General features: G+C 66.2%; 48 protein-coding genes and 1 tRNA gene. 16 read left to right on the forward strand and 33 right to left on the reverse strand.

The window, feature by feature from the left end:
• Positions 1–691 precede the first annotated feature (691 nt).
• On the reverse strand, positions 692–4,525 hold the full coding sequence (locus N825_RS29935; protein WP_051513566.1) for a CHAT domain-containing protein: 3,834 nt from the start codon (positions 4,523–4,525) through the stop codon (positions 692–694).
• Positions 4,526–5,046: 521 nt separating this feature from the next.
• Between N825_RS29935 and N825_RS29940 the strand changes: the two genes are divergently transcribed.
• The 3 genes from N825_RS29940 to N825_RS29950 all read left to right on the forward strand — a co-directional run bounded on the left by N825_RS29940 (position 5,047) and on the right by N825_RS29950 (position 8,042).
• Positions 5,047–5,541 carry a GAF domain-containing protein gene (locus tag N825_RS29940; protein ID WP_051513568.1) on the forward strand — a complete coding sequence of 165 codons (495 nt, stop codon included), beginning with the start codon at positions 5,047–5,049 and terminating at the stop codon, positions 5,539–5,541.
• 61 nt (positions 5,542–5,602) lie between these two features.
• On the forward strand, positions 5,603–7,135 hold the full coding sequence (locus tag N825_RS29945; protein ID WP_198038962.1) for a UxaA family hydrolase: 1,533 nt from the start codon (positions 5,603–5,605) through the stop codon (positions 7,133–7,135).
• A 55-nt stretch (positions 7,136–7,190) separates the two neighbouring features.
• Positions 7,191–8,042 (forward strand): fumarylacetoacetate hydrolase family protein, encoded by an 852-nt coding sequence (locus tag N825_RS29950; RefSeq protein ID WP_037459951.1) that lies wholly within the window; start codon positions 7,191–7,193, stop codon positions 8,040–8,042.
• Positions 8,043–8,045: 3 nt separating this feature from the next.
• Here the strand turns inward: N825_RS29950 and N825_RS29955 are convergent, their stop codons facing one another.
• Both N825_RS29955 and N825_RS29960 read right to left on the reverse strand, forming a co-directional pair.
• A complete protein-coding gene (locus tag N825_RS29955) occupies positions 8,046–8,624 on the reverse strand; it encodes a hypothetical protein (RefSeq protein ID WP_037459953.1) in 579 nt (192 codons plus the stop codon).
• Entirely contained in the window at positions 8,621–10,174 is a 1,554-nt protein-coding gene (locus N825_RS29960; protein WP_037459954.1) for a S10 family peptidase, read from the reverse strand. The genes N825_RS29955 and N825_RS29960 overlap by 4 nt, the downstream gene beginning before the upstream one ends.
• Positions 10,175–10,358: 184 nt before the next feature.
• On the opposite strand from N825_RS29960, the gene N825_RS29965 reads away from it, so the two are divergent.
• Together N825_RS29965 and N825_RS29970 are read left to right on the forward strand one after the other, a co-directional pair.
• Complete coding sequence (locus N825_RS29965; protein ID WP_037459957.1) at positions 10,359–11,108, forward strand: peptidylprolyl isomerase; 750 nt, start codon at positions 10,359–10,361, stop codon at positions 11,106–11,108.
• A gap of 6 nt (positions 11,109–11,114) precedes the next feature.
• On the forward strand, positions 11,115–12,506 hold the full coding sequence (locus tag N825_RS29970) for a putative HlyD family type I secretion protein (protein ID WP_037459958.1): 1,392 nt from the start codon (positions 11,115–11,117) through the stop codon (positions 12,504–12,506).
• Between the two features lie 3 nt (positions 12,507–12,509).
• On the opposite strand, the gene N825_RS37160 is transcribed toward N825_RS29970, so the two are convergent.
• Both N825_RS37160 and N825_RS29980 read right to left on the reverse strand, forming a co-directional pair.
• Complete coding sequence (locus N825_RS37160) at positions 12,510–13,478, reverse strand: ATP-grasp domain-containing protein (RefSeq protein ID WP_051513570.1); 969 nt, start codon at positions 13,476–13,478, stop codon at positions 12,510–12,512.
• A 44-nt stretch (positions 13,479–13,522) separates the two neighbouring features.
• Positions 13,523–13,777 (reverse strand): hypothetical protein, encoded by a 255-nt coding sequence (locus N825_RS29980; RefSeq protein WP_037459960.1) that lies wholly within the window; start codon positions 13,775–13,777, stop codon positions 13,523–13,525.
• A 306-nt stretch (positions 13,778–14,083) separates the two neighbouring features.
• Between N825_RS29980 and N825_RS29985 the strand changes: the two genes are divergently transcribed.
• Positions 14,084–14,875 carry a PP2C family protein-serine/threonine phosphatase gene (locus N825_RS29985; protein WP_051513572.1) on the forward strand — a complete coding sequence of 264 codons (792 nt, stop codon included), beginning with the start codon at positions 14,084–14,086 and terminating at the stop codon, positions 14,873–14,875.
• Positions 14,876–14,894: 19 nt separating this feature from the next.
• Here N825_RS29985 and N825_RS29990 read toward each other — a convergent pair whose 3' ends face one another.
• From N825_RS29990 to N825_RS30015, 6 genes are all read right to left on the reverse strand, one after another.
• Positions 14,895–15,791, reverse strand: a complete 897-nt coding sequence (locus N825_RS29990) for an adenylate/guanylate cyclase domain-containing protein (RefSeq protein ID WP_037459963.1) — start codon at positions 15,789–15,791, stop codon at positions 14,895–14,897.
• Positions 15,792–15,819: 28 nt separating this feature from the next.
• Positions 15,820–17,130 carry an FHA domain-containing protein gene (locus N825_RS37165; protein WP_211098427.1) on the reverse strand — a complete coding sequence of 437 codons (1,311 nt, stop codon included), beginning with the start codon at positions 17,128–17,130 and terminating at the stop codon, positions 15,820–15,822.
• 169 nt (positions 17,131–17,299) lie between these two features.
• Positions 17,300–18,346 (reverse strand): ATP-grasp domain-containing protein, encoded by a 1,047-nt coding sequence (locus N825_RS30000; protein WP_037459965.1) that lies wholly within the window; start codon positions 18,344–18,346, stop codon positions 17,300–17,302.
• Positions 18,343–20,361, reverse strand: coding sequence for a TolC family protein (locus N825_RS30005; RefSeq protein WP_084165186.1), 2,019 nt, complete (start codon positions 20,359–20,361; stop codon positions 18,343–18,345). Before N825_RS30005 ends, N825_RS30000 begins: the two co-directional genes overlap by 4 nt.
• Positions 20,358–22,472 (reverse strand): TolC family protein, encoded by a 2,115-nt coding sequence (locus tag N825_RS30010; RefSeq protein ID WP_037459969.1) that lies wholly within the window; start codon positions 22,470–22,472, stop codon positions 20,358–20,360. Before N825_RS30010 ends, N825_RS30005 begins: the two co-directional genes overlap by 4 nt.
• Entirely contained in the window at positions 22,472–24,217 is a 1,746-nt protein-coding gene (locus tag N825_RS30015) for a TolC family protein (protein ID WP_198038963.1), read from the reverse strand. Before N825_RS30015 ends, N825_RS30010 begins: the two co-directional genes overlap by 1 nt.
• A 355-nt stretch (positions 24,218–24,572) precedes the next feature.
• Between N825_RS30015 and N825_RS30020 the strand changes: the two genes are divergently transcribed.
• Positions 24,573–25,823: a sigma-54 interaction domain-containing protein gene (locus N825_RS30020; RefSeq protein WP_084165187.1), complete on the forward strand. Its 1,251-nt coding sequence runs from the start codon at positions 24,573–24,575 to the stop codon at positions 25,821–25,823.
• A gap of 172 nt (positions 25,824–25,995) precedes the next feature.
• Here N825_RS30020 and N825_RS30025 read toward each other — a convergent pair whose 3' ends face one another.
• Positions 25,996–26,271: a hypothetical protein gene (locus tag N825_RS30025; RefSeq protein WP_037459973.1), complete on the reverse strand. Its 276-nt coding sequence runs from the start codon at positions 26,269–26,271 to the stop codon at positions 25,996–25,998.
• A gap of 123 nt (positions 26,272–26,394) precedes the next feature.
• The gene (fusA, locus tag N825_RS30030; protein WP_037459975.1) at positions 26,395–28,518 is read right to left on the reverse strand and encodes an elongation factor G; all 2,124 of its coding nucleotides are present in this window, start codon (positions 28,516–28,518) and stop codon (positions 26,395–26,397) included.
• A gap of 1,189 nt (positions 28,519–29,707) precedes the next feature.
• Here fusA and N825_RS30035 point away from each other — a divergent pair.
• Together N825_RS30035 and N825_RS37170 are read left to right on the forward strand one after the other, a co-directional pair.
• The gene (locus N825_RS30035; RefSeq protein WP_037459977.1) at positions 29,708–30,013 is read left to right on the forward strand and encodes a hypothetical protein; all 306 of its coding nucleotides are present in this window, start codon (positions 29,708–29,710) and stop codon (positions 30,011–30,013) included.
• Positions 29,988–30,449, forward strand: a complete 462-nt coding sequence (locus tag N825_RS37170; protein WP_051513577.1) for a response regulator — start codon at positions 29,988–29,990, stop codon at positions 30,447–30,449. Before N825_RS30035 ends, N825_RS37170 begins: the two co-directional genes overlap by 26 nt.
• Before the next feature lie 51 nt (positions 30,450–30,500).
• Here N825_RS37170 and N825_RS39300 read toward each other — a convergent pair whose 3' ends face one another.
• The 8 genes from N825_RS39300 to N825_RS30075 all read right to left on the reverse strand — a co-directional run bounded on the left by N825_RS39300 (position 30,501) and on the right by N825_RS30075 (position 39,383).
• Positions 30,501–30,665, reverse strand: coding sequence for a hypothetical protein (locus N825_RS39300; RefSeq protein ID WP_157619637.1), 165 nt, complete (start codon positions 30,663–30,665; stop codon positions 30,501–30,503).
• A 240-nt stretch (positions 30,666–30,905) separates the two neighbouring features.
• Positions 30,906–32,858, reverse strand: a complete 1,953-nt coding sequence (locus N825_RS30045; protein WP_037460017.1) for a DNA translocase FtsK — start codon at positions 32,856–32,858, stop codon at positions 30,906–30,908.
• Between the two features lie 165 nt (positions 32,859–33,023).
• Entirely contained in the window at positions 33,024–33,500 is a 477-nt protein-coding gene (locus N825_RS30050) for a PAS domain-containing protein (RefSeq protein ID WP_051513579.1), read from the reverse strand.
• A 133-nt stretch (positions 33,501–33,633) separates the two neighbouring features.
• The gene (locus N825_RS30055) at positions 33,634–35,022 is read right to left on the reverse strand and encodes a sensor histidine kinase (RefSeq protein ID WP_037459979.1); all 1,389 of its coding nucleotides are present in this window, start codon (positions 35,020–35,022) and stop codon (positions 33,634–33,636) included.
• Positions 35,015–35,689 carry a winged helix-turn-helix domain-containing protein gene (locus N825_RS30060; protein ID WP_037460020.1) on the reverse strand — a complete coding sequence of 225 codons (675 nt, stop codon included), beginning with the start codon at positions 35,687–35,689 and terminating at the stop codon, positions 35,015–35,017. Before N825_RS30060 ends, N825_RS30055 begins: the two co-directional genes overlap by 8 nt.
• 128 nt (positions 35,690–35,817) lie before the next feature.
• Positions 35,818–37,347 carry a DegQ family serine endoprotease gene (locus tag N825_RS30065; protein ID WP_037459981.1) on the reverse strand — a complete coding sequence of 510 codons (1,530 nt, stop codon included), beginning with the start codon at positions 37,345–37,347 and terminating at the stop codon, positions 35,818–35,820.
• Between the two features lie 193 nt (positions 37,348–37,540).
• Positions 37,541–38,626: a histidinol-phosphate transaminase gene (gene hisC, locus N825_RS30070; RefSeq protein ID WP_037459983.1), complete on the reverse strand. Its 1,086-nt coding sequence runs from the start codon at positions 38,624–38,626 to the stop codon at positions 37,541–37,543.
• 124 nt (positions 38,627–38,750) lie between these two features.
• Entirely contained in the window at positions 38,751–39,383 is a 633-nt protein-coding gene (locus N825_RS30075) for a hypothetical protein (protein WP_051513581.1), read from the reverse strand.
• Positions 39,384–39,666: 283 nt separating this feature from the next.
• Here N825_RS30075 and N825_RS40850 point away from each other — a divergent pair, with 283 nt between their 5' ends.
• A complete protein-coding gene (locus N825_RS40850) occupies positions 39,667–40,038 on the forward strand; it encodes a methyl-accepting chemotaxis protein (protein WP_051513582.1) in 372 nt (123 codons plus the stop codon).
• Between the two features lie 103 nt (positions 40,039–40,141).
• On the opposite strand, the gene N825_RS40135 is transcribed toward N825_RS40850, so the two are convergent.
• From N825_RS40135 to N825_RS39310, 5 genes are all read right to left on the reverse strand, one after another.
• The gene (locus N825_RS40135) at positions 40,142–40,351 is read right to left on the reverse strand and encodes a hypothetical protein (RefSeq protein ID WP_211098429.1); all 210 of its coding nucleotides are present in this window, start codon (positions 40,349–40,351) and stop codon (positions 40,142–40,144) included.
• Positions 40,352–40,483: 132 nt separating this feature from the next.
• Entirely contained in the window at positions 40,484–41,875 is a 1,392-nt protein-coding gene (locus tag N825_RS30085) for a virulence factor family protein (protein ID WP_037459984.1), read from the reverse strand.
• Positions 41,872–44,535: a bifunctional lysylphosphatidylglycerol flippase/synthetase MprF gene (gene mprF / locus N825_RS30090; RefSeq protein ID WP_051513584.1), complete on the reverse strand. Its 2,664-nt coding sequence runs from the start codon at positions 44,533–44,535 to the stop codon at positions 41,872–41,874. The genes N825_RS30085 and mprF overlap by 4 nt, the downstream gene beginning before the upstream one ends.
• A 275-nt stretch (positions 44,536–44,810) precedes the next feature.
• Positions 44,811–44,981, reverse strand: coding sequence for a hypothetical protein (locus N825_RS39305; protein WP_157619638.1), 171 nt, complete (start codon positions 44,979–44,981; stop codon positions 44,811–44,813).
• A gap of 116 nt (positions 44,982–45,097) precedes the next feature.
• A complete protein-coding gene (locus N825_RS39310; RefSeq protein WP_245613276.1) occupies positions 45,098–45,256 on the reverse strand; it encodes an entericidin A/B family lipoprotein in 159 nt (52 codons plus the stop codon).
• Positions 45,257–45,411: 155 nt separating this feature from the next.
• Between N825_RS39310 and N825_RS30095 the strand changes: the two genes are divergently transcribed.
• From N825_RS30095 to N825_RS30110, 4 genes are all read left to right on the forward strand, one after another.
• Positions 45,412–46,851 (forward strand): MATE family efflux transporter, encoded by a 1,440-nt coding sequence (locus N825_RS30095; protein ID WP_084165190.1) that lies wholly within the window; start codon positions 45,412–45,414, stop codon positions 46,849–46,851.
• A 305-nt stretch (positions 46,852–47,156) separates the two neighbouring features.
• Complete coding sequence (gene gyrA / locus N825_RS30100) at positions 47,157–49,928, forward strand: DNA gyrase subunit A (protein WP_245613279.1); 2,772 nt, start codon at positions 47,157–47,159, stop codon at positions 49,926–49,928.
• A gap of 33 nt (positions 49,929–49,961) precedes the next feature.
• Entirely contained in the window at positions 49,962–50,501 is a 540-nt protein-coding gene (gene coaD / locus N825_RS30105; protein WP_037459987.1) for a pantetheine-phosphate adenylyltransferase, read from the forward strand.
• Positions 50,502–50,591: 90 nt separating this feature from the next.
• A tRNA-Lys gene (locus N825_RS30110) sits at positions 50,592–50,667 on the forward strand.
• 39 nt (positions 50,668–50,706) lie between these two features.
• On the opposite strand, the gene N825_RS30115 is transcribed toward N825_RS30110, so the two are convergent.
• The 7 genes from N825_RS30115 to N825_RS30145 form a co-directional block, all read right to left on the reverse strand.
• Complete coding sequence (locus tag N825_RS30115) at positions 50,707–51,447, reverse strand: class I SAM-dependent methyltransferase (RefSeq protein WP_037459990.1); 741 nt, start codon at positions 51,445–51,447, stop codon at positions 50,707–50,709.
• A gap of 150 nt (positions 51,448–51,597) precedes the next feature.
• Positions 51,598–52,317 carry a transcriptional repressor LexA gene (gene lexA / locus N825_RS30120; RefSeq protein WP_037459991.1) on the reverse strand — a complete coding sequence of 240 codons (720 nt, stop codon included), beginning with the start codon at positions 52,315–52,317 and terminating at the stop codon, positions 51,598–51,600.
• A 131-nt stretch (positions 52,318–52,448) separates the two neighbouring features.
• On the reverse strand, positions 52,449–53,663 hold the full coding sequence (locus tag N825_RS30125) for a molybdopterin molybdotransferase MoeA (protein ID WP_037459993.1): 1,215 nt from the start codon (positions 53,661–53,663) through the stop codon (positions 52,449–52,451).
• Complete coding sequence (moaC, locus tag N825_RS30130) at positions 53,660–54,172, reverse strand: cyclic pyranopterin monophosphate synthase MoaC (protein ID WP_037459995.1); 513 nt, start codon at positions 54,170–54,172, stop codon at positions 53,660–53,662. Before moaC ends, N825_RS30125 begins: the two co-directional genes overlap by 4 nt.
• Positions 54,169–54,972, reverse strand: coding sequence for an indole-3-glycerol phosphate synthase TrpC (gene trpC, locus N825_RS30135; RefSeq protein WP_037459997.1), 804 nt, complete (start codon positions 54,970–54,972; stop codon positions 54,169–54,171). The genes moaC and trpC overlap by 4 nt, the downstream gene beginning before the upstream one ends.
• Positions 54,969–55,994, reverse strand: a complete 1,026-nt coding sequence (gene trpD, locus N825_RS30140) for an anthranilate phosphoribosyltransferase (RefSeq protein WP_245613277.1) — start codon at positions 55,992–55,994, stop codon at positions 54,969–54,971. The genes trpC and trpD overlap by 4 nt, the downstream gene beginning before the upstream one ends.
• Positions 55,995–56,002: 8 nt before the next feature.
• On the reverse strand, positions 56,003–56,602 hold the full coding sequence (locus N825_RS30145) for an anthranilate synthase component II (protein WP_037460001.1): 600 nt from the start codon (positions 56,600–56,602) through the stop codon (positions 56,003–56,005).
• Positions 56,603–56,877: 275 nt separating this feature from the next.
• Here N825_RS30145 and cueR point away from each other — a divergent pair, with 275 nt between their 5' ends.
• Positions 56,878–57,288 carry a Cu(I)-responsive transcriptional regulator gene (gene cueR / locus N825_RS30150; RefSeq protein WP_037460003.1) on the forward strand — a complete coding sequence of 137 codons (411 nt, stop codon included), beginning with the start codon at positions 56,878–56,880 and terminating at the stop codon, positions 57,286–57,288.
• A gap of 106 nt (positions 57,289–57,394) precedes the next feature.
• Positions 57,395–57,591, forward strand: a 197-nt coding sequence (locus N825_RS30155) for a hypothetical protein (protein ID WP_037460005.1), incomplete at its 3' end; no start/stop codon positions are given.

The raw sequence follows: 57,591 nt of genomic DNA on the forward strand, positions 1-57,591 counted from the left end.
AGGGTGTGCTATTGGCTCGATCAGCCATCTTGACGACTCCATGTGTCGTTGGGGTGGTCAGGCCGGGCCGGGGAGGTTCCAGCTCCCCGGTTTGGCCGCCTCGCGGTTGCGAGTCGGTCGGACACTGGCGCGGTTTCGCGAGTGTGTCAATGGCCGAGGCGGTGTAGCGGGCGCGTCGGTGGCGGTGGTGCTCGTTGGGCGTGAGACGGTGGCGTACGCCCCCGGAGCAAGGCTGGAAATGTCATCATTTGTCATCGCGGGCGTGTGGATGGCGGAGTGGCGATGGTTTTGTAGACGTGTCGGATGGCAACCGTAGGTCGGGTAGAGCGAAGCGGCACCCGACAAGCCGGCGTGTTGGTGTCGGGTGCCGCTTCGCTCTACCCGATTTACGAGTGGAAACGCGCTGATGTTAAACCGGAACTTGAAGCCGAGTGTGGCGGGTCCGGCAATGGCCTGAGAGCCGAGGATGATGACGCTGAAAAACCCCTAAAACGTCACTGAAGGTCATCATCTGGGGCGTGTGGGTGCTCGGGATTGTTTCCAGAGCAGGGCCGAAGCCGTTGACGACCGCACCGCTCCCGGCGCACCGGGTTTTGGTATTCACGCTTCAAAGATCCCGCTTGGAACAACCGAGCGTCCGCGCAGGGGTACCATATAGGAATTTATGCAAACTTTCCAGAACCAGTTGCCGTCATTCGGCTTCCGGCTTCAGCGTCGCCTGAAAGTCGCGGATTGTCCGAACATCGTCAAATCGCTGGAGCTTTTCCGCTGCGGATGCGGTGTGATCAAGGACACCGTAAGCATCTTCATTCTGCCCTAGAGCGGCGAGTAACTGTCCAAACGCACGGCCAACCACAAAGATAAAACCAACCGCGCCTAGCTGTAGGAATAAACCAAGGCTTTCACTGAATTCGTCAATAGTTCTTTGAAGTTCGTCAGTGTTCTTTTCGCCTCTTTGAACACGGAGGTCGGCGCAACGGTAGAGAATATAAGCGATGCTGTGAACATCCCCCATACACCGATGTATAGGCAGCGAATCTTCCAACCGAACACGCAGCGACTCGTCCAGTTCGCCGCAGGCTTGCAGGATGTCGGCGATCTTGCCCATCGTCACCGCGCGGGAGCGCACGTCGCCCAGCCGGTCATAGACCGGCAGTTCCTCCTCGCGGCGGATGCGCAGCGCCTCGTCCAACTCGCCGCGGGATCGGAGGATGTCGGCGATCTTGCCCATCGTCACCGCGCGGGAGCGCACGTCGCCCAGCCGGTCGTAGACCGGTAGTTCCTCCTTGCGGCGGATGCGTAGCGCCTCGTCCAACTCGCCGCGGGATCGCAGGATGTCGGCGATCTTGCCTATCGTCACCGCGCGGGAGCGCACGTCGCCCAGCCGGTCATAGACCGGTAGTTCCTCCTCGCGGCGGATGCGTAGCGCCTCGTCCATATCGCCGCGGGCTTGCAGGATATCGGCGATCTTGCCCATCGTCACCGCGCGCTCGCGCACGTCGCCCAGCCGGTCATAGACCAGCAGTTGCTCCTCGCGATGGATGCGCAATGCCTCGTCCATTTCGCCGCGGGCTCGCAGAATGTCGGCGATCTTGCCCATCGTCACCGCGCGGGAGCACACGTCGCCAAGCCTGTTGAAGACCGGCAGTAACTCCTCGCGGCGGATGCGCAGCGCCTCGTCCAGTTCGCCGCGGGCTTGCAGGATGTCGACGATCCGGCCCATCGTCACCGCGCGGGAGCGCACGTCGCCGAGGGTTTCGAAGTGGCTTTTCGCTCGTTCAAGGAGACCTTCGGCTTCATTGAGGTCGCCGGTCTGGCGTCGACGATCCGCGACTTGTGCCAGCAGCATGGCGTGGCGGGATAGGTCATTCGCCGATGCCTCCAGGCCGCGATCGAGCAAATGATCGAGTAAATCGGTTTCACCCAGCCTTTCAGCGCATTGTGTACCGACGAGAATCAAGGCCGGGCTGGGTGGCGCTTTCCGCTCATCCGTGATGGCGAGCGCGTTCGTGCAGAGGTCCAGGGCGGATCGGGCGTCGTGCAGGCGATTGAACAGGAAACGGCCACCAGCGTATGCCGTGGCGCTGATGATGGCGGTTGGTGCGCGGCCCAGGAGTGCGAGGTGTGCGGCGGCCAATCTGCGCTGGTCCCATGGCAGCTCGCCGTCATCGTCGGTCCAAGCGGCGACCAGTGGCTCGATCACCGCCGCCGCCAGCTTCTCGGCTTCCTTCGGTGATAGCGGCGTGACCAGGGGGCGGACCAAGGGACCGCACATGCCGTCGGGAGCAGTGCCCGGATTGTCCGTGTGGTCGAGCAGACCCAACCCGTGCAGCCGGTCCAATGCCGCCGCCGGATCGCCGACGCCCGCGGCAGTGCCGGTCACCGCCAGCACGGATAGCGGTACCGGCAGGCTGAACAGCGTCGTGGCGCCGAGTTGCGCCACTTCGGTACCGGTCAGCATCGCCCGGAAGGCATCGAGCGGGACACGCCGGAAGAACTCGACCGCTTCCGCCGCGTCCTTCGGGATCGTGCCGGTCTGGAGATAGCGTTCGGACGCGCCGACCAGCCGTTCCGCGGCGGCGAGGTCACCCGCGAGCAGGGGGGCGGTGAGGTCGTGCTGGAGGCCGGGATTGCCGCCGGAGGCGTGCTGGATGCGGGCCTCCAACTCCTGCCGCGCGGCGCTGGACTGGTCGCGGTCGGTGCCGGCTTTGCTGGCGGCGGCGCGCATCTGCTTGGCGCGCTCGACCGCGTCCATGGGCGGCAGCGGGATGGTGGCGAGGCAGGCGGCGAGGTCCTTGCCGCGGCGGTCGGTCAGGTCGAAGGTGTAGCGGCTGGTGAGCAGCAGGCGCGACGCGGTGGTCCTGGCATCGCGGAAGGCGGCGATGATGGCTCCGAACACCGTCTTGTCCAACGCGGTCTTGAAGGGGGTCGCGGTCTCGCCGGGCTGGGGTTGCTTGAGGCGCTGTTCGAGATCGTCGATCACCAGCAGGATCGCGGAGTTGCCGTTGCGGCCGCTGAACGGCCCCTTCAGCAGGCTGTCCAGGGCGTCCTTCAACGCCTCGGGGTCCTGGTCGACCTTCTGGCTCCAGGTGGATCGGAAGCTGGCGCGTTGCTCGGGCGGGAGTGCCTGTTCCAATTCGTGAAGCAGGGCGTCGGGGCCGTAGTCGTCCACCAGGACGACGGTGTGGTGGCCGCGCAGGCGGTTGGCGACGCGGGCGGCGAGGCTGGACTTGCCGGCGCACCCCATGCCGTGGATCAGCACGCCGGCGGGCGCCGTGGCGATTCGGGCCGGGCCCAAGGCCCGGAGGGCGCGCTGGATCTGGCGGCGGCGGCCGACGAACTGGGCCGCGGTGGCGACCGGGACGCGCTCGCCCTTGCGGTCCAGGAATTCCTGGATGCCGGCGCCGTTGTCGAACTCGCGCCGGTCGGCCGTCGGGTCGCACAGGGCCTCGCCGCCGCCCGGCCCCAGATAGACCCGCGCCAGATGCCAATGGCGGCCGGTGTCGGGGTTGGCGGTGTGGGCTTGGAGCAGCGCGCGGCGCGCCATGGCCGCTGCGGCGGTGACGGGTTGGCTGGCGGCGAGTTCGCCATAGAAGGCGGCGGCGAGGCTGGTGGCGTCGCTGTCGTAGACCGATCCGTCCCAGCCCAGGGCGTTGGGGATGCCGGCGCGGATCACCTCCTGGATGAAGGAGCCCGCCGACCCTTCGGCCTCCGCCGTGCGGCAGGCGGACAGGACGACCAGCCGGGGGTAGCGCTCCTCCGCGCCCAGGGCGTTCCGCAGGCCGGCGATGCCGACCGGGTCGAGCGTGCCGTCGGGTGCCTCCAGCGCCAGCAGGGGCTGGCCGTTCACGATCTCGCCGTGGGAGGTGATGTGCAGCGCCTCCACCGCGCCGGTCTGGGCGAGCCGGTCGCGCAGACCTTCGATGCCGCCGCTTTCCTCCACCAGCAGGTGCAGGCGGTCGAGACTGGCGGTGGCGTCGAGGATGGCGGCCTCCTCGCGCTCGTAGCTGAGGGAGTGCTGGCCTTCGACTTCGGCCGCCATGAACAGCAGCGTCAGGTCGCCGGGCAGCGGCGTGGCGGGCGCTTCCGGCGAGGGAGGCGGCGGCGTTCCGATGCGGCGGGCGACGCGGAACAGGCGGGTGTGGTCGAGGGCGAGGTAATGGCCGGAGGGGCCGGGGGCGGTCAGCAGCTCCCACGGCAGGTCGAGCAGGGCTTGGGCGAGGGCGCGGTCGTCCGGGTCGGTCGGGTTGGACGGCACGCGGATTTCCAGCGCGATGTCGCCGACGCTGTCCAGCGCCCGCTCCAGCCAGCCGCCGCCCTCGTCGAGCAGGGCCGCGATGTCGCGCCCGATGGCGGGCAGCGCCTCGGGCTGGCGGGCGCGGACGGCGTTGTCGTAATCGGTGGCCCAGCGGCGCAGACGCTCCTGCCGCTCCGGCGTGAGCGGGATCAGGGACGCGCTCGCGCCGGGGCGGGTCGTGGAGCACTTGAGGGCGGCGCCAGCGAGTTCGATACGCGCGTTGAGCATGACGGGGGCGGCGCCTCGTTGGGGATAACCTGATTTCAGCCTATCCGAACGATATAGGTATGGCTGTGCCGGTGCAATTTTTTGGTTGGGCGTGGCGGCGCTTGCTTGATCGCGTCCGTTCCGATGTGATCGGCCTTCAGTGTCGAGTATGTTGGTGACAGGTGCCGAGTTGCCGCTGAAAATTCGAAGGGGTTCGGGATGAACCTGGCAACTCTTCCGCAAAATGGATCCTCGGATCAAGTCCGAGGATGACGAGTTTATTTGGATGAGTTAAATTTTTGTTTGTATATTAATTTCCGAACTCTTACTATCTATCAATTCGTCATCCTCGGACTTGATCCGAGGATCCATTGTGCTGGAGATGATCCAGGATGATATCATGAAACCTGTTGATCAATGGCTGTGCAGGACCGATTGGGTTGACGCGTCGGCGCGCATGACGCCCATGTAAACGCCGTGACTGGACAGACCAGTCCGGGTTGGTCCAGATTGGGCGGGCACCGAAGCCTGGGGACCAGACGATGCCGGCCGAGTATTTCCAGCCTCCCGAGGCGACCCTGTCGAAACCGGAGGCTTATGGCGAACTGGCGTCGCAATTGGCTGGGCTGATGGACGGTGAGACGGATCTGATCGCCAACGCGGCCAACATGGCCGCCGTGATCTATCACGGTCTGCCCGATCTGAACTGGGCGGGTTTCTACCTGATGAGGGATGGCGGGTTGGTGCTGGGGCCGTTCCAGGGCAAGCCGGCCTGTATCCGCATTCCCGTGGGCAAGGGTGTCTGCGGCACCGCCGCCGCTACCGGCGTCAGCCAGGTGGTGGCCGATGTCCATGAATTTCCGGGACACATCGCCTGCGACGCCGCCTCGCGGTCGGAACTGGTGGTTCCGATCAAGGTCGGCGGCCGGGTGATCGGAGTGCTGGATCTGGACAGTCCGGTCGTGGGGCGATTCGACGATGAGGATCGTGTGGGGTGCGAGGCTTTGGTTCGCGTCTTGGTTGACCATATAAAGTGACGGGATCAACGGAGGCGACTGAAAACGCCCTCCGGTGGAAGGAAACAGGAGGGGAATTGGTATGTCCGATGTACAGCCGCTGACGATCCGTCTGAGCGCCGCCGACAATGTGGTCGTGGCCCGTGTCAACATGCTGCCGGGAGCGCCGATCGGGGTCGATGGCATCGCCTGCCAGGGGCAGGTGCCGCGCGGGCACAAGATCGCGACGCAGCGGATCGCGGCCGGCGAGCCGATCCGCAAATACAATCAGATCATCGGCTTCGCGACCACGGACATAGCGCCAGGGGACCATGTCCACGTCCATAACGTCGAGATGCACGACTTCGCGCGCGACTACGCGTATGGCGCCGACGTCAAGCCGGTGGACTATGTGCCGGAGGGCGAGCGGGCGACGTTCATGGGGTTCAAGCGGGCCAACGGCAAGGTCGGCACGCGCAACTACATCGGCATCCTGTCGAGCGTGAACTGCTCGGCCACGGTGTCGCGCTACATCGCGGCGGAGTTCGAGAAGCCGGGCGCGCTCGACGCGTTTCCCAATGTGGACGGCATCGTCGCGATCACCCACTCGACCGGCTGCGGCATGGCCGACAGCGGCGAGGGCTACGCCAACCTCCAGCGGACGCTGTGGGGCTACGCGCGCAACCCGAACTTCGCGGGCGTGCTGCTGGTCGGGCTGGGCTGCGAGGTCAACCAGATCGACTTCCTGCTGGAGGCCTATGGGATCGAGCGCGGCCCGATGTTCCAGACCATGAACATCCAGGGGTTGGGCGGCACGCGGCGGACCATCGAGTTCTGCCGCCAGCGGGTGCTGGAGATGCTGCCGCTGGCCAACGAGTTCACCCGCACCGAACAGCCGGCCAGCGAGTTGCTGGTGGCCTTGCAGTGCGGCGGCTCGGATGGCTATTCCGGCATCTCGGCCAATCCGGCGCTGGGCGCCGCGGTCGATACGCTGGTGCGGCACGGCGGCACGGCGGTGCTGAGCGAGACGCCCGAGGTCTATGGCGCCGAGCATCTGCTGACGCGCCGCGCGGTCAGCCGCAAGGTCGGCGAGAAGCTGGTGGAGCGCATCCACTGGTGGGAGGAGTACACCGCCCGCAATGGCGGCGAGATGAATAACAACCCGTCTCCCGGCAATAAGGCCGGCGGTCTGACCACCATCCTGGAGAAGTCGCTGGGCGCCACCGCCAAGGGCGGCACGACCAATCTGGTCGAGGTCTATAAATACGCGGAGCCGATCACCGCCAAGGGCTTCGTCTTCATGGACACTCCCGGCTATGATCCGGCGTCGGCGACCGGGCAGGTTGCGGGCGGCGCCAATGTCGTGTGCTTCACGACCGGGCGCGGCTCGGTGTCGGGCTTCAAGCCGGCGCCGTGCATCAAGCTGGCGACCAACACGACCATGTACGATCACATGGAAGAGGACATGGACATCAACTGCGGCACCGTGGCCGATGGGCTGGAAACGGTGGAGCAGGCTGGTGAGAGGATCTTCCGGAAGATTCTGGAAGTGGCGTCGGGCACACCGACCAAGAGCGAGGCCCAGGGCTTCGGAGACAACGAGTTCGTGCCGTGGCAAATCGGCGCGGTGATGTGAGTACTCGGACCGCATAATCCGGGACCCTAAAATAAAGAGTGGAGAACCAAACCCAATGAAGCTGTTGCGCTATGGCCCGCCCGGTGCGGAGAAGCCCGGTATCCTGGACGCCGAGGGGCGCATCCGCGACCTGTCCGGCGTGATCGACGACATCGGCCCGGCGACGGTCAGCGACGCCTCGCTGGATCGGCTGCGGGCGCTCGACGTCACGTCGCTGCCGCTGGTCGAAGGCGACCCGCGGATCGGACCGTGCGTCGCCGACGTGTCGAAGTTCCTGTGCATCGGCCTGAACTACGCCGACCACGCCGCCGAATCGAACCTGCCGGTGCCGCCCGAGCCCGTCATGTTCATGAAGGCGACGACGGCGATCTGCGGCCCGAACGACACCGTGATCATTCCCAAGAACAGCACCAAGCCGGACTGGGAAGTCGAACTGGGCATCGTGATCGGCAAGAAGGCGCAGTATGTCGAGGAGGCCGACGCTCTCGACTATGTCGCGGGATATTGCGTGATCAACGACGTGTCCGAGCGCGCCTTCCAGATCGAGCGGTCGGGCCAGTGGGTCAAGGGCAAGAGCGCCGACACCTTCGGCCCGATCGGCCCTTGGATGGTCACCCGCGACGAGGTTCCCGATCCGCAGAAGCTGAAGCTGTGGCTGGAGATCGACGGCAAGCGGTACCAGGACGGCACGACCGAGACCATGGTCTATGGCGTTCGCCATCTGGTGCATTATTGCAGCCAGTTCATGACGCTGCTGCCGGGCGACCTGATCTCGACCGGGACGCCTCCCGGCGTCGGCATGGGGCAGAAGCCGCAGGTCTGGCTGCAGCCGGGCAACACGATCCGTCTGGGCATCGAAGGTCTGGGCGAGCAGGTCCAGAAGGTCGAGGCCTATTCGGGGTCCTGACGCTTAAGGCGGGTTGAACCGGATCAAGGCCCGGCGCGGTAGGAACCGCGGGTTGTTCCGCTGGCGCTCCGAGAAGGGCGTCAGCGGATCGCGGTCGACGTTCGGGTTCTCCGACACGATCGCCGTGGTCCGGAAATCGAAGAAACTGGCGTTGATGGTGAAGTCCGGCAGGCGCCAGACGACGCGGAGCGATTTTGGCACCGCAGCGGTGTTTTGCTGGTCCGACTTCTCCGGCGAACCGAACCGGTCCGTGAGAGCCTTGACGATGTCGTCGAAAACCACCGGCGACGCTTGGCGGCCGCGCCGCTCCAGCAGGATCTGGCCAAGGCCGCCGGTCTGGCGGTCGATTTGGAGGAAGGCGCGGAAGCCGATGCTGGCGACCTGAACATCCTCGACGGTCGTGTCGGCGTAGTAGCGGCCGAAATCCCAACGGCCGGGCAGGCGGGTGGCGTCGTCGCCCAGCGCCTTGGCGATGTCTGGCGGCGCCATGCCCCAGCGCACATTTCTCAGCACCTCGATATCGGTGGCGAAGGCCGGGTGGAGCGACGCCAGCAGGAGCAGGGCCGCGAGGCGGGCCCTCATGGGACGCCGCCGGGGGCGGTCTCCTGGTAGAGGCGGCGGATGTCGTCGGTCATCAGGCGGCGCTGGTCGGCGCGCATGTAGAGCATGTGGCCGCCCTGATAGGTCTTGACCGCGAGGTGCGCCTTGATCTCGGGCGGCAGGCGGATTTGGTCGATCAGCCAGCGCGACGACAGGTAGGGCGTCACCAGATCGGTCATGCCGTGGGTGATCAGGACACGCATGTCGGGGTTGACCGCCAGGGCTTCCTGGAGGTCGTCGGTGACTCCGGCGTAGCCCTGCTGGCGGCCGAGATCCCAGTTCCACTCCCCCGAGACGCGGCGGTTGAGCAGACGGTAGGGCGTGTCGCTCTCGAACCCGAGGGTCGTCCTGGCATAGTCGTTGAACACCGTGGAATAGGGCGCGATCAGGGCGTCCAGATAGGGGTCGGAACCGACGGCCTGACGTTCCGGATCGGGATCGGGCACCTTGATGGTGCCGTCATAGAGGCTGACGACGCGACCGGGTTCCGCCGGCATCTCCTTCGCGAACAGCTGGATCGGCAGCTTGGCGTGGAAACGCTCGACGATTTCCAGGGGCAGGCCGGTCATGGCGGCGACGCGGGCGTTGAAGCTCTTGGCATCGGCGGTGGCGCCGCCGCGCAAGGACGCGAGGCCGACGAGATAGTCGGACAGGGCGAAGCGCTCGGCCTCCTCCTGGGTGATCGAAGGGTCGCCCTTGCCCAGCGCGCGGGCGGAGGCGGCCATGGAGGGCAGGGGCATGGCCCAGCCGAGCAGGTCGAAATCGCCGCCGCGCAGCAGCGAGAACTCAAGCGCCGGCGAGACCAGGACCATGCCATTGAGGGCTATTCCGGCGTCGCGCTGAAGCTGGAGGGCCATGACCACGGCGCGAAACCCGCCATAGCTCTCCCCCGCGATGTATTTCGGCGATGACCAGCGGCCCTCGCGGGTCAGCCAGAGGCGGACGATCTCCGACATGCTGCTGGCGTCACCCCGAACGCTCCAGAACTTCTTCTCGGCGTCGTCCTCCTTGCCGGTGGCGCGGGAATAGCCGGTGCCGACCGGGTCGACGAAGACCAGATCGGTGAAGGCGAGCCAGGTCTCGGGGTTGTCCTGGAGCCGGGCGGGAGGCGGCGCCAGCGAGCCGTCGGGGTTGGTCACCAGGATCCTCGGGCCGACCAGCCCCAGGTGCAGGAAGGCGGAGGCGGCTCCGGGGCCACCGTTGAACAGGAAGGTCACGGGACGGGTGGCCGGGTCGGCGCCGTCGGCGCGGTAGGACGAGACGAAGATCCGCGCCGTGGTCTCTCCCTTGGCGTCGACGATCGGCATCATCTCGGCGGTGGTGGTATAGGCGAATTGCCGGTCGGGTAGGTCGAGCGTCAGCCGCTTGGTGGCGGGGGCGGAGGTGGGCGCCTCGGCTTGGGCGGCGGGGGCCGGTGGCGGGGTCTCTTGCGCGAAGGCCGGCGGGGCGGTCAGGAGCCACGCGGCGGCCAGGGCCCCGGCCAAGGTGGAAACCAGCGGGCTGCGGAGGGCGGCGGGAGTGCTGTTCGGCATGCTGGACCTGCGGTGACGGGGTGTTCCATCGTACAACCGGCGGTGCGGCCGATTGGCCCTTGCGACCGGTCACAATGAAGTAACTAATTTGAGCTAAAAACGACGATCGTTCGCCACCCGCCGTCACGCTTTCCGAAGGGATGGCGGTTGGCTGGATCAAGAATAAACGACCTTCTGGTGGAACATGGAACTCGGCACCGCGGTGACCACCGTCAAAGGCGATCCGATCACGGTCGCCGACGTGATTCTTCATTTGAAGGCCAAGGGCACGTTCCGGACCGCGATCTATGAGATCATCGAGCGGCGGGTGGTGGAATACAAGCTGGAGGAACAGGGCGTCCGCGTCACCCAGGCGGAGATCGACGAGCGGGTGCGGAGCCGAAAGAACACGCTGGCCCTGTGGGACGCCAAGACCTTCGACGCCTATCTCAAGCATTTCGGGCTGTCGCTGGAGCAGTGGCTGGACACCATCGCCGCCGACATGCGGCGCGAACGCCTGCGCGACATCATCGTCACGAAGGAGTTGGTGCAGGCGCATTACCGGCAGAACAGCGCCCGCCACACCTGCGTGTCGATCGCTCGGATCGCCTGCCGCACAAAGGCCGACGCGGAGCGGGCGTTGGCCGCCGTGGGCGAGCGGCAGGCGGACTTCGTGGAGTTGGCGCGGATGTACTCGGTCGATGACAACACCAAGCTGGCCGGCGGCTACATCGGCAACCTGAAGCGCGGCATGCTGCCGGCCGAGGTGGACGAGCGCGCCTTCACCTGCGCCGACAACGAGATCATCGGGCCGTTCTCCGAGAACGGGCTGTGGACGATCTACAAGATCTACTCCCGCACGGTGACCAAGCTGAACGAGGCGCTGGGCAAGCAGATCAAGGACCAGATCTTCGAGGAATGGCTTCGCCATCAGGTCTGCGTGGCGCCGGCCTAGCGGACGATGGCCCCAAAGCGCCCCGGCTCCGCCGCGAAGCCCGCCAAGCCGGTGAAATCCGCCAAGCCGGCCAAGCGGATCGCGGGAGAGGACAGGCATCCGCTGAAGGCGGCGACGCTGCTGTTCTCGTCGCCCAATCCGGCGTTCCGGATCCCGGTCTATGTCCTGTTCGTCACCCTGTTCGGGCTGCTGGTCTATTCGTTCAACGCGTCGAAGGACACGACGGTCGAGGGGCCGCTGATGCTGCAGCGGCAGGCCATGATGATCCAGGCAATGGGCGGCGGCCTGATCGAGGCGGTCGATGTCAGCGAGAACGCGGCGGTCTTCGCCGGCGATCCGCTGGCGACGATCCAGGAGAAGATCCGCGCCGCCACGACGCCGGAACAGGAGGCCATGCAGCACCAGATCGCCGAGCTTCAGCGCAAGGAGCGGGAATCGGTCAAGGACTACGATTTCCGGCTGAGCCAGCTGGAGTTGGACCGCCTGAACCTGGAGCGGCGGCGGGCTACCGAGCAGGGGGCGATCGACAACCGGATCCGCCAGATCGAGATCCAGCTCCAGATCACCCAACGCAACCGGCAGGGCATCGAGGAGGACTTGGCCAACGCCCGGAAGGATCTGGGGGTGCGCCAGCAACTCTACGCCATGCGCGACATCCCCCAGGCGGAGTTGCAGCGGGCACAGACGCGCGTCAGCGATCTCCAGCGCGCCCAGGTCAACGCCGATTCGGACATCCAGAACGTCAGGCTGGCGCTGGAGACGGCGCGGGGCGAGCGGGCGCAGATGGCGCAGACGTTCTCGCAGTCGCGGTTGGAGAACGAGATCGAGAACATGCGGAGCGCCCGTCAGCGCGATCAGACGTTGATCCACGAGCGGATCGGCGAGCTGACCAACCGGCTGCTGGAATCGAGGACGCTGGTGCCCGGTGTCCGGTATGACGGCGAGAAGGCGCTGTATTCCAGCGTGGTCGACGGTGTGGTGACGGCGGTTCACATCCAGCGCGGTTCGATCATCAACCCCGGCATGCCGATGTTCTCGATGGTGCGCGACACCGCCCCGCTGGAGGCCCATGTGCTGATCAAGAACCGCGACATCGGCAAGATCAAGCGCGGGCAGAAGGTCCAGATCATGTATTTCGCCTATCCCGGCGAGGATTATGGCGTCCAGAGCGGCATCGTCGCCGATATCGGCGCCAAGCCGGAGGGCCAGTCGGGCAAGCCGTCACTGTATGTCGTCAAGGTGGCGCTGGAGCGCGAGACCGTCACCGGCAGGACAGGAGTGACCAAGACGCTGGAGATCGGCCTGGAGGGTTTCGCCCAGATCAAGACCGGCGAGAAGCGGCTGATCGAGATCCTGTTCGCCCCCGCCTCCAGATTCTTCCAAAAGCCGGAGGAGTGAGGGCTAGGCGGCTTGTTCCAAGTTGCCGGTCCGGGCGAAGTCGATGAGGTATTGGGCCAGCGATCCGAACACCGTGCGGCGGTGCTCGGGCGGCAGCCACATCACGAACGGGCCGGGGTTGCAGTCGAGATAGGTCAGCGTGCCGTCGTCGCCGAGGATGGCGTCCCACGCCGCATAGTGCAGCCCCAGCGAGCGGTTGGCGCGGACGATGGCGGCCTCCTCAATCGGGTCGAGCGTCACCGGCTCGAACCCACGCGTCGCGGTTCGCGAGTCGACGCCGTCGGCCAGGATGCGGAGCGGCAGCACGACTCGGTCGCCGACGATGTGGATGCGGATGGTCGAGCCGGGCAAGCGGTGCTGGAACAGCGCCGGGCACATCAACAATTCGTCCAGGCGGGCGCGGTCCTCGACCGTGACGCTCCGGGTCGAGCCGACGCCGATGGCGGGCTTGACCACCGCCTCGCCGACCGCGTCCAGGAAGGCGGCTGCGGCGTCGGGGCAACTGGTGCTGAGCGAGCGCGGCACGCGGAAGCCCGACGCCCGCAGCTTCTCGTAGAACTGCGCCTTGCTGTTGTGATCGACATAGGCGCCGGTCAGCCGGTTGATCACCAGCCGCCCGGTCAGGTGCAGGTGCTCGAAGAAGCCGTAGGTTGCGGCGTTCATCGCCTGTTCCTGGAGGTAGGCGACGCGGTATTCGGCGTGGCTCGCCTCGTTCAGCAGGGGCGGCAGGACGGGCAGGGTGCGGGGAGCGGTGCAGCGGATGTGGATCGCCCGGATCTCGCCGAAATCGACCCCGCCCCAGCGCGGCGCCGTGCCGGACCCCGGCGCTCCCAGGCTGACCGAGGGCTTGCCCGGACGCCCGATCTGGATATCCAGCACGACGGGTTCCGCCCCCTGCTCGGCGACCTGATCGGCGATCTCCGCGATCTGGGCGCTGTCATGGTTGGCGAACAGGGCGATCTTGACGGTCATCGGCGCGGTTCCAGCGGGGTTGGCTGACGAGGGAGGATTGGCGATCAGAAGCTGATGTTGATGGAGCCAATGGCGGTGTTGTCGGCGATGTCGCCACCGAAGGCTCCGGCCGCGGCGGAGGCGGAGTTGGCGGCACCACCGAACCCGGTCGCGTCGGCTTGGCTGGCGAGCTGGTCGTGCCCGCCGGCGGCGCTGGTCCCCAGACTGGAGCCGCCCAGGCCGAACGCGCTGGAATAGCCCTGCCCGAAGGCGTCGCCACCGGATTTCCCGCTCTGGGCAAGGGTCAGATCAGTGCTCATGCAGGACCTCCTCGGCGCCGCGCGCCCATCGCCGGACGGATCGCCAAGCACAACCCGCGGGAAGTTGCGGGCCGCGCGCGTATGTCATGGCGAGTATTATACAAAACGGTGTACCATTTGTTGCGCGCGTCGTCCACGCCTTCGATGATGATCCCGCGAGGTCGCGGTCCAGGGGAGGATGACGGTACGCGCGGGATGTCGGCAATTTTATATTTACCTTGAAGCGTCAAGGCTTGGATGACATTAACTCGGGGCGGCCCTGGTTGCCTCTGGCGGGTGGTGGCCCCCGATCAGGATGATTTTCGAATGACAGCCCGTAGCGCCAACCCAGCCATTCCCCCTTTGGTGGAACCGACATCAGTTCAATTCGCCGGCCTCACGGATGTCGGACGGGTACGCTCCCAGAACGAGGATTCGTTCCAGATCGACAGCGAGCTGGGGCTGGTCCTGGTCGCCGACGGCATGGGCGGCCATGTCGGCGGCGACATCGCCAGCCGCACGGCGATCGAGGCGGTCAACGACTTCATCCTCGAATACGAACCGATGCCGGACGAAGCCGAGCTGGCAGGGACGGAGGGGTCGATGGAGATCGTCCGAACCGCCGTCCACCGCGCCAACCAACGGATCGCCGCCCTCAACCACGAGCGCGGCCTCCCGGAAAACCGCGGCATGGGAACGACGATCGTCGGGTTCTGGCTGCCGTCGGACCTGTCGCACGCCATCGTCTTCCATGTCGGCGACAGCCGGCTCTACCGGCTGAGGAACGGCCATCTGGACCAGATCACCCACGACCACAGCCTGTATCAGGCCTGGGTCGACGGGGGCCACCGCGGCGAGCCGCCCAACCGCAACATCATCATGCGGGCGCTGGGCGTGATGGAGGATGTCGAGGCCGACGTGGCGGTGGAGGAACCCCGCGCCGGTGACCTCTACCTGCTGTGCTCCGACGGGCTGAACGGCATGGTTCCCGACGACACGATCATCGACATCCTGATCGAGCAGGCTCCGCTCGACGAGGCGTGCCGCAAGCTGGTCGAGGCGGCCAACGCGTTCGGCGGCCGCGACAACGTGACCGTCGCCCTGATCCGGTTCGATTGACCGGTTCGACTGGTCCGGCTCAGTCGGTGTCGATCGTTCCATAGCGGTAGCGGATGACGTTGTCGGGGTCCTCGGCCGGCGCGATGCCGAGCGAGATCAGCCCCGAGGTCAGCAGGTAGGTCGCCTCGCGCTTCAGCATCATGAGCTGCTGGCTGTCGTCCACGCAGAAGGTGCCGTTGGTGCTGTGGTCGGTCAGGGTGAAGCGGCCGTTGAGGATCTCCAAGGTCGCGTGGCGCCGTGACGCCCAGTCGCTGTTGACGATCAAGCCGCAGCCGCCGTCGCGTCCGATCAGCACCGGTGCCGAGTCGGTGTCGAGACGAAGCTGCCGCCCGCGATGGGTCAGGATCAGGATGCCGCGGCGCTTGCCGGCCGATCCGTCGACCTGGAAGGCGGTGACGGTCACGTTCTCCGGATCGCCCAGCGTGCGATAGATCTCGACCGCGTCGATGCCCCCCTTGACCACCGCCTTGTCCAGCCGCTGGGTGTTTGGCCGGTAGGCCGGATGCAGGGCGTCGACGCAGGCCCGGGTCATCAGTATCTCGCCGGGACTGGCGAGGGCGGCCAGCCGGGACGCGAGGTTGACGGTGGCGCCGAACACGTCGTCTGCGGTGACGATCACCGGGCCGATGGTGAAGCCGATCCGAACCCGCGGTTCCGTGCCGCGCAGCGCCTCCTGGATGTGGGCGGCGGCGCAATAGGCGGCGTCGGCGGACGGGAAGGTGGAGAGGGCGCCGTCGCCCATGGTCTTGACGACCATGCCGGAATAGCGTTCGGTCGCGTCGATGATCTGGCGGACGCAGCGATTCGTCAGGGCGTGGGCGGCGGCGTCGCGCAGCACCTGATAGAGGCGCGTGCTGTCGCAGACATCCGCGAACATCACCGCCATCGACTCACCCGACCGCACCGCCACCACCACGTCCTCTCCTCCTCGGCCCCGCTCCTTCTCAGGCCGGATTCGACCCCAGGAACTCCTTCCACTGGTTCAGCAGCGGCAGGTCGCGGTCCTCGACCGACTTGACCGCCGAGTTGAACAGGACGTAGTCGACCGACAGGTACCGGTTCGTCTCGCGCCGGATGCGGGTGAAATCCAGCTTGACCACCTCCAGCGCGTGGATGCGGTCGCGCGGCGGATGGTTCGGCACGAGTTTCGAAACCTGCGGAAACTCCGCCGACAGCGCGCGCAGGTCGATCAGGATGCGCGCCAGTTTGACCAGTTCCCGGGTGATCGCCACACCCTCGGCCGAGCCCGGCTCGGCGTCGGCCGGGACGCGGGTGGCGATGCCGTCCAGGTCGGCGGCGAGGCGGTCGGTCAGGCGGCGGACGGATGTCAGGTCGCCCTTGGCCAGCAGCGGCAGGAACTCGCGCTCGTAGGTCAGGAACTTCATGCGGGCGGTCAGGTCGGCCAGCGCGGCGTTCTGTTCCGTGGCCAGCAGGCGCCCCCCGTCGGCCACCGCCTCGGCCAAGTCGTTGAGGTCCTGGTCGAAGGAGACGGCTTGGCCGCCGCCAGCATATTGGGACGCCCGATCGATCACCCGCTTCCGGACCATGGCGGATCGCTCCACCGCCTGCTCGACATACTGGCGCTTCTTGTGGATCGGGTAATAGACCGCCGCGGCACCGCCGATCGCGGCCAGCAGGGCCGCGACGATCGAACCGCGGACGAGGAGGCCGCCGAACCGGGACGGCCCGCGCTCCTCCCCGGCATCGTCGTCGTCCTCGATCGCCAGCTTGATGGGCGCCTCGACCTTGCGGACCGCTTCGAGCACCGCCTTGCCGGCACCCAGGCTGCCGACCATCATGGTCCGTTCCGAAAGGTCGTCGTCATGGGGCGCCGCTGGTGCCGCCCGTCCACCGCCCATCGCGGACGCGGCGGCCGGGGGCCGGTCCAGTTCGAACCGGAAGGCCAGCGAGCCCAGACGGACCTCGTCGTTGTGCTTCAGCCAGATGGTCGTGATCTTGTGGCCGTTGACATAGACGCCGTTGGTGCTGTTCAGATCCTCGACGCCCCAGGTGCCTTCCCCCCGGAACAGCTTGGCGTGCTGGCGGGAGAGCTTGCGCGACGCCACGACGAAGGTGCTGGCGTCGCCCCGCCCGAGCGTCACCGCCTCGCCACCCGTCAACGGCACGATCAACTGGGCCGGGGACCCGTCGATCTGGGCCGGGTCCAAACAGATCAGCTTGCCGTCCGGATCGCGGGAAACCGCCTTGACCACGGCGCCGGCACCGGGTTTGCGGGCGGTGTCGCGGACCATCATGGTTCGGTCGTGGTTTGGATCGATCATCGCTTTATGGGGTGTCCGAGCCGGAAAAATGGGACGGTCGCGGTCCTAAGCCGCTTCCACACTATGCCGAAACATTGGATTGTAAGCAACTAGAGTGACGTGTGTTAATTTTTGTTCATCTTAAAACGGGTTAAACCCTTGATCATGTCCCGCCTTTGCTGCGCTCCATGTCGAACTGGATGCGCAGCATGCGGCGAAGGAACAGGCTTTCACGCGCGAACACATCGGGAGCTGCCGGGGCCGGGGCCACCTGTCCGCTGAGCCGCGCCGCCAAGTGGTCGAGCAGGTATTCCGACAGCGCCCGCGGCAGGTCCGTGATGACGGGATCGGCGTCGATGTCGAAGACGACCGGACCGTCGGGGCCGGCGACATAGAGGACCGAGCCCCAGCCAAGCCCGGCCGCGGACAGCGCGGCACCGGAGATGACCGCCTCGGTCGTCGGCAGAGGGCCGGCGAGGGGCTGGAACAGTTCGAGCCGTTCCAGCCCCTCGTCGGTCGGCGGCGCCGATTCCAGCGTCAGCACGGTCGTGCCCGACAACACGTAGGCGCGGCGCACCGGGCCTGGGACGATCGGGGCGATCAGCACCGGTGGCTTGTCGGCTCCCATCAGGTGGGAGCGCTGCCGGTCGCGGAAGATCTGCCACGCGCTCCGTCCGGTCACGGTGCGCCATACCGCGAGACCGCCAGCCTCGGTCAGCGCGTGGTGGAAGTCGCGGGCGACTTCGGCGTCATTGGTGCAGAGGGTCCGGGCGACCGGCACGCCGGCCTTCTCCAGGAGTTCCAGTTGGTGGTGGCGGGAGAACGCGTCGAGATGCGCCGAGGGGGTGTTGAACAGGGTGGCGGGCCCCGCCTCCAGACGGGACAACAGGCTGTAGAGGAAACTGTACCGTTGCTGGCGCCGGACATGCTCCGCCTGCCAGAGCGACCAGTCGGCCACCGGATCGGCGGCGGGGATGACGGGATCCTCGTACCGGAAGCCTTGGATGAACAGCGTGTCGAACCCATTCAGGTCGTGGCCATCCCAGTGGACACCGGTCTCGCCGAGGCTGGCGCGCGAGCCTTCGGGCAGGGTGGCGTCGAACCAGGGCACGCCCGGCCCCAAACGCTCGACCAGCTTGACGTGGAGGCGCCCGCCCAGGATGGAACCCTTGGGGGCGATCAGGCCAGTCTTGTTCGGGCCGGTCTTCATGGTTTGGCATCCGTTCTGGTGTCCGCGCCCGATCGGGCCGCGACGGGTTTGAAGAAACTCAAGTGACCAGCGTCGGCCAGCAACCCGATCCGGGCGCGGTCGAACTGGCTGGCGGCGGTCCGTTGCGCCAGCGCGCCGGCGATGATCCCTTGGGCGTGGAGCAGGCCGCTTTCCGCCTGCTTGGCCTCGACCCGGGCGCCGGTCAGGCTGAGCCTCGCGCCGAGCAGCCAGCGGGTCGCCACGATCAGTTCATCTTCCGAAACCGTTCCGGTGATCGCCTGCTGGCGCTCCAGGCTGGCGACGGCGGTCGCCAGGTTCTCGACCTCGGCGGCGCCGGCCTGGGCGCGGGCACGGGACGACTGCACGGCGGCCAGCCTTTCGGTGACCTCGCGCCGGACCCTGTTGTGGAGCGCCTTGCTGGAATAGTCCTGGTCGCGCGTCCCGAGCCTCGCGATCTCGGCTCCGGCCTCGGCCGAGCGGTTCGCCCACGGATATGTCATCGCGAGGCCGTAGCTCTGGTTCAAGCTGTCGGGGGTCGCGACGGCGGCGTGGCTCTGGAGCGGATCGGCGTAACCGTAGGTCGTCCCGGCCTGGCTCCCGGTGGCGCTGGCGGAAAACCTGATATCCGGCCTCGCCTTGTTCCGGGCCAAGGCTTCGCTGATGCCCCGGATCGTCCGATTGAGGTCATCCACCTTGAAGTCCGGCCGGTTTTCCTCGGCGGTCCGGACGGCGTCGTCGAGCGTGATCGGACCGACCCGCGCCAGATCCTCGGCGTAGTCGACCGGCAGGTAGATGGCGTCGGCCCCGATCAGCGCGGGATCGCCGATCAGCGACGATAGCGTCTGCGATACCGCGATGTAATCGTTGAGCGCCTGCTCGACGCGGACTTCGGCCTTGACGGCCTCCGCGTCGATCCGGGCCTTCCGCAGCCGGGTTGTCTGGTTGAGGGCGTAGAGCCGATCCATCCGCTCCTTCTGTTTCCGGATCAGGTCGCGGTTCCCGACGGTGGTCTCCAGCGACTCCAGCCCGCGCACGGTGTCGAACCAAGCCGTGTCGACCTCCAGCAGGATGGCGTTGAGGATGACCTGGAGATCCCAGTCCGCCCGCTCCGCCACCGCCGCCGCGGCGCGCGCGCTGGCGTTCTTTTCATTGTCCAGCCCGAAGTCCTTGGTGAAGGGCAAGGGCATGTTGAGGCTGCCGGTCAGGTTGGTGCTCCACATCCCATCCTGCCAGTAGTATCCGTCCCGGTAATAGACCTCGCGCTGGGCGGTCCGGTCGGTGATCGAGAGGGTTCCGCCCCACGGCAACTCCTGGGTGACCTGGAGCGTGTAGTTCAAGCTCTCGTTGGGGGCGCCGAACTGCCGTCCCGGTGTCGCCTCCACCTCTAGTTCTATCAGTTCGCCGCCCTTCACCGGCCTCAACCGCATGTCCATCACCTGGGCTTGCTCCGTCTTCTCGGTCGGAGGCAGGTTCTTGAAGGGCGAGTTGATGTTGAATCCATCGGCGTTGACGGCCTTGGTGATCGCCTTGCCGATCCGGGTGCGGTGCTCCGCGTCGACCCTGCCATAGCCGATGGTCAAGTCCAGCACGGGATCGAACACGGCGGACGCTTCCAGCGACAAGGCGGCCGAGCGTTCGGGTGTCGTCAATCCGATGGTGAGGCGCAGGTTGTTGCCGAGCCCGCTCGCGATGGCGGACCGATGGTCGATCGTCTCCAATGTCCGGGTGCCGGCGATGTCGGGCCGGGTCTTGAGCAGCTCGCCGACCATGGCGACCCGTTCCAGGTCACGGGAACTCGGCAGTTCGGCGATTTGCCGGCGCACCAGTTCCGTCACGGCGGCGCCATGCCGCTGGATCACGCCGGGATCGAGGGGGGCGGAGGGCCCACCGGCTGGTGGCTGGGCGGTCGCCGGCTGGCTCGGCAGGGTCAGAATCACTCCAGCCGCGGCGAACCCGATCACCAGCGCGGCTGCCGACGCGCCGATGAGCCGCCGGGCCGTCATCCGGTCTGTCATAGCGGCTCTCCGAACGTCGCCATGCCGCCGGTCTCGCGGAGCAGGGCGACCCTTTGGCGGTCCTCCGCCGTCTGGGCGGTGCGTTCGCCGTGGCGTTCCGCCAAGGCTCCGACGCTGGCGAGCATCCTGCTTTCCGCGACACGCGCGTCGATCCGCGCCTGGACATGGCCGAGCCGCGCGTCCAGCAGGGTGCCCAACCGCTCGATCGTCTCATAGGCCGTCACGACACCGCCAGCTTCGAGCCGGACGGCGCGCTGGTACAGGTCCTGGGCGAGGTCGAGCCGCTTCCGGGTGTCGTCGATCCGCTGGCGGGCGCTGACCAATTGCATCCGCGCCGTCTGGTAGTCTCCCCGGATCTGGCGTTCGACCTGCCGCGCCAAATGGGTCTGCCGGGCGATGTCGTGGTCGGTCGCCGCCAGGGCCGCCTTGGCCGCCCGATTGCCGAGTTGGTGGCGGTAGAGCGCCCCGATGCTCAGCGAGACCGTGTCGTAGCTGATCAGGTTGGACAGGGACTCGATCAAGCCGGCATAGCCGAAGACGGCGTTGCTCTGGCCCACCTGGGCCGATCCGCTGACGGTGACGTCCGGCCGCGTTTGCGCCTCGCGCGTCTGGCGGACGCGCAGCGCCATCCGCACGGCGGTTTCCGCCCTCAAGTAGTCGGGGCTGTCCAGCACCTGGAGGGCGGCATCGGCGACCGCCGCCGCCGAGGGTGGTTCGGGTGGCTGATCCAGCGAGGCGCTGTATTCGACCGGCAGGATCAGGACATCGCCGGGCTCGTCCAGGAGGTCGCGCAGCGCCTCCGACGCGGTCAGGACATCGCCGAAGACCTGCTGCCGGGTCGCCCGCAACCGCTGCATCTGCGCCTCGACCTGGCCGCGGTTGCTTTCACTGGCGAGACCCAACTCCATCTTGCGGCGCATCCGCGCGGCGCCGTCCTCGGCGATGGCGACGGAACCGGCGGCCGCGTTGAGCCGCTGGACCGAGCCGACCAGGGTCCAGTACAGCGTCTCGACGCCGAGCAGGATCTGATTGACGGTGCCCCGCACCACGAAGTCGGCGACATCCAGGTTGATCCGCGCCACGTCGATCGCCAGCAGGTTCTCGTCGCCATCGCGGTAGTTCTTGGTGTAGGGCAACGCGTGGTCGGCGCCGATCGACGCGCGCGATGTCCACGGCCGCTTGTAGGAACCGTAAACCCTGGTCGAGGCGTCGTCGGGGTTGTTGACGTAGTAGGCGTCCTTGTAGGTCGTGACGAGACCAAGGTCGACGCTGCCGCCCCACGGCAGTTTCTGGGACACGCCCAAGGTGCCCGTGTAGGTCTTGGTCTGCCCGTTGGGGCTGGCGGCGCTCGCCTCCTTGCGGAACGGGTAATAGCCGGCGACCCGCTGCTGGTTGAACGCGATCAACGCCACCGGGGCGGTGGAGGGCAGGGTGCGGACATGGCACTGATCGTTGCTGTCGGGTTTGATCATCCGGCCGCTCAGGAACTTCACTTGCAGTTCCTCCGGCTGCGATAGGATGTCGGCCATCTCACCGCATAGGAAAATGTCATCCGCCCGGTTGCCGGTCTTTATCTGCTGGCCCCGGACATATTCCTGGGTGGCCGGCTTGTACTGCATCGTGCGTTCGGTTCGCTGGAAGCTTCGCGACAGCGAACCAGTGCCCGACAGGCGGAAGACGGGGTCGAACACGGCCTCGGCCTCGACCAGCGCCCGCTCCGTCACGGCCTTGTTCAACCCGGTCCGCTTGATATCCAAGTTCCGCTGAAGCGCCGCCAGGGCGGCCTCGCGCGGCGACAGTTCACGCGTCGCCTCGGGGGCGAACAGGACGCCGGTGCTGGCGAGCGCGGCTCGGGTCGTGCCGACCACGGCGTTGACCGCGCGTTCATCCGCCAGCCGGGCGGGATCGCCGGTGAACAAACGGGCCGGCACCTCCTCCGCGCCATCGGCGGCCCCGGGGTCGTTTTGGATCGCCGTCTGGGCGGCGCTGACGCCGACCGCCACCGGCGGAAGCGCCCCGGAGCCAAGCAGGAGGGCGGCGAGCGGCAGGGCGGCGAGGCGGTGGGCGGCGAGACGGCGGGCGGCGAGGCGGTACGCGGCTGGGCATCCCATCACCAGATCTCCTCTTCCAGGGTGCCCTGGGCGGCGCTGAGCCTGACCCAAGCCTTGTGCATCTCGACATTGGCGCTCGCCTCGTTGAGCCGCGCCGAGAGGATGTCCTGATAGCGGTTGACCACCTCGAACTCCGTCGCGAGACCGCGCTCCCGCTCGTCGAGGATCCGCTCGTAGGAGAAGCGCGCCAGTTCCGTGTCGCCCCTGCTGACCAGCATCACTCCCTCCGCGCCGCGCAGATCGGCCAAGGCCCGGTCGACCGAGTTGACGATCCTCTGGCGGGCCAGCCTGGCGCGGTCGAACGCGTTCCGCTCGTCGATCCGGGCACGGTCGAGTGCGGCGCGCGCGGCCTGATTGCCGAGCGGGTAGAGGTATCGGATCCCGATGAAGATGTTGGTCTGGTCGGGTTTCCGCAGGTTCAGGAGCGCCGAGCCCGGATTGGAGAAGCCGAAGGTGGCGTCGCTCTGCGTCAATTGGGCGGTGATCACCAGATCTATGTCGGGCAGGCTCTGGTTGTCCCGGAACTCAAGCGCCAGTTTGGCGAGATCCAGGTCCCGCTGGGCCACCATGATCTCCGGGTTGCCGATCAGCGCCCTGTCATAGGCGTCGGATGGCGGGTCGGGTACCTTGGTGACGAGCAACGCCTCGGCGTCGACCGGGATCAGCACGGTGTCGGGATCCGCCGCCATCAGGGTGAGCAGGGAATTGGAGCGCAACAGGTATTGCGTCCAGGCGGCCTCCTCGCGCAGCGTGAACGCCGCCAGCTCCTGATCGATCTGACCAAGCTCATACTGGGTGAAGGTGCCGCTGCCGATCAACCGCTCCACCCGGGAGTGACGCTGATCGAGCACAAGTTTCAACTCGTTCAGGATCGTGATGTCCTGAAGGTTGCGGATCATGTCCCAGTACAGCTGTGTCGCTTCGGCGAGGGTCGCGTTGCGGGCGGCCCTCTCCGCCAGCATGGCCCGCTGGTCGGTGACGCGGGCGGCGGCGAGAGCGAAACTTTCCGGTGAACCCGCTTGTCCGAAGCCCTTGGTGTAGGGCAGGGGCATCGTCGCGGAGAGGGACGCTCCGGCGGTCCAGAACAGGCTTTCCCCCCAGCCGAAGGGGTCCTCCGCGGAGATCGGGCGGGTCAGCGCGGGCGCCTGCGCTCCCGTCTTCTGATTGTAGGTGGAACTGAACGACAGGCTGCCTTGGCCGCCGAAGGCGAAGACCTTCGACACACCGATCGAGCCGGTGGCGCGCTTGTTGGGCGCGCCCTTGAGGCTGGCGGCCTCCAGCTTCTCGGAGTAGACCGGCACCGTGCCGCAGAGGCCTGGCCCGATGCCGCCATTGACCAGTTGGTCGTCCTCGTAGACGCAAGGGATCTTCTCGCCGTCGACCTCCTCCACGGTGTTCGTGCCGCCCTGGACGAAGTCGGGAATGCCATCGGCGTCGTCATCGCGCGTGAGATCGGTATCGGCGGTCCGGGGGCGCCCCACCGTCTGGATGCGGTCGGCCGTCTTGCTGACGCTGAGATTGACGGAAGCGAACATGCCGATGTCGAACGCCGCGTCCTTCTGGACGATCGCGGCGCCGGTCGAGTTGACCGCCTCGCTCGCCGCGAGGAGACTGAAGTTTTCCCGGAGGATCGTGTCGGCCACGATGTCGAGCGTGACCTCGCGCGGGATCAAGCCGTCGAGCAGGCTACGGACCCCGGTGGAGGACCCCGCCGCCGCCGCGCGCACCATGGCGACGGCGTCCAAGGGCCCGCTCCGCACCGACACTTGCCCCAGCGCTTGGGATTGAGCGGATGGCGGTGGAGCCGCCGCGATGGGGGACGGCGGCACCGCGAGCGAGGCGAGAAATAGCAAGGCGACGGGAAGCGGGTGCAACCACCTACGAATTAGACCAATAGCTTGTACAACAAAAAATTGCATTGGTGCCAGGTTCTCAAGCACGATGACTCTTCGCCTCAATTCATGCCACTTTCGAGGGGTACGGGCAAGCCATTGTCGGTGGACAAGTTGATTGGGTTGCTAGTAAAGCTAGCGAACCCGTGTGAGAAACCACCCCCTTGGCTCGATCGTGAATTCTTCATTCCCACTTGAGCAACCAGTTATGCCAGCGGCCATGGATGACGATTATCGTCAACCAAGCCCTTATTCCGCCGGCATGTTCGCCGACAGCGGCGGTGACCACATCAATGAATGCATCGCCCGGATCGAGTCCCTGAAGTTCAAGGTGCTGGGGAATTCACGGCTGTTCGACTTCGAGCAGCAGGAGTTCATGAGTGAGCTGAACACCTTGCGGGCGGCCTATCTGCATCTGTGCACGTTGACACCGCCGGCTCCCGCCGCGATCAGCGAGCGCGTCAAGCCGGCGGTGGCGCCACGTGGCCGGGAGAACCTGGAACTGGAAGGTGTCCTCGGTTCGAACCACCAGATCGCCGCCAACCTGGATCGGATCGCCCGCATCGCTCCGTCGCGGCTGACCGTCCTGCTGGAGGGCGAGACTGGATCCGGCAAGGAGTTGTTCGCCCGGATCATCCACTTGAACAGCAAACGCGACAAGTTCGTCGCGGTCAACTGCGGCGCGCTGCCCAGCGGCGTCATCGAGTCCGAACTGTTCGGGCATTCCAAGGGGGCCTTCACGGGCGCCACGGCGGATCGCAAGGGCCGGTTCGAGGAAGCCAACAACGGCACCATCTTCCTGGACGAGGTCGGCGAACTGGAGCCGCTGGCGCAGGTGAAGCTGCTGCGCACGCTGGACGTGGGCGAGATCCAGCGTGTCGGGTCGGACAAGGTGACGAAGGTGGACGTCCGTGTCATAGCGGCGACCAACCGCAACCTGGAACAGATGGTCAGCGCCGGCACATTCCGCGAGGACCTGTTCTTCCGGCTGAACATCTGCCAATTGCTGATTCCGCCGCTGCGCGAGCGGCGGGACGAGATCCAATTGCTGCTTGAGTATTTCATCCGCAAGGTCTGCGCCGACAATGGCATCCCGGTGCCGGTACTGGATGACGAGTTGAAGCGGTTCCTGGTCGAAACCTATCACTACCCCGGCAACATCCGCGAACTGCGCAATTTGGGGATGTACATCGCGCATATCTACGACGGCAAGCCGGTCCGCGTCGGCGACCTGCCACAACGCTACACCCGAGCCCACATCGACCCCGCGCCGACCCATCCCGACGACGATCACCGCGTCGTCCGCGACCGCGCGGAACGGAGCCACCTGAGCGAACTGCTGCTGCGGCACGGCGGCGACATCAAGGCGGTCTGCGCGGCCCTCGACTTATCGCGGGCACGCCTCTACCAACTCCTGAAAAAACACAACCTTCGGCCGGACGAGTTCCGCCAGCGCTGAGGCGGTTGACGGAATCTGCTACTCTTGAAGGTGATTTCGCGGATTTCGCAGTTCGGGTAAAGTAGCGAAACCCGACACAAACTCTTCTTTTTGTCGAATGCCGCTACGCATTACCCGACCTATAATTGAATTGATAGCGGGCACCTAATTGAGGCAAAGTTGATCCACTCGCTCACCTGAGGCGGCTGGCGAGATCCAGCAGGTGGGCCATCAGGGAGCCAGCTAGGCAGAGGGCGATCCAGCCCCACCATCCACCACCCAGCGCCAAGCGGAGTGCCAGCAGCAGGCACGCGCCTGACGCGAGATTTGGCAGCAGCGCCGATATCGGGCCGAGTCTGGGGCCGAGCTTGGCGTGGTGGCGCGCCAGCAGGGCCAGACCGGCCGTCTCGACCGCCACGAACACCAGGATCAGGTCGACTATCCGGCCAGAGGTGAAAAGCTCTTCCAAAGTCCCATCCCGTGTTTGGTGCCGCCCGAGCCGAAACCAGAAGCCCGAACGGGAAACGGCCCGGAAGTTTCCTTCCGGGCCGCTCCTTCGACAGCACTCGCGAAATCGATACCGTAAGGCGCCTTACGCGGCGGCCTTCGAGGCGATGACCTCGTCGGCGACGTTGCGCGGAACCGGATCGTAGTGGCTGAACTCCATGGTGAAGGTCGCACGGCCCGAGGTCATGCTGCGCAGGTCACCGATGAAGCCGAACATTTCGGACAGCGGAACGTGCGCTTCGACCGCGAGGTTCATGCCACGCTCCAGCTGGCCCAGGATCAGGCCACGGCGGCGGTTCAAGTCGCCGATGACGTCGCCCAGGTGGTTTTCCGGGGTGACGACCTCGACCTTCATGATCGGCTCCAGCAGGACCGGAGTGGCCCGGCGGATCGCCTCGCGGAAGCAAGCCTTGGCCGCGATCTCGAACGCCAGCGCGCTGGAGTCGACGTCGTGGTACTTGCCGTCGACCAGGGTCGCCTTGAAGTCCACGGTCGGGAAGCCGGCGAGCACGCCATCCTCCTTCTGGACTTCCAGACCGCCACCGACCGCCGGGATGTACTCGCGCGGGATCGAGCCGCCGACGATCGCGTCGACGAACTTGAAGCCCTCGCCGCGCTCCTGCGGTTCGAAGATGATCTTGACCTCGGCGAACTGGCCCGAACCACCGGTCTGCTTCTTGTGGGTGTAGACGTGCTCGATCTTGCTGGTGATCGTCTCACGGTACGCCACCTGGGGACGGCCCACGACGGCATCCACGCCGAACTCGGTGCGGATACGGTCGATGGTGATCTCCAGGTGAAGCTCACCCATGCCGCGCAGGATGGTCTGCCCGGTCTCCTTGTCCAGCTCCAGGCGGAGCGACGGGTCGGCGCGGACCATCTTGCCCAGCGCGGCACCCAGCTTCTCCTGATCACCCTTCGCCTTCGGCTCGACCGACACGCTGATGACGGGGTCGGGGAACTTCATGCGCTCCAGGATGACCGGGTGGGCCGGATCGCACAGGGTGTCACCGGTTTCCGTCTCGGCCAGCGAGACGAAGGCGATGATGTCGCCCGCGCGGCATTCCTCGATCGCGTTGGTGTCCTTGGCGTAGACCTCGACCATGCGGCCGATGCGCTCGCGCTTGCCGCGGGTCGAGTTCAGCAGGGTGGTGCCCTTGTTCGCCACTCCCGAATAGACGCGGGCGAAGGTCAGCGCGCCGAACTGGTTGTTGATGACCTTGAAGGCCAGCGCCGCGAACGGCTCCTCGTCGGAGCAATGACGCTCGCCGACGACCTCGCCCTCCTCGTCGACGACCTTGATCGCCTCGACGTCGGTCGGGGACGGCAGGTACCAGACGACGGCGTCCAGCATCTGCGGCACGCCCTTGTTCTTGAACGAGCTGCCGGCGATGACGGGAGTGAACGCGCCGGTGACGGTGCCCTTCCGGATGCAGGCGCGGAGCACGTCGACCGACGGGTCCTCGCCGCTGTCCAGATAGGCTTCCATCGCCACGTCATCCTGCTCGAGCGCGGTGTCGATCAGTTCCTGGCGGTACTTCGGGACATCCCGGAGGATGTCGAGGTCTTCCTTGACGTCGATCTTCAGCTTGGCGGCGAGATCATCGGTGATCTCCCACTCCTCCCACTGGGCGTCCTTCTCGTCGGAGAACCACACCAGCGCCTTCATCGTGACGAGGTCGATCAGGCCGCGGAAGTTGTCCTCCGAGCCGATCGGCAGCGACAGGATCATCGGGCGGGCGCCCAGACGGTTGATGATCATGTCGACGCAGCGGCGGAAGTTCGCGCCCGAGCGGTCCATCTTGTTGACGTAGCACATGCGCGGGACGTTGTAGTTGTCCGCGAGGCGCCAGTTGGTCTCGGACTGCGGCTCGACGCCGGCGACGCCGTCGAACACCACCACGGCACCGTCCAGCACGCGCAGCGAGCGGTTGACCTCGATCGTGAAGTCGACGTGGCCGGGGGTGTCGATCACGTTGATCTGGTGATCCTTCCAGAACACGGTCACGGCCGCGCTCTGGATCGTGATGCCCCGCTTCTGCTCCTGCTCCATGTAGTCGGTGGTGGCGGCACCATCGTGCACCTCACCGATCTTGTAGCTGCGGCCCGTGTAATAAAGGATACGCTCGGTGGTCGTGGTCTTGCCGGCATCGACGTGGGCGATGATGCCGATGTTGCGCATGTCCTTGAGTGGCGTTCTGCGTGCCATGAGTACTATTCCTGAGCCAGCCTCCACCGACGCCTGGGCATCGGAGGAAAACTCCGGCTTTATGGGTTGGAGTTCGCCGACCGCGACCGTCCACCTTCCAAGGGGGCAAGCGGGCAGGGGCGGCAGTTGCGCGCTCAGGCGGCCGGGTCCGGAGACCCGCCGCCATTGCGCTGTCCTATACAGGAAATTTGATATCGAAAATATGGCAGTGGCCTTAAAAAGGTAAGTGCGACATTTCGTCTCTCCCCTCCGATGGGATCAGAATCGAAATTTCCACAAGGTGATGAAGGCGTGCAACACCAGCCCGCCTGTGGTGGCGACGACCGGCCAGTGGGAGCCACCGCGTCGCGGATGTTAGCGATGCTAAACGATTTCATGCGGTTATCCCCATTGCACAAAAAGTAGGCAATAGGTCGGGACCCCTGTCCTCACCGTTGGAGGCACACTTCTCCAATGACTTTCCCACAAGCTTATCCACAGGATCTGGGGAAACTATTAACGGCGCCTGACGAGATCGGGGCGGGGTTGGGTCCCACCGTGGCGCCAACCCGGTTGCGACTCGATCGATGGGGAAGGCGGCATAGGAGGATGGCCGCGCGCCATCATCTCTCCCCGGTGCGACGCCGAGTCTAGGTGATCGGCAACTCACGCGGCCGTAAACAATCGGTAAAAAAGCTTACTATCCTATAATAAGTAAATAATCTTGTTCAGAGTGTACGAGTCTTTATTCCTATGGTGCGAAACGCGCCGTCGACCACAGGCGTGTGTGTTCCTGACATCCGCGCGGAACGTTCTGCGGAATCGCAGGGGATGGATGCTGCATTTTCGCAGCTCGCGGCCGCATCATGATTTTTCATCATGGGCAACTGGCTGAATTCGGGGTGACGACTGGCTTGATGGGGGTATTCGCCACCGCCAAACAGTCGATCGATATCCCGTTAAGGTGGGGTGTAGCTGGGTGCGCGGTCGGCGACCAGCCAGGCTCAAAGGCACGTGTTGAATATATTCAACAACATCTCGTTGAAGATTTTCAACATGCGGCGGCTTTCCTCCCGCCCTCTGGGCCACAACCCCACCTGCCGCGCCACCCACTACCCCTTATTTGAGCATCCCAGCCACCCGGTATTCGCGCACCATGGGAGCGCTTCGAAATCCTTCGGAATTCAGGCATGGGAGGAGGGAAAACTCGATGCTCAAGCTCGGAATGAAAGTCGGATTGGAGGATCAGGTCGGACGCGTCGTGGGGCGCACGATCGAGTACCAACCCAAATACGACGTCATGCTCGCCAATGGCACCATCCGCTCCTACGTGCGGGAAGTCGATCTGGTGGTCGCGCCCCAGTCGGATGGCAAAGCCGATGCCGGAGCCGAGATTGGAGTTGTGCCCACGGCTGTAGGTGGCGGACTGGACATGGCGGCTCGCTCGTCCATATCGGTTCAGCGAAACGACGCGAATGAAGAGGAACTGGATGCGGATCCTGATCGTGGAGGATGACGGAATCCTCGCCGCCAGTCTCGGGATGATGCTGGAGGGTTCCGGGCACGAGGTCGTGGGCCACGCGGCCACGGTCAAGACGGCCATGGATCTCGCCCGGCGCCATCGTCCCACCCTGACCCTGGTGGATATCGACCTTGGTCCCGGCGGCAGCGGCATCGCGGCCGCGCGAGGCATGAGGAAACACCTCGGATTGACCTGCCTGTTCGTGACGGATCAGGTGGAGCGGGCGCGTGGGGCCGCCGACGCGGCGCTGGGCATGCTCGCCAAGCCCTACACGCGCGACATGGTCGTGGCGGGCGTCGGAGCCGTCGAGGCGCTCATGAAGAACAAGCCGCCCGGCGACCTGCCGGACGGCTTGCAACTGTTCACGGATGGTTCGATCACGGCGGCGGTGTTGGATAGAAAGCCGGCCGCTCTTGGGTTGGAGGGCTAAGCTGGCCCGCGTGTGGACCGGCTCACCCGTCGTCCTTCACGTGTCGGGCCTTCAGGCAGCCAGACAGCGCGCCTCGTCCCGGCGGGAGCGCCGGATCCGGGCGATCATCGCCTCCAGCTTATCGCGCTCGACCGCGTCGCGCCGCATCAGGAGTTGCACGATCGGATCGTTCAGCAGGTCGTCAAGAGAGGGCTCGTTCCGCTGGCTGCAGGTCATGACGTTTCTCCCCCTTGGATGCGCAGGTCTTGAGACTAGCACAGTCACCTTACCGGTGCTTTGCACCTTTATGACGTAAATGCTAACTCAAGTCAGCGGCGCTTACGAGAGTAAACTTCCGATATCCAGCCGAATAAAGCGCCGGGAAGTCTTAACGAGTATCGGATAAATTCCCGGCTACTTTTTCACACTTCAACTGGTATTACCGATTCTCTCTTCGCAACTGCGAAGGGCGAAGTCTCACTCGCTTTGATAAGCCTCCGCGCGGGATGTGATCAGGACATCGCGCTTGCCTACGTGGTTGGCGGAGCTGACGATGCCCTCGGCCTCCATGCGATCGACCAAGCGGGCGGAGCGGTTATAGCCGATCTGCAAGCAGCGCTGGATGAAGCTGACCGACGCCTTGCGCTCCCGGGTGACCAGTGCCACCGCGTGCTCGTAGAGTTCGTCGTCGCTGCCGGTGAAGGGGGTGGCGCCTTCCTCGGGAGTGGGGGAGGGGGCCTCGTCCTCCTCGCCGACGTGGTCGTCGTCCTCGGTGATCGAGTGCAGGTAGTCGGGCGTGCCCTGCTCCTTGAGGTGGCGGACGACATCCTCGACCTCCTCGTCGGTGACGAAGGGGCCATGGACGCGGGTGATGCGGCCGCCGCCGGCCATGTAGAGCATGTCGCCCTGGCCCAGCAGCTGTTCGGCGCCCTGTTCGCCCAGGATGGTGCGGCTGTCGATCTTGCTGGTGACCTGGAAGCTGATGCGGGTCGGGAAGTTGGCCTTGATCGTGCCGGTGATGACGTCGACCGACGGCCGCTGCGTCGCCATGATCAGGTGGATGCCGGCGGCGCGCGCCATCTGCGCCAGCCGCTGGATCGCCGCCTCGATGTCCTTGCCCGCCACCAGCATCAGGTCGGCCATCTCGTCGACCACCACCACGATGTAGGGCAGCGACTTCAGCTCCATCGGCTGTTCCTCGAAGATCGGCTGGCGCTTTGCCTTGTCATAGCCCACCTGGACCTGACGGAAGACCTGCTCGCCGGCTTCCAGCAACTCGCCGATGCGGATGTTGTAGCCCTCGATGTTGCGGACGCCGAACTTGGCCATCGCGCGGTAGCGGCTCTCCATCTCGCGCACCGCCCATTTGAGCGCCACGACCGCCTTCTTCGGCTCGGTCACAACGGGTGCCAACAGGTGCGGGATGCCGTCGTAGACCGACAGCTCCAGCATCTTGGGATCGACCATGATGAACCGGCACTTCTCCGGCGGCAGCCGGTAGAGCAGCGACAGGATCATGGTGTTGATGCAGACCGACTTGCCGGACCCGGTCGTGCCGGCGATCAGCAGGTGCGGCATGCGCGCCAGATCGACGACGATCGGCGTGCCGCCGATGTCCTTGCCCAGCACCAGCGCCAGCTTGGCCGGCGTCTGCTGATAGGCGTCGCAGTCCAGCATCTCGCGCAGGAACACCTTCTCGCGCGTTGGGTTGGGCAATTCGATGCCGATCACGCTGCGGCCCGGAACCACGGCGATGCGGACGGTCAGCGCCCGCATCGAGCGCGCGATATCCTCCGCCAGGTTGATCACCCGCGACGACTTGAGGCCGGGCGCCGGTTCCAGCTCGTACAGGGTGACGACCGGACCTGGGCGAACCTCCATGATCTCGCCGCGGACGCCGAAATTCTTCAGCACCACTTCGAGGTTGCGGGCGTTGTGGGCGAGCGAGGCCTCGTCCATGGTCGCCTTGTCCGACGGCGGCGCCGGCTGCAGCAGCTCGACCGGCGGCAGTTCATAGGGCGCGTCGGGATCGCGTGGCGGGTGCTCGGCACCGTCATCGGCGCCGGCCACGGGATCGACGGCGTTGGTGACCGGCGCTTCGGGAAGGGGAGCCAGGTCGGCCGGCTCGTCGTCCTCGGCTCCGATCGTCGGGGCCTTCATCATCGCCTCGGCCCATTCGACGCCAGCCATGAAGGCGAACGCCGCGATCACGGCGGGCCCTTCCTCGCGCTGGCCGGTGCCATAGGCGATGGTGGCCTCCGGGCGTCCCGGCCAAGTCTCGACGTCCCACTCGACCGCGCCGTCGGGCCAGACGCTCTGGCACAGCTTGAACGGCTTGCTGTTGATCGCGCACCACAAATTGAATTCTTGCGCGGTCGTGATTTCGGAAGTGGCCGTGTCGAGGGGCAGACGGCTTTCCTGCTGAGTCATGGTCTGGTCCATACCGCCTAAAGTACAGGGAATCCGGAGCCGCCGGCGGTGCGGGGCGCTCGCCGCATCCTAACGCCGGTCCGTCTCCCAATGGTAAATGTTCGTCAACAATATGGGGCGGCCAATTTTTGGCCACCCACGCGATGGGAGGGCCGCGACCGTCCGTCAGACCGGCCGGGGGGTTCCCATGCCGATCGGATGGGGGCGGTCGAGCTTGTAGGCTCCCACCAGCAGCTTGCCGACCGTGGCGCCATCCTCGGACAAGGGCAGCACCAGCCGTTCCCAGGTGGAGGGGACGCCGTCGAAGTCGGCGGTGTAGACGCGCGCCACCGGCTTGATCTCCGACCGGACCGTGTCGTACTCCGCCCGCAGGATGTCACTCTGGCCTTCCGGCAGGCGGGCGATCGACTGGCCGACCCGATCCTCGCCGAACGAGTCCGAGAACGACTGCCCATAATACGAGTAGACGAAGTCGGCGCCGCGGACGACGTCCATGATCAACAGGTTGCCCAGCCACGGCCGCAGTTCGGCCGGGTTCAACGCCGAGGCCAGGGGCAGCGGCGCGCCGGCGCACTGTTCCAGCCAGAAGGCGTACAAGCTGAGCAGCTTGGGATGGCGGAGGACGAGGGTTTCGTCGGTCATGTCTATATGCGCTGCCCCAGGTCAGCGGATGATGGTCGAACACATCGTGTGGATCGGAGCCCTACGGGTATCAGGCGGGCGGAGTCGCTGGCAAGGTGTTTCTGAAACTTGTCACCCTCCGGTCGTTCGGGGATCAGCCGGGGGTGATCCGGGGGAACACAATGGCAACGATCAGTCCCGGATGATTGTCGTCCATTTCCAGCCGCGCGCCGTGCAGCCGGGCCACCGCGTCGACCAAGCTGAGCCCCAATCCATTGCCCGGCGAGCTTCGGCTGGACTCGAGGCGGACGAACCGGCGCAGCACGCTCTCGCGCTGCTCGGCGGGAATTCCCGGGCCGCTGTCGGCGATCGAGACGCAGGGCCCGCGTCCCTCCCCGATGCCGGTGACGGTCAATGTGACGCGACCACCCTCGGGCGCGTATTTCAGGGCGTTGTCGAGCAGGTTGGCGATCGCCTGGGCCAGCAGCTGCTGGTTGCCGAGCACGATGGGCTCGGCCCGGATGTCGCTCTCGAAACCGAGACCGGCCTCCTCGGCGGCCGGCTCGTAGAGGTCGGCCATCTGACGGGCGAGATCGGCGAGCGGGACTTGCTGGAAGCTGCGCTGGAGGGTGCCGGCCTCGGCCTCGGCGATGCTGAGCAGGGCGGAGAAGATGCCGAGCAGACGGTCGGCCTCGCCGATCGCGTCCTGGATCGCGGCGCGGTATTCGTCCTCGGTGCCGGCCTCGACCAGGGTGATCTCCAGCCGGGAGCGGAGCCGCGTCAGGGGTGTGCGGAGATCGTGGGCGACGCTGTCGGAGACTTGGCGCATGCCGACCATCAGGTGCTCGATCTGGTCCAGCATGGCGTTGAGGTTGGCGGCGAGCTGGTCCAGCTCGTCGCCGTTGCCTTGCACCGTCATGCGCTCCTGGAGAGCGCCCGACATGATCTGCCGGGTCGTCCGGTTGATCGCGTCGATACGATGCATGACGTTGCGGCTGATCAGCACGCCGCCGGCGGCTCCCAACCCAACCGTCAGAAGCAGGGCCCAGGCGAGCGCGTTCAGCACGCGCTCCTGGAACTGCTGGCGCTCCCGCGTGTCGCGGCCAACCAGCAGGTGATAGCCGCCGGGCAGGGTGAAGACGACCGCGCGGGCGTCGTGGCGGGAGCCGTCGTTGTTGACCGGCGCGTCCTCGATCTCGAACGTGATCCAGCCCTCGGGATCGGGCTGGGCGTCCGGCCACGCGGAAAGGTTGCCCGCCAGCGGGGTATAGGTCGGGGTCGTGACGAGATAGAGCGTGCTGGTCCGGGGCGTGGCGCTGCGGGCGTTGACCACCTCGACCAACCCCGGCAGCCGGCGCTGGCGATACTGCTCGCGCAGGCCGGCGATCTCGGCGGCGATGGTCTCGTCGGTCTGGCGCTCGATGAAACCGGCGGTGAACCAGTAGATCATGCCCAGGATGACCAGGACCGAGGCCAAGAACAGCCCGAGGTACAGCAGCGCCACCCGGAAGGTGGTGGTCCGGAGCAAGGCGAAGTCACGCACGCAGGCAGTATCCGGCGCCGCGCACGGTGTGGATCATCGGGGTGGGGAAGTCGCGGTCGATCTTCTGCCGCAGCCGCGCCACGTGGACATCGATCACGTTGGTCTGGGGGTCGAAGTGGTAGTCCCAGACGCTCTCCAGCAGCATGGTCCGCGTGACCACGTTGCCGGCGTGACGCATCAGGTATTCCAGCAGCCGGAACTCGCGGGGGAGCAGGTCGATCTGCTTGGCCCCGCGTTTGACCTTGCGCGACAGCAAATCCATCTCGAGGTCGCCGACCTGGAGCTTGGTCGTCGTGGCCGCCGCGGCCGATTTCCTCCGGCCCAGCGCCTCGACCCGGGCCAGCAATTCGGAGAAGGCGTAGGGTTTGGTCAGGTAGTCGTCGCCCCCGGCCCGCAGACCACGCACCCGGTCGTCGACGCTGCCCAGCGCGCTGAGGAACAGGACCGGCGTCTCGGTGCCGGCCCCGCGCAGGATCTCGACCACCGAAAGCCCGTCGCGGCCCGGCAGCATCCGGTCCACGATCAGCACGTCGTAGGCCTCGGATCCCGCCATGAACAGCCCGTCCTTGCCGTCGGACGCGTGGTCGACGACATGGCCGCTTTCCTTCAATCCCTTGACCATGTAAGCGGCGGCCTGGGCGTCGTCCTCGATGACCAGAATCTTCATGCCGCCATCATAACCGAAGAACGGCCGGTCGCCAGGGGGATCGCCTTCGCGATCCCCGGCGCCGCGGTTCCCCGGCATCCGATCGCCGGACGGGCCGCCGGACGGACCCTGGAAGCCGCCGGACATGATCACGCCTTCTTGATCGAGACGGCGACGAACTGCTCGGTGCCCTGGCGGTTGACCCGCAGCAGCACGGCGCCGCGTCCCGCGTCCTTGGCCTCCTGGACCTTGGCCGCGACTTGGTCGGGCGCTCCGACATGCTCGTTGCCGACTTCGGTGATGACGTCGCCCGGCCGCAGGTTGAGCTCGCCGGATCCGTCCTCGAGGCCAACCACCAGGACGCCGTCGACGCCGTCGGCGAGGCCGTAGCGGCGGCGGCTGGCTTGGTCGAGCGACGACAGCGTCATGCCCAGCACGGTGTGGGTGCCGGACTTCTCCGGAGCCGGCGTGGCCGAGGCGACCTTCTGCTGGTCGGGCATCTCGTCGAGCTTGACCGAGACGGTCTCCTGCCTGCCCTTGCGCAGGACATCCAGCTTGACAGTCGAGCCGGTCTTGCTGTCCGCGACCATGCGGGTCAGGTCCTTGATGGTGTCGACCGGCCGGCCCTCCAGGCCGAGGATCACGTCTCCGGCCATCAGCTTCGCCCTGGAGGCGGGGCTGTTGGCGGTGACGTCGGCGACCAGCGCGCCCTTGGGCTGCTTGAGACCGAGGCTGTCGGCGATCTCCGGCGTGACCTGCTGGATCTGGACGCCGAGCCAGCCGCGGCTGACCGAGCCGTTCTCGCGCAGCTGGGCGATGACGCCTTTGGCCAAGTTGGACGGGATCGCGAAACCGATGCCGACGCTGCCGCCGTTGGGCGAGAAGATGGCGGTGTTGATGCCGATCACCCGGCCCTGGACGTCGAAGGTCGGGCCGCCCGAGTTGCCGCGGTTGATCGAGGCGTCGAGCTGCAGGAAGTCGTCATAGGGACCGGCCTGGATGTCGCGGCCGCGGGCCGAGACGATTCCCGAGGTGACCGTGCCGCCGAGGCCGAACGGATTGCCGATCGCGATCACCCAGTCGCCGACGCGCGCCGTGTCGCTGTCGCCGAATTCCAGGTAGGGCAGGGACTTGCCGGCGTCGACCTTGAGCAGCGCCAGATCGGTCTTGGCGTCGCGGCCCACCAGCTTGGCGTCCAGCTTGGTGCCGTCATGCAAGGTCACGCTGATCTCGTCGGCGCCGTCGATCACGTGGTTGTTGGTCACGACATAGCCGCCGGCGTCGATGATGAAGCCGGAACCCAGCGCCTGCTGACGCTCCTGCTGGCGCGGGCGGGCGCCGCGCTGCTGCTCCTGGAACTGACGGAAGAATTCCTCGAACGGCGAGCCGGGCGGGAACTCGGGCATGCCGGGGACGCCGGGCCGCTCGGGCGCCGCGGCGGCGCCCTGGACGGTCGAGACGTTGACGACGGCCGGCATCACCCGGTCGACCAGATTGGCGAAGCTGCCCGGCAGCTCCTGCGACACGCCGGGAACCGCGACGGGGCCGGCCGCGAAGGCGTCGGCGGGGAGCACGGCGGTGGCGGCTCCCGACAGGATGGTGGTGCCCAGCAGGAAGGCGGCGGTGGCGTTGCGGAGGCGTCCACCGGGACTGCGGATGACCGAGGAGAGCGAGATCATGGGAAAGCTCCTGGCTAGCGAAATCATGAGCCGCGCCGGGCGGGACGGACGGGTCCCGGGGGACCGTGATCCGTCACGACGGCTGGCGGCGATGGTCCCGTTCTAGCCGGTCGCGCCTTACCGTGGCCTTGCGGCAACATTAAATCGCTGAAAGCTTTGGAATACCCCGATCCCTCGGACTGTGTCGGGGCGGTCAGTCCAGGACTTCGCGGAGCGCCGCGACCAGGGCGTGGTTCTCCTCCTCCGTGCCGATCGTGATCCGCAGGCAATCGGGAAGGTTGTAGCTGGTCAGCGATTTGACCAGGATGCCATGATCCCACAGGTGGCGCTGCAGCGTCGCGACGCTCATCGCCGGATCGGGCGGAACCCGGATCAGCAGGAAATTGCACACGCTGGGATAGACGCGGACGCCCATCGCCCGAAGCTCGTGCGCCAGCCAGGCGCCGCATTCGTCGTTGTGGGCGAGGGTCGCGGCCTCGTGCTCCTCGTCGCCCAGCGCCGCGGTCGCGGCTGCCTGCGCCGCAAGTCCGACATTGTAGGCCGGGCGGACGCGGTCCAGCGTCTCGATGATCGCGGGCGGACCATAGGCCCAGCCGACCCGGAGCCCGGCGAGGCCATGGGATTTGGAGAAGGTGCGGACCATCAGGACGTTGTCGTGGTCGTCGACCAGCCCGAAACCCGGATCGTAGTTGTTGCGCCGGACATACTCGGCATAGGCGCTGTCGAGCACCAGCAGGGTATGGGCCGGCAGGTCGGCACGTAGCCGCTGGACCTGCTCGACCGGGACATAGGAGCCGGTCGGGTTGTTCGGGTTGGCGAGGAAGACGATCCGGGTCTTGTCGCCCGCCAGTTCCACCAGCGCCTCGACATCGACCGTCAGGTCGCGCTCCGCCGCCACCACGGGAGTGGCGCCGACCAGACGGGCGGCCTTGGCGAACCCATGATAGCCGTACTGGTGGAACAGCACCTCGTCGCCCGGGCCGGCATAGGCCTCGGCGACAAGCTGGATCATCTCGTCCGAACCGTTGGAGCAGGTGATGTGATCGAGCGCGATGTCGTGCCGCCGGGCGATGGCGGCGCGCAGCATCGTGTGCTCGCTGTCGGGGTAGCGGTGGAGGTTCGACGCCGCCTGCCGATAGGCGGTGATCGCCCTGGGGCTGGGCCCGATCGCGTTGTGGCTGAGGGACAGATCGATGAAGGGGCGCCCGCCATGCGGAGCGCGGACCGGCTTGTGTGGGGCGATCTGGCCAATGCCCGCCCGCGGTGTCAGCCGTTCCATCGGCGATCCTCTCCCTATTCGCGGCCCCGCGCGCCGACCGCGCCCATGGCGTCGTGAAAATCAAAACGAATGCTAAATGCCGTGGACCCCATCGGCGCAGGGGTTTCTCACGGAAAGGAGCTTTTCACAAGACCTGACCGGCCGTCCGTCCAACCGGCAGAGGGCGGCCCTCGCCGTCGACGAACCCGCCGGCCCGCAGGCGGTCCAGGGTCGCGATGAAATGCGCCGGAGTCGCCGGGCGATCGTAACCTTCCAGCCAGTTCTGTTCCAGGAACGCGAGGATGGCCGGCTGGCCCAACTCGGCCTCCCACAGGATGCCCAGCAGCGAGGTCAGGCCCTCCTCGTCCTGCCGCTCCTCCTCCGATACGGCGATGACGGCGTTGGCCTCATCCGGCCTGCCGGATTCGGGCCCGGCACCCAGGCCGAAGTCATAGAGCCCCCGCCGCTCGGGCGCGCAGAGCTGCCAATGGGCGATCTCATGGATCACGACCGACGGTTCGCTCCTGGTCCTGATGCGCTGGCCGTCCCAGCTGAACGCCTCCGAGGGAGCCTCGTCCAGCGTCTCGATGCCGATCAGCCCTGCCAATCCGACCGCCCGGGCGCGGTGGGCGTCCTGGTCGCCCAGATCGCCATCCGCCGGGATGGAGGCCGCGATTCGCCTGAAGGCGGCGACGGCGAGCGGCTCGCCGGCCAAGCCGCGTTCGAACCGTTCGATCACGGTGGGAAGGTCGGAGGTGTCGATGGGTGTCAGGATCATGGCGTCGTCGAGAGCTTGTCATCTGGTTCGAATGTCGGGGCCGCCGCTGGGAAAGCAGCGGCCCCGGGCCGCACCATAGCACCCGCTGGCGCCGCGTCATCCGCCGAAAAGTCGCAGCCAGCCATGCTGGCGCCCGGCCCGCCCGCGGAGCGCGGGAGGGTGATCGATCGGGTTCGAGCGGCGCGCTCACGAAAATTTAGGAAAGTCTGTCTTAAGTCTTCGCGAAGGTTCGTCGGGGCACGCCGCCACGCGGGCCCAATAACCCAATTCCAGGTGTCTTCCCATGGCCTATGGCAACGAACTCAGCGCCTCTGATAACGCCGGCACCCTGAGCCGCCAGGAACTGTCAGCTTCCCTGCAGGAAATCAGCCGGGAGCTGGAAGGTCTACGCAGCGAGATCGAAAAAGTCGGGACCGTCGCCCAGCAGATCGACGCGATCGCCAAGCAGACCAACCTGCTGGCGCTGAACGCGACGATCGAAGCGGCGCGTGCCGGCGAGGCCGGCAAGGGCTTCGCGGTCGTCGCCGGCGAGGTCAAGAACCTGTCGGGCCAGACCGCGGCCGCGACCGCCGAGATCTCCTCGGTCCTGCAGAGCCTGACCAAGCGTACCCAGCATCTGGGCCAGTTGGTAGAGAAGGCGATCAGCTCGGTCTGAGACCGAGTGCCGCGCCGAACAGCTTGAAAACCCCTTTCCCAAAGCTGGGGAAGGGGTTTTCCGACGCGTCCCGGTCTTCCCGGTCCGGTTGGCGGAAGGGGCTTCAGGCGAAAAGGCTGTATATGCCGTAGCCGATGCCGATCACGAGACCCCACGAGGCCAACGCGGCGGCGACCAGAACGCCCAAACGCCGGCGGGGCGACCAATCGCCCTCATCACGCCGTCCCACGTCGTACCGTGTGGACTCGCTGGGGGCTTCCGCGAACGGTTGTACTTCAGGCTCTATTTTTTGATACAGGGCAGCCTGTTTCACGGTCAATCCTCGTCAGACCAGAACGTTGCTCCGCGCCATTAGGCGGCCCCAATGCCTAATGTATCGTAAATGGTAGATGAGCCTTGACCGCCTCCTTTGTTATACATCTTCGTGGTTATATCCGACGCGTCATCACTTCGCCTTGGGTGCCGATGACGATGGCGTCACTCCGCCCGCCCGGAGGATCGACTTGGCGACATCCTGGTAGTCGCCATCGAAGTGATGGCCGCCATCCATGCGGATCGTCTCGGCATGCGCCAGTTCCGGCGCGGTGCAGCCGGTGTCGTCCTCCTCTTCACCGTAGATGCACTGCAGTGTCACGGGAGCCATCTTCCCGACCTCTGGAAGTGTCTCCACCGCGTCCGCCGAGTCGACACCCAGCCAGCCGCCGATCCTCACCTCGAAATCGGCCTTCGTCGCGAACCCCAGAAGGGAAACGAGTTTGACGCGGGAAAGGCTCCCGGCCGATAGGCGGTTGACGGCGAAGGGCATGATGTCCGCTCCAAAAGAGTAGCCGAGCAGCAGCACCTTCGGGCGGCTCCATTTTTTGGCGTAGTGGGAGATCATCTGATCCAAGTCGCGGGCGATGTCCTCGGGTTTCCGCTCCCGCCAGAAATAGCGCAGCGAGTCGACGCCGACGACGGGCACGCCGGACCGGGCGATCTCCTCACCGATCTGGCGGTCGATGTCGCGCCATCCGCCGTCGCCGGAATAGAAGATGGCGAGCGTGTCGCCGCCCTTGACCTGATCATCGCCCAGGATCTCGACCACCGGTATGTCGGGCATGCCGGACCGCGCGGCGTCGGCGGCGATGCCGTCGAGTGTGGCGGTCACCGTCGCGGGTGAACCATCGGCCAAGGGCTCGGCACCGGCCGTTCCGTCCATGACGGCGCTGGCGGCGTGGGCGGAGCACCCAGCGCGGATGGTCGCGAACCACGGCGTCGCCAGGCGGGGTGCCGGTCCGAAGGCGTGGGTGCCGGTGGCGTCGGCGGGCGGTGATGCCGAGGGCGCGTCGGGGCAGAAGGGCCGGGGCGCCAGATAGACAGGGCAGAAGTCGAGCCCCACGCCGGCGGCGAAGGTCGTTGGCAGCGACTCCGTCACCGACGCGTAGGCGACGGCGGCTCCCGCTCCCACTCCCAGGATGACCGGCGGGCGGTACTGGTCGAAGGGCGCGGTCTTCTGGACTTGGTGGCTGACCTCCTCCAGGTCGTTGACCGGGAAGGAGCAGGTGTCGTCCGTCTTGTCCATGCCGGCCTGGAACGCCTTCATGTCGATGCCCAGGACGATCCGGCCCGACGCCGCGACGGCGCGCGCCAAACCATCGGAACGGGCGTCCCAGCCCGCGGCGTCGGATACCAGCAGGACGACGTCGGAAGGCTTGGCGGGAGGATCGAAGCGCCGTACCTCTCCCAACCGTCCGGTATCCGCCGTCATCATGACGGGAGCGTCGGCCGCCAGCGTGATCGAGGCGTCGGCCGAGAGGGCCAGCAGGACGCCGAGCGCCAGTTTGCCGATCCTGTTCACTTCGCCAGCACTCCCCGCACGCCGCCGGAGATCAGCGTGGTGGCATCGGTCAACACACGGGCGGAGCCGATGCCGCCGGGGCAGGCGAGATAGCGCGGTTCCCACTCCGGCGAGAACTTCTGCTTGTACTGGCGTAGACCGCGGAAATTGTAGAAGTTCTCGCCGCGGCGGAAGATCAGCGCGCCGATGCGGTTCCACAATGGCGCCAGCGACCGCGCCTCCATTCCGGAGAGGGGCGCCATGCCCAGGCTGAAGCTGGCAAAACCCTTGTCCTTGGCCCACAGCAACAGCTTGGTGAACAGGTAGTCCATGGTGAAGGGCGACAGGTCCGGCAGGTACCGCATCAGGTCGATGCTGGCGAGGCCGCCGGGCGCTCCCTGCCAGATGTTGGCGAAGGCGATGATCCGGCCCTTGAGCCGAACCACGGCGATGTCGAACTCGCGGAGATAGCCAGGATCGAAGTAGCCGACCGAAAAACGCTTCTCGCTGGCGTGCTTCTGGGTCAGCCAGACGTTGGAGATCGCCTCCAGATCGTCCATCATGGCCGGAACCTCCGTCTTCGGAACGACCGCGAACGACAGGCCGTCGCGTTCGGCCCGGCGCGTGACGTAGCGCAGATCCTTGTTCGCCGGACCTTCCAGGCTGAAGGATGGCAGATCGACCCGCGCCTCCTCGCCCAGCTTCAGCAGGGACATGCCGACATCCAGGTAATGCGGCAAGGCGTCGGCGGAGACTTGGTAGAAGGCGGCCCGGCCGCCCCGCCGGTCGACCATTTCGCGAAAGCGCCAGACAAGCTCCGCCTGTTGTTCGGGTGTGCCGACCGGATCACCCATGGCGACCCAGGAGTTGCCGCGCACGCCATACATCAGGAAGGCGGTGCCGGTATCGTCGAACAGGAAGGACTTGTCACCCAGCAGGGCGATCGCGGCGTCGGAGCGTCGTTCGCCGGCCAGGATTCGCCGCACCTTCGCCAAGTCCTCGGGAGTGGAGGCATGGGAGCGGGGTGGCGACGCCCGGAGCAATTGCGCCAGGCAGACGGCGGCGATGACGAGCACGACGATGAACCCGGCGCGCAAGCTGCGCGGTGCGTCATCGAGCACCGCGAACTGCCACCACAGGCTGTTGGCGTATTCGACATGGCGGAACGAGAACAGGGTCAGCCAGATCGAGCTGGCGACGGCGCCGACCAAGGTCAGCATCCATCCGGGAGTGAAACGAATGTCGGTCAGGGTGGCGCGGCGGTGGAATTCGGCGCGGCAGGGCAGCAGGATCGCCAGGAAGACCGCCAGGATGATGGCCTCCTCGTAGTCGAGGCCTTTCGCCAGCGACAGCACGATGCCGGCGGCCAGCATGCAGACCGACAGAAGCCAGGCGGCGTCCAACCGGCGCATCAGCCCCCGCGCCAGGATCAGCAGGCCGAGGCCGACCATGCTGCCCAGGATGTGCGACGCCTCGACCACTGACAGCGGCATCAGATCGGTGACCAGCAACAGGCGGTCCTGCACGCCGGGAGTCGCTCCCGACATGAGCAGGACGACACCGCCGATGAAGACCATGGCGGCGCCAGCCGAGGGAACCAACCGGGGTGTCCAGCCGCCGACCCGGCGCAGCGTGCGGGCGGCCGAGAGGCGATGCTCGACCACCTCGCGCCCGGCCAGCATGACTCCGGCCAAGACCAAGGGCAGCAGGTAGTAGATCGCGCGGAACGCGATCAGCGCGCCGAGCACGCCGCCTGCCGAGGCCGCGTGTTCTCCCCGCGACAAGCCGAGCAGGATCAGGGTTTCGAAGACGCCGAGACCACCGGGCACATGGCTGACCAGCCCAACCACCAGCGCCGCGCTGTAGATCGCCAGCAACGCTGGAAAGGATATGGACAGTTCAGGCGGCAGCAGGATGTAGAGCACCGTCCCGGCCAGCACGATATCCACCGAGGCGATCAGGATCTGGGCCAAGACGATTCCGGGCGACGGCAAAGCGATCAGGAAACGTCCGATCCGGATCGGACGGCGGGCGAACGCGGCGCCGAACACGGCGGCGGGTAGCGGCAGGATCAGGATGGCGGCGAGGAGCCTGATCACCGCTGACGGGACGCCCATCATGGCGGCGGTCGCGCCGGGAGCGACGATGAGACCGACCGCGCCCACGGCGCAAAGGCCAAGCCCGAACGTGAGACCACAGAAAGCCACCACGCAGGCGATGGCGCCCGTCCCCAGCCCGGCCGCCGAATAGATCCGGTACCGGATCGAACCGCCGCTCAGCATCGAGAACCCGACGCTGTTGCTGACGGCGTAGGCGGTGAATGACGCCAGCGCCACGGTCGGCCAGGGCAAGTCGGCGCCGACATAGCGGATCGCGGTGTGGTCGTAGCCCGTCAATGCCACGTAGCTGAGCGCGGTCAGGAAAACCGCTGCCGCCAGGGTGGAGGCGGGCAGGGCGGTGACATGCGCCGCCACATCGGCGTAATCGAAGGAATGGGCGAGATGGTGGAGCGCGAACAGCGCCAGCGTGAACATCACGGCGCCTGACAGGAGCCCGGCCTGCTCGCGCGCCCAAGCGAGGGCGGCTGGCCATCTCCGCGACGGTGGGTGCGTCGAGGACAGTTGGGTGGGCTCGGTCTCGGATGGAGCGTCCTGCCGGAGCGTGGCGGAGATGGCGGTCATTGCGTTACCGGATGGGTCATCGACGGCCGTGGTTATGGACCGGTCAACCTTGCGGCTCCATTGAGGCTCGATGAATCCGATGTAATGTTCCGTCCACGGGCACCGGTGGCCGCGGGGCCGGAAGCCGACTGGCCGGAAGCCAGTGGCGAGATCAACTGGGCACGGCGTAAAAAGAATGGGGGAGGAGCGGACCCGCGGATCCGCTCCTCCCCCATCATTCTAATTCCACCGAACAACCGATCGCAACATGGCGCGGTCGAAGCGGCTGACCGCCATCAAGCCCGTGTCGGCGGCTGTACGTCGGGCGGCGGCTCGATGACCGGTGGGATCTCCGGCGCCGGATGCGGCTCGGCCGGGGGATCCACCTCGGGCGGAATTTCCGTCGGTGGAGTGCCGGGAGAGTCCGGATCGCCTCCCGGCGGTCCTGTCAGATCGAAACGTGTCATGATGAGTTCCCTGCTGTGTCCGGGCGCTTTCCCAACAACCGTTGGCGTTCGGAAAAGTCCCGGACAGCGGACCGGATCATCGGGGCCGCCTACCCGGCTTCAGGTGCTCGGTCCCGTTACTTGGCCTTGTCCTGCACGGCTTCGCCAGCGCGTTCGGTGTCGCGGCCGAAGCCCTCGATCGTGTTGCAGGCGCCAAGCAGCGTAACCAGCGCCAAGGCCCCGGCCGCCACCGTGAGCGTGCGAGCCTTACGGTTCGGACGGTTGAGCTTCATCATTTCAGTCTTCTCCAAAGTTGATCGCATTCGTCCTAAGGAACACGGCATCCGCGCGGATGTTCCATCAGGCGCCATGGCATTTTCACAGCTCATGCGGGTAACGCGATGGGAAGCGATGGCACGACGAAAGCGTGTGCCATCGCCGCAAACCCGCTATGTCCGCGCGAAACTTGACGGCGTGCCGGGAACTCCGCTTTCTGATCGCGCCCACGCGCACCGCAACGGCTGGAGAGAACACCATAACGACGCCACAGCGGGATACCGGCAACACCCGGTCCACCCTTCGCCATCACCTCGTCGAATTGCTCAGGCTGGCGCTGCCCGTGATCGTCGCGCGCGCCGGACTGATGGTCATGTCCGCCGTCGATATCCTGATCGTTGGCCGGCACAGCTCGCGTGAGCTGGCGTATCTCGGCCTCGGCACCTTGCCGGCGCAGATGCTGGTCACGACCGGGATCGGTTTGCTGCTCGGTACCCTGATCATGACATCGCAAGCGGTGGGAGCCGGCCGCCTGGAGGACTGCGGCGTCATCTGGCGCCGTTCGTTGCCTTACGCCGTGCTGTTGGGACTGGCCGCGACGGTCCTGAGCCTGCTGAGCGAACCCTTCTTCCAGTTGACGGGACAGGATCCGGACGTGGCGCGGGGCGGTGCGGGCGTGGCGATCGTGCTGGCCGTCGGCATCCCCGCCGCCATGCTCTACACGACAACGGCCTTCTTCCTGGAGGGCTTGAAACGTCCGGTACCCGGCATGGTCGCGATGATCATCGCCAATCTCCTGAACGTACCGCTGAACGTCGTCCTCGTCTGGGGTGCCTGGGGCATCCCGGCCATGGGGGCGGAGGGGTCCGCCTGGGCCACCACGACGGTGCGCTGGCTGCTGGCGCTGTCCCTGATGGCCTATGTCTGGCACCTGCGCGACCGTGAAACGTTCGGCGTCCGCCGTGCCATGCGGGGATGGTGGAATGGCGCCGAGCGCCAGAGGCGCCTGGGCTACGCGGCGGGAATCAGCCTCACGCTGGAAAGCAGCGCCTTCTCGATCCTGGGCCTGTTCGCGGGCATGGTCGGTCCCCTCGACCTCGGCGCCTACACGATCGTGCTCAACCTGATCGCCCTGTCCTTCATGACGGCGGTCGGTCTGGCGACCGCGACGGGGGTGCGGGTCGGCGTCGCCTATGGCAGGCGCGACCGGCGCGAGATCATGGTCGCGGGTTGGATGGGCTTGGGCGTCACCACCGCCTTGCTGGCCGCCATCGCCGTGCTGTTCGCCCTGATGCCGAAGAGCATCGGCGGGTTGTTCACGTCGGACGCCAACCTTCTGGCGATCACCGTCCCGCTGATCGCCTACAGCGCCTTCATCCTGATCGCGGATGGCGGCCAGGTCGTGATGGCGAGCGCGCTGCGGGGGCAGAGCGACGCCTGGGTCCCGACCGTGCTGCATTTCATCTCCTACTACGGCGTGATGATCCCGGTCGGGGGGGTGCTGGCACTTTGGGCCGACCGGGGTGTCGGAGGTTTGCTCGAAGGCATCCTGATCGCCAGCGTCGTGTCGGTCGCGGTGCTGTCCACCCGCTTCCACCTGCTGTCGCGGGCTTGATGTCCACGGGGCTGCCCTTATGATGCCCAAGGTGATGCCGGTATAGGCGAAAGGCCGTTCCCGCGGTAAGGTCGATCACCGGCCGCACGATGCGTCCGGCACGGCCTGCCTCGTTGTTAGCATCTGCGAAAGCTGGTACACCGACCTTATATATGACGGGTGTGCCGTTCGCCGGATCGCTTCACCAGATCAAGTCCGGCGGTCCAGGCCGCAGTCGTCGTTTAACCTGAAACCGAGAACGATTTTTGACCGCCAACCTGACTCCTCCGCCTTCCGATATCTCGCCGGTCACCATCGAAGAGGAGATGCGGCGCAGCTACCTCGATTACGCCATGAGCGTGATCGTCAGCCGCGCCCTGCCCGACGTGCGCGATGGTTTGAAGCCGGTCCATCGCCGCATCCTGTTCGCGATGAAGGAAGGCGGCTACGACAGCAACAAGGCCTACAAGAAGTCCGCGCGCATCGTCGGCGACGTGATGGGTAAGTACCACCCGCACGGCGACAGCGCGATCTACGACGCCATGGTCCGCATGGCGCAGGATTTCTCGATGCGCCTACCCCTGATCGACGGCCAGGGAAACTTCGGCTCGATGGACGGCGATCCGCCGGCCGCCATGCGCTACACCGAGGCGAGGCTGGCAAAGGCGGCCGAGAGCCTGCTGGACGACATCGACAAGGACACGGTCGACTTCCACCCGAACTACGACGAATCGTCGGCCGAACCCGACGTCCTGCCCGCGCGCTTCCCCAACCTGCTGGTCAACGGCGCCGGTGGCATCGCGGTCGGCATGGCGACCAACATCCCGCCGCATAACCTGGGCGAGGTGATCGACGCCTGCTGCGCCTATATCGACGACAACGACATCACCATCGAGGAGTTGATGGAGCACGTGCCGGGACCGGATTTTCCGACCGGCGCGCAGGTGATGGGCCGGGCCGGCATACGGGCGGCCTACCACACCGGCCGCGGCTCGATCGTGATGCGCGGCAAGACCGAGATCGAGGAGATCCGGAAGGACCGCTGGGCGATCATCATCAACGAGGTGCCTTATCAGGTCAACAAGGCCCGTATGATGGAGCGGATCGCCGAGGTGGTCCACGACAAGACCATCGAGGGCATTTCGGACCTGCGCGACGAATCGGACCGTGATGGCGTGCGGGTCGTGATCGAGTTGAAGCGGGACGCCGTCGCCGACGTCGTGCTCAACCAACTCTACCGATACACGCCGCTCCAGACATCCTTCGGCGTCAACGCGCTGGCGCTGAACGCAGGCCGCCCGGTGACGATGACGTTGAAGGACATCATCGTCGCCTTCGTGGCGTTCCGCGAGCAGGTGATCACGCGGCGGACCGAGTTCGAGCTGGGCAAGGCGCGCGAGAAGGCCCACACCCTGGTCGGCTTGGCGATCGCGGTCGCCAATTTGGACGAGATGATCGCGCTGATCCGGCGGGCTCCCGACGCCGCCGTCGCCCGCGAGCAGATGATGGCCCGCGAGTGGCCGGTCCAGGACGTCAAGCCGCTGATCGAGCTGATCGACGAACCGGGCCGGGGTGTCAGTCCGGAAGGCACCTACCGGCTGTCCGAGGCCCAGGCCCGGGCCATCCTGGAACTGCGCCTGAACCGCCTGACCGGGCTGGAACGGGACAAGATCGGCGCCGACCTGCGCGAGGTCACCGATCGGATCGCCTATTATCTCGAGATCCTGTCGTCCCGGGTCATGCTGCTGGAGATCCTGCGCACCGAATTGCTGGAGATGAAGGAACGGTTCGACACGCCCCGTCGCACGACGCTGATGGAGCTTGAGTTCGAATCGGACATCGAGGACCTGATCCAGCGCGAGGACATGGTCGTCACGGTCAGCCACTCCGGCTACATCAAGCGCGTTCCAGTCTCGACCTACCGGGCGCAAAAGCGTGGCGGCAAGGGCAGGTCTGGTATGAGCATGAAGGCGGAGGACACGGTCAACGACCTGTTCGTCGCCAATACCCACACGCCGATGCTGTTCTTCTCGTCGCGCGGCATGGTCTACAAGTTGAAGGTCTGGCGTCTGCCGCTGGGCACCCCGCAGGCTCGGGGCAAGGCGCTGATCAACCTGCTGCCGCTGGTCGACGGCGAGACGATCTCCACCGTCATGGCGATGCCGGAGGACGAGACGACCTGGGGCGACCTGTGCGTGTTCTTCGCCACCAGCAAGGGCAATGTCCGGCGCAACAAACTTTCCGACTTCACCAACATCCGCGCCAATGGCCTGATCGCGATGAAGCTGGAGGAGGAGGACGAACGCCTGATCGCCGTCCGCACCGGCACGGTCGACCAGGACGTGTTGCTGGTGACGCGCGGCGGCAAGTGCATCCGGTTCCCGGTCGACGACATCCGCATCTTCAGCGGCCGCACCTCGACCGGCGTCCGTGGCATCCGGCTGGCGGAGGGCGACGAGGTGATCGGCATGTCGATGCTGACCCATGCCGATGCCAGCCCCGAGGAGCGCGCGGCGTATCTCCGGCAGGCCAACGCCGAACGCCGGGCGGCCGGCGAGGACGCCACCAGCGACGAGGCACCCGATCCGGACGCCGAGATCTCATCCAATGTCGCGCTGTCTCCGGAACGATACGAGGAGCTGCGCGCCAAGGAGGAGTTCATCCTGACGGTGTCGGAACGTGGCTTCGGCAAGCGGACGTCATCGTACGAGTACCGGGTGGCTGGCCGGGGCGGGCAGGGCATCTGGAACATCGAGATGAATGAGCGAAACGGGCCGGTCGCGGCGACCTTCCCGGTGACGGATGACCATCAGATCATGCTGGTTACCGATGGTGGCCAGATGATCCGGATGCCGATCCATGACGTGCGGATCGCCGGCCGGAAGACGTTGGGCGTGACGCTGTTCCGGGTGGCGCCGGGCGAGCGGGTCGTGTCGGTTGCCTGGTTGATCGAGGAGGCCGACGCGGAAAGCGCCGTGGCGGCCATCGAGGGTGCCGGTGATGCCGTCGCGGGTGACACTGATGCGGTCGACGCGGAAGGCGGCGATGCCGCCGATATTGACGAGGTTGACGGGGGCGACGATGCGGCACCTGAGTGACAAGTGTCCTGACCAGAAGGGAAGTGGCGGCAGATGAGCGAACGGATCGGCGTCTATCCCGGGACATTCGACCCGGTGACCAACGGCCATATGGACATCATCCAGCGAGCCACCCGTGTGCTGGACCACCTGATCGTCGGTGTCGCCCGCAACGCCGGCAAAGGACCGCTGTTCTCGACCGAGGAGCGGGTCAGGATGGTCGAGGAGGACGTCGCGGCCCTGAAGCCGAATGGCACCCGGATCGAGGTCAAGCCATTCGATAGCCTGCTGATGCGGTTCGCGGTGGATATGAACGCCTCCATCATCATCCGCGGCCTGCGGGCGGTGTCCGACTTCGAGTACGAGTTTCAGATGGCGGGCATGAACGCCCGCCTAAATCCCAAGGTCGAGACCGTCTTCCTGATGGCGTCGGACAGGCATCAGTTCATCTCGTCCCGCTTCGTCAAGGAGATTGGCCGGCTGGGCGGTGACATCACGCATTTCGTGTCGCCCAGGGTCGCCGACCGCCTCGCCACCCGTTTCGCACAGGACGAGGACGACCAGACCAAGCACGTACAGACCCTTAAAGTCTGAGGGAACGGTTCGACCGTTCAGGGCGTCGCCCGAAGGTAAAAGCGGGTTGACCCGAGGCATGCCGAACCCTATGGTGCGCCCCGACCCTGAGAGCGCGTAGCTCAGCTGGTAGAGCAACTGACTTTTAATCAGTAGGTCCTGGGTTCGAACCCCAGCGCGCTCACCAAAAAGCCCCTGGAAAACAGTGTTTTCCAGGGGCTTTTGCTTATGCGGATTTAAGCTGCGTCAGCAGTTGGTCGACTGGCGTGGGCCATTTGGTGAAGCAGCGCAGCACCATTCCGTCGAGAACACGCTCCAAGGACATATCCGTCAGCAGTCCGCTGGCGATGACGCAGCGCTGGTACGTCTCGACCATGTGGCGGCCACACAGGTACATCTTCGCGCGCGAGGCCGCGAAGGGCCGGATGTGGCGGCCGGCGGGGGACAGGCAGAATTCCGCCATGGCGGTGGGCACACCGGGCCATTCGGGATCGAAGCAGTCATCCAGCACCAGGATGCCTTGGCTGGTCAGGAGCGGGGCGAAGTTGTTCAGGTCGTTCAGGACGGAGGGATGGTCGTGGACGGCATCCAGGTGAATGAAACGGACGCTACCGCGGCCGACCATCTCGGGTGGCTCGCCGCGCTGGCGGAGATCCTCCCGAACGAGGATCAGCTTGTCCGCCAAGCTGGGGCAAAGGTCGTCCAGGGTCGCCCGCACCTTGCGCGCCGGTACCTCGTGAAAGATGTCGAAGCCGTATAGCCGCTCATCCGCCCGCGCCAAGCGCCCCAAGGCGATCGCCGACTTCCCCTGGTAGACTCCCAGTTCGCACAAATCGCCACGCCAGCCGGCTTGCTTCTGGATGAAGTCGAATAGCCAGAACAACAGGATGTCGTGATTATAGAACCACCCCTCGATCCTGCCTTCGACACGGTGCTTGTAGAAGTCGAAAAGTTCGCTGATTTCCATGGCCGGCCCAACCGTCGCCCCGCGATAGCAACGCGGTCCCAGGGGCCAGCCTACGGGAAAACCGTAAATGAAAAGGGCGCCTTGGGAAGAAGTCCTCCCAAGGCGCCCACGGCTATGATGACTGGCCGCCTCGGCCAGCGCCAGTCTTGCTCAGTAGCGGCGGAGCAGGCCCACCAGGCGCCCCTGGACGCGCACGCGGTCGGCGCCGAAGATGCGGGTCTCGAAGGCGGGGTTGGCGGGCTCCAGCGCCACCGTCTGACCCTTGCGGCGCAGACGTTTCAGCGTCACCTCGTTCTCGTCGATCAAGGCGACCACGATCGTGCCGCTGTCCGCCGTCTCGCAGCGGTTGATGATGATGGTGTCGCCGTCCAGGATGCCGGCCTCGACCATGCTGTCTCCGGCGACCTCCAGGGCATAGTGGTCACCCGGGGGCAGCATCATCGCCGGGACGTTGATCATGGCGCTGTTGTCGCGCAACGCCTCGATCGGCGTGCCCGCCGCGATTTTGCCGTAGAGCGGCAACTGGATCGAATCCGCCTCGGTCGTGACCTCGCGGCCCTGAAGGGCGCCGGTGAAGTCGCCTTGGATGACGTTGGGCTGGAACTTGGGTCGCTCCGCCGCGCGCTGCTTCTGGCGGACCGCACCCGCTTCCGAGCCTTCGGGCAGGCGCAGGACCTCCAGAGCGCGGGCGCGGTGGGGTAGGCGGCGAATGAAGCCACGCTCCTCCAATCCGGTGATCAAGCGATGGATACCCGACTTCGACTTCAACCCCAGGGCATCCTTCATCTCGTCGAACGAGGGCGAAACCGCACCCTCGCCCAAGCGATCGTTGATGAAGAGTAGAAGCTCGTATTGTTTACGTGTCAGCATCCACGCCCCCTACGCGCTGGACCCGCAGGTCCGGAACAAAACAAAAACATTAATCCATGTTCTAGTTTGGTTCGCACTACGCGTCAAGCATCGACTTAATAAATTTAACCTCGTTTCACAGGTACTGTCCTCTAGAAACTCAAGACTCCGCCCCCAAGAGGAAGAATTTCGACACTGTCACCCGCCTCGGCAGGCGGCGCGAAGGGAGGGCGGACCACCAGACAGTCGGCGCGGGCGAGCACCGTCAGCAACGAACTATCCTGCGACTCGAAGGGTTTGGCGATCAGGTTTCCAGTGGCGTCGACGCTCAGGGTAGCCCTGAGATAGTCTTCGCGCTGATCATTCCTCTTCACGGATCTCCCCAGCAAGGCCTTGCGACGCGGTTCGGACCCGATCGCCATACCCATCAGGCGGCGCAGCGCCGGGATCAGGAAGAGGATGGCGCAGACTTGGCTGGAGACGGGATTGCCGGGCAGTCCCAGCACCGGGACATCGCCCAGCCGGCCGAACATCAGGGGTTTTCCGGGCCGCATGGCGATCTTGTAGAAGTCCAACTCCATGCCCCTGTCGCCTAGGACGTCCCGCACCAGATCGTACTCGCCCGCCGAGGCGCCGCCAGACGTCACCAGGATGTCGGCGCGCTCGCCACCCTTGATGAAGTGAAGCAGCGACTCCGCGGTGTCGCCGGCGACACCCAGGTTGATCGGGACGCCACCACAGGCGGCGACCAACCCGGCGATGGCGAAGGCGTTGGAGCTGACGATCTGGTCCGGTCCCAGGGGCTCGCCCGGCAGGATGATCTCGTCACCCGTCGCGAGGATGGCGACGCGTGGCCGCCGCCGCACCCGCAGCCAGGGCCAGTTCATCGCGGCGGCCAGTCCAATGTCGCGGGCGGTCAGCGGGCGCCCGGCTGGGATACCGACATCGCCCGCCTTGAAATCGATACCGGCCCGCCGCACGTGCCGGTCGGGCGGCACCGGGTGAAGAACGGTGACGGCGTCACCCTCCGACTCGGTGTCCTCCTGGATGACGACGGCGTCGGCTCCGTCCGGCAGCGGTGCGCCAGTGAAGATCCTCACGGTCTCGCCCGCACCGACCCGCCCCTTGAACGACTGGCCGGCCGGGACTTCGCCGATGCGGCGCAGCGTGGCTGGTACCGTGCCGACATCGGCCGCCCGCACGGCATAGCCATCCATCGCCGACATGGCGGCGGGCGGCTGGGTCAGGCGCGAGACGATATCCTCCGCCGTTACGCGGCCCAGCCCGTCGGCCAGTCCCACGACTTCGGCCGGCAGCGGCGAGAACGCGGATAGGATGCGCTCACGCGCTTCGGCGACCGGTATCATCCCGCACTTCCGGAGGAGCTGACGGCTGGAGCGATGCCGAAGTCGCCGCTCTTGCCGCCGGCCTTGTGGACCAGCCGGATCTCCCCAATCGTCATGCCCCGATCGACCGCCTTGCACATGTCATAGACGGTGAGAGCGGCGACCGACACGGCGGTCAGGGCCTCCATCTCGACGCCGGTGCGGCCCTTGAGCTTGCAGGTCGCGGTGATGTCGACGGCGTGGCGATCGGGATCGCAGGTCAGGTCGACCTTGACCGACGCGAGCGCCAGCGGATGGCACAAGGGGATCAGGTCCGGCGTGCGCTTGGCTCCCATGATGCCCGCCAGGCGAGCCACGGAAAGCACGTCTCCCTTCTTCATCCCACCCGACATGATCAACGCCAAAGTACTTGATTCCATTGCGATCGAGCCTGTGGCCGTCGCCGTGCGCTCGGTCTCGTCCTTGGCCGAGACATCGACCATGACTGCCCGGCCCTCGGCGTCGAAATGGGTGAAGCCGCCGCCGGTCATGCGGCTTCCCGACGCGCCAGCAGAGCGCGGGTCGCCGCCGTCACATCGGTCTGGCGCATCAGGCTCTCACCGACCAGGAAGCAGTGGGCGCCGACCTTGGCCATGCGCTCAAGATCCTCGGGACCGTACAGACCACTTTCGCTGACCAGGACGCGGTCGGTGGGAACGCGGCTGGCGAGTTCCTCCGTGACGGCCAAATCAACGGACAAAGTCTTTAGATTACGGTTGTTTACGCCGATCAGCTCACAGGGAAGTTGAAGCGCCCTGGTCAACTCCTCGCCGTTGTGGACCTCGACCAGCACATCCATCCCATAGCGGGCCGCGACATCGGCCAATTCCCGGGCCGTGCCGTCGTCCAGCGCCGCCATGATCAGCAGGATGCAGTCCGCCCCCAGAGCGCGGGCTTCAACCACCTGATAAGGATCAAGCATGAAGTCTTTGCGAAGACACGGTAAATCGCATGCCGCCCGGGCTTCGACCAGGAACGAATCCTGCCCCTGGAAATAGGGGATGTCGGTCAGGATCGACAGGCAGGCCGCACCGCCGGCTTGGTAGGCCCTCGCAAGTTCGGAGGGGTTGAAATCCTGGCGAATCAAACCTTTGCTGGGCGAAGCTCGCTTGATTTCCGCGATCAGGCCATGCCTCCCGGCATCGACCTCGCGGCGCAGTGCCGCCTTGAAGCCGCGGGGTGGCGAGGCCTTCAGGGCCGCGCGGTCGATCTCCGCGAAGCTGCGCTCGGCACGCTTGGCCGCGATGTGGGCGCGCTTGTCGTCACAGATGCGGGTGAGCACGTCGCTCATGCCGGGGCTCCGCTGTTGGTGATGGCGATCAGGCGGTCGAGCACGCTTCGGGCTCCGCCGCTGTCCAGGGCCGCGCGGGCGAGTGCCACGGCTTGCGTGAGATCCGGAGCCTTGTCCGCCACCAGCAACGCCGCCGCGCTGTTCAGCAGCACGATGTCGCGATAGGCGCCCCGGGCGCCGGCGAGCACCGCCGTCAACGCCTCGGCATTGGTTGTGGCGTCGCCGCCCTTGAGGTCGGCGGGGTTGGACAGGAGCAGGCCAACCTGGGCCGGCTCAATTTCGAACCGGGTCACCGCGCCGTTCCTCAGCTGCGCCACGTGCGAGGCGCCTGTCGTGGTCAACTCGTCCAGCCCGTCGGATCCATGGACAACCCAGGCGGTCTCGGAGCCGAGCCGGGCGAGGACATGGGCGACTGGCTCCAGCCATTCCTTGGCGAAGACTCCCAGAAGCTGCCGCTTGGCGCCAGCCGGGTTGGACAGCGGCCCCATCAGGTTGAATATGGTACGGGTTCCCAATTCGACCCGCGTTCCCGCGACGTTCCGCATCGCCGTGTGGTGACGGGGCGCCATCAGGAAGCAGATGCCAATCTCGTCCAGCGCCCGCTGGACCAGGGCCATGTCGCACTCGATATCGACGCCCAGGGCCGTCAGCACGTCGGCGGCTCCGGACTTGCTGGAGGCCGCGCGGTTGCCGTGCTTGGCGACGGGCACGCCGCAGGCCGCCACCACGAACGCGGTCGCGGTCGAGATGTTGTAGGTGCCAGAGGCGTCGCCGCCGGTGCCGCAGGTGTCGATCGTGCCTGGGGGCGCCTTGATCGGAACCGCCTTGGCCCGCATGGTCCGTGCGGCACCGGTGATCTCCTCGACCGTCTCGCCGCGCACCCGCAGGGCCATCAGGAATCCGCCCATCTGGGCGGGCGTGGCGTTGCCCGACATGATGATGTCGAAGGCGAGTTCGGCCTCGGCCTCGTTCAGACGCCGGCCGGCGGCGACACCCGCCAGCAGGGCCTTCATATCCGACATGTCGGCTTTCATGCGGCGTGCCCCATCCGGTCGACCGGGCCCGTCATCCGGACGAAGTTGGCCAACAGATCGTGCCCATGCTCCGAAGCGATGCTTTCCGGATGGAATTGCACGCCATGAATTGGCAACTCACGGTGCGCCAGCCCCATGATCAGGCCATCCTCGCTCTCCGCCGTCACTTGGAGGCAGTCGGGCAGGGTCTCACGCTCGACGATCAGGGAGTGGTAGCGGGTGGCCGGGAAAGGCGAGGGCAGCCCCGCAAGGACGCTCTCGCCGGAATGGGTCATCATGCTGATCTTGCCGTGCATCGGCACCGGCGCCCTGATGACGCGCCCGCCGAAAGCCTGCCCGATCGCCTGATGGCCCAGGCAGACACCCAGCAGGGGCAGGTGCCGCTCGGCGGCCGCCGCGATCATGTCCAGGCAGATGCCGGCCTTGTCGGGATCACACGGGCCGGGCGAGAGGACGATGCCGTCGGGACGCAGGTCCAGCGCCTGCGCCACCGTCAGTGCGTCATTCCGTTTCACCACCATCTCGGCGCCCAATTCCCCGAGGAAATGGACGAGGTTGTAGGTGAAACTGTCGTAGTTGTCGATCAGCAGCAGCATGCGGGTGTCCGCGGCAAACAAATGGGAAACAGCGAACCCACACCCTACTAGGCGCGGGGGCGGATTTCCAGCGCGCCGCTTGGCCGCCCGCTGGTTTAAAGCGGTGCCGAGGCTTGACCTTCCCAGCGCTGGAAGCCCCATATCCGCTAATGGGTCAAAGTTGGGTAATGATCCGTTAATGATCAGAACCGATCGTTACGGACCAGCGTGACTGGCCGGGAGGTCGCCGATCGGTTGGCCGATTGTTTTGACGTCGGAAGCGAGGAACACGGTTCATGAACATCGGAACAGCTTCGAAGCGGTCGGGAGTGACGGCCAAGACGATCCGCTATTACGAAAGCATCGGACTGATCTCGTCGGCCGGTCGTGGCGCCAATGGCTATCGGGTGTACACGGACGAGGAGGTCGAAACCTTGCGATTCGTCTCCCACGCCCGCTCGTTGGGCTTCTCCGTCCGCGACGTCGGCAGCCTGCTGGCGTTATGGCGCGACCGCGGCCGGGCCAGTTCCGACGTCAAGGCGCTGGCCCGCGGCCACATCGAGGAGATCGACGCCAAGATCGCCGAATTGCGGAGCATCCGCGAAACCCTGCTCACGCTGGTCGAGCGTTGCCACGGTGACGATCGGCCGGAGTGTCCCATCCTCGAATCACTGGCGACCTCGTCGTCAGCGGAGCGGCACGCCTGACATCATGCCAAGTCCCATATCCAAAACGTCCAAGCCGCGCGGTGGCCGCCGGTCCAAATCCTCGACCGCCGTGCCGCGAAGACTCACGGCGCTACCCAGGTGGGGAATGGGCAAGCTGAGGAGCATCCGGAAGCGCGCGCGCCCGGCGACGGTCGCCGGTCTGGTGATCGCCGCGACCTTCGGCGCCGGCGCGCTGGTCGGCGTCCTGTACCAGCACGAGCGGGGGCGCTCCGACGGCGCTCCGGTCCAGGTCGCGGCACCGGCGCCGGCACGGCCGATGGTGCCGCCAGCCGTGCCGAGGAT

Source organism: Skermanella stibiiresistens SB22 (assembly GCF_000576635.1).
Lineage (GTDB): Bacteria > Pseudomonadota > Alphaproteobacteria > Azospirillales > Azospirillaceae > Skermanella > Skermanella stibiiresistens.

Coding starts and splice junctions, on each gene's coding strand:
- N825_RS30060 (WP_037460020.1), bottom strand. CDS start 35,689: ATGAAGATTCTGGTCATCGAGGACGACGCCCAGGCCGCCGCTTACATG.
- trpD (WP_245613277.1), bottom strand. CDS start 55,994: ATGTCGGATATGAAGGCCCTGCTGGCGGGTGTCGCCGCCGGCCGGCGT.
- moaC (WP_037459995.1), bottom strand. CDS start 54,172: ATGACCGGCGGCGGCTTCACCCATTTCGACGCCGAGGGCCGGGCAGTC.
- coaD (WP_037459987.1), top strand. CDS start 49,962: ATGAGCGAACGGATCGGCGTCTATCCCGGGACATTCGACCCGGTGACC.
- N825_RS37160 (WP_051513570.1), bottom strand. CDS start 13,478: ATGACCGTCAAGATCGCCCTGTTCGCCAACCATGACAGCGCCCAGATC.
- N825_RS30020 (WP_084165187.1), top strand. CDS start 24,573: ATGCCAGCGGCCATGGATGACGATTATCGTCAACCAAGCCCTTATTCC.
- N825_RS39310 (WP_245613276.1), bottom strand. CDS start 45,256: ATGATGAAGCTCAACCGTCCGAACCGTAAGGCTCGCACGCTCACGGTG.
- N825_RS30095 (WP_084165190.1), top strand. CDS start 45,412: ATGTCCGCGCGAAACTTGACGGCGTGCCGGGAACTCCGCTTTCTGATC.
- N825_RS29950 (WP_037459951.1), top strand. CDS start 7,191: ATGAAGCTGTTGCGCTATGGCCCGCCCGGTGCGGAGAAGCCCGGTATC.
- N825_RS30115 (WP_037459990.1), bottom strand. CDS start 51,447: ATGGAAATCAGCGAACTTTTCGACTTCTACAAGCACCGTGTCGAAGGC.
- N825_RS29935 (WP_051513566.1), bottom strand. CDS start 4,525: ATGCTCAACGCGCGTATCGAACTCGCTGGCGCCGCCCTCAAGTGCTCC.
- N825_RS30005 (WP_084165186.1), bottom strand. CDS start 20,361: ATGACAGACCGGATGACGGCCCGGCGGCTCATCGGCGCGTCGGCAGCC.
- N825_RS37165 (WP_211098427.1), bottom strand. CDS start 17,130: ATGATGGTCCGCGACACCGCCCGCAAACCCGGTGCCGGCGCCGTGGTC.
- N825_RS30075 (WP_051513581.1), bottom strand. CDS start 39,383: ATGATCCTGACACCCATCGACACCTCCGACCTTCCCACCGTGATCGAA.
- N825_RS30010 (WP_037459969.1), bottom strand. CDS start 22,472: ATGGGATGCCCAGCCGCGTACCGCCTCGCCGCCCGCCGTCTCGCCGCC.
- trpC (WP_037459997.1), bottom strand. CDS start 54,972: ATGAGCGACGTGCTCACCCGCATCTGTGACGACAAGCGCGCCCACATC.
- N825_RS30035 (WP_037459977.1), top strand. CDS start 29,708: ATGCTCAAGCTCGGAATGAAAGTCGGATTGGAGGATCAGGTCGGACGC.
- fusA (WP_037459975.1), bottom strand. CDS start 28,518: ATGGCACGCAGAACGCCACTCAAGGACATGCGCAACATCGGCATCATC.
- hisC (WP_037459983.1), bottom strand. CDS start 38,626: ATGGAACGGCTGACACCGCGGGCGGGCATTGGCCAGATCGCCCCACAC.
- N825_RS29980 (WP_037459960.1), bottom strand. CDS start 13,777: ATGAGCACTGATCTGACCCTTGCCCAGAGCGGGAAATCCGGTGGCGAC.
- N825_RS29940 (WP_051513568.1), top strand. CDS start 5,047: ATGCCGGCCGAGTATTTCCAGCCTCCCGAGGCGACCCTGTCGAAACCG.
- lexA (WP_037459991.1), bottom strand. CDS start 52,317: ATGCTGACACGTAAACAATACGAGCTTCTACTCTTCATCAACGATCGC.
- N825_RS30125 (WP_037459993.1), bottom strand. CDS start 53,663: ATGATACCGGTCGCCGAAGCGCGTGAGCGCATCCTATCCGCGTTCTCG.
- N825_RS40850 (WP_051513582.1), top strand. CDS start 39,667: ATGGCCTATGGCAACGAACTCAGCGCCTCTGATAACGCCGGCACCCTG.
- N825_RS37170 (WP_051513577.1), top strand. CDS start 29,988: ATGCGGATCCTGATCGTGGAGGATGACGGAATCCTCGCCGCCAGTCTC.
- N825_RS29985 (WP_051513572.1), top strand. CDS start 14,084: ATGACAGCCCGTAGCGCCAACCCAGCCATTCCCCCTTTGGTGGAACCG.
- N825_RS39300 (WP_157619637.1), bottom strand. CDS start 30,665: ATGACCTGCAGCCAGCGGAACGAGCCCTCTCTTGACGACCTGCTGAAC.
- N825_RS39305 (WP_157619638.1), bottom strand. CDS start 44,981: ATGACACGTTTCGATCTGACAGGACCGCCGGGAGGCGATCCGGACTCT.
- mprF (WP_051513584.1), bottom strand. CDS start 44,535: ATGACCGCCATCTCCGCCACGCTCCGGCAGGACGCTCCATCCGAGACC.
- N825_RS30065 (WP_037459981.1), bottom strand. CDS start 37,347: ATGATCTCGCTCTCCTCGGTCATCCGCAGTCCCGGTGGACGCCTCCGC.
- N825_RS30045 (WP_037460017.1), bottom strand. CDS start 32,858: ATGACTCAGCAGGAAAGCCGTCTGCCCCTCGACACGGCCACTTCCGAA.
- N825_RS29965 (WP_037459957.1), top strand. CDS start 10,359: ATGGAACTCGGCACCGCGGTGACCACCGTCAAAGGCGATCCGATCACG.
- N825_RS29960 (WP_037459954.1), bottom strand. CDS start 10,174: ATGCCGAACAGCACTCCCGCCGCCCTCCGCAGCCCGCTGGTTTCCACC.
- N825_RS29970 (WP_037459958.1), top strand. CDS start 11,115: ATGGCCCCAAAGCGCCCCGGCTCCGCCGCGAAGCCCGCCAAGCCGGTG.
- N825_RS30145 (WP_037460001.1), bottom strand. CDS start 56,602: ATGCTGCTGCTGATCGACAACTACGACAGTTTCACCTACAACCTCGTC.
- cueR (WP_037460003.1), top strand. CDS start 56,878: ATGAACATCGGAACAGCTTCGAAGCGGTCGGGAGTGACGGCCAAGACG.
- N825_RS29955 (WP_037459953.1), bottom strand. CDS start 8,624: ATGAGGGCCCGCCTCGCGGCCCTGCTCCTGCTGGCGTCGCTCCACCCG.
- N825_RS29945 (WP_198038962.1), top strand. CDS start 5,603: ATGTCCGATGTACAGCCGCTGACGATCCGTCTGAGCGCCGCCGACAAT.
- N825_RS30000 (WP_037459965.1), bottom strand. CDS start 18,346: ATGAAGACCGGCCCGAACAAGACTGGCCTGATCGCCCCCAAGGGTTCC.
- N825_RS30050 (WP_051513579.1), bottom strand. CDS start 33,500: ATGACCGACGAAACCCTCGTCCTCCGCCATCCCAAGCTGCTCAGCTTG.
- gyrA (WP_245613279.1), top strand. CDS start 47,157: ATGCGGCGCAGCTACCTCGATTACGCCATGAGCGTGATCGTCAGCCGC.